The sequence below is a fragment of the Nocardia niigatensis NBRC 100131 genome, from assembly GCF_000308655.1.
Taxonomy (GTDB): Bacteria; Actinomycetota; Actinomycetes; order Mycobacteriales; family Mycobacteriaceae; genus Nocardia; species Nocardia niigatensis.
In genome coordinates this window covers 57,672-111,447 of sequence record NZ_BAGC01000002.1, presented here as the reverse complement: position 1 = coordinate 111,447, position 53,776 = coordinate 57,672, and the positions used below count along the sequence as shown (strand labels likewise).

Here is a 53,776-nt window from a genome sequence, read left to right as displayed (position 1 = left end):
CAGCAGCCGTACCAGCCCTACCCGGGCGGCGGCCAGCCCGGTTTCGGCGCCGGCGGATTCGGTGGCGCGCAGCCGGGTGACCTGTGGACCCGGTTCGCCGCCCGCATCATCGACAGCCTGATCATCGGCATCCCGGGCGCCATCATCGAGGCGCTGCTGCCCAACAACATCGCGTGGGCCTGGAGCGTGCTGCTGCCGGTCATCCTGTTCGGCTACTTCATCCTGATGGAGACCCAGCAGGGCGGCCAGACGCTCGGCAAGAAGATCCTGGGCCTGCGCGTGGTCGGCCCCGGCGGCGGCCCGATCGACCCGGCCACCTCGGCCAAGCGCAACCTGTACATCATCGTCCAGCTGATCCCGTGCCTGGGCTGGCTGATCGGCCTCGGTATGGCGATCTACATCGCGATCACCATCGAGCAGGACCCGAACAAGCAGGGCTGGCACGACAAGTTCGCCGGCGGCACCCAGGTGCTGAAGGGCTGACCTTCCCCGGCAGGCTCGAGAAATGGGGCGCATCCGCACGGATGCGCCCCATTTTCATCTCCGGGATGGCCGAACCGATTGCCACCCAACAGCTTCCGTCAGGATGAGCCCGTCGCCCCGGCGATGATCAGGATCAGGAACAGGGCGACGCCGATGACGATGCTGATGCCGCTCACCCAGACGCCGCCCAGCGCGAGCCCACGGCCCTGCTGCTGGGTATTCTTGAGCTGGTTCAGCGCCACAATGCCCAGCACCAGGCCGACGATCGAGACGATCGGCAGGAACGCGCAGAAGAACATGGCAGGCACGCCGATGATCGACACCACCAGCGAGGCGATGGCCAGCGAATTGGTCTGCTGCACCGGTGCGCCGTAGCCGTAGGGCTGGTATCCCGGCTGGCCGTAGGCCGGGGACTGCTGCCCGGCGGCCGGATAGCTCGGGTAGGACGGCATCGGATTCGCCTGCGGCGGTTGATAGTTCGGGTACACCGGCTGCGGCGGCGGGGTCAGCGGTGGATTCTGGTACTGCGGCGCGGAGGTATAGCCGGCCGGTGGCGGGGCCGACTGCGGCGGCGCCGCGGGCGGGGTCTCGGGCGTCACGCCCTCACCGCCGTACTGCTTCCACCACTCGTCGGAATCGCCGGGAGTCGTCATTCGCCAATCCTAGGCCAACCCATCGGTCGGTACCCATCGGTCGAGGCAGGGATACTTTCCGGCGTGAGTGATATCGAAAAGAGCGACACCGAGCAGCAGGTCGGCACCGACCGATCTGGGCACCCCGCGCCCGAGCACGCGGCATTCGCGGACGCGGCGGGGGGATATTTCACGCCGGTGGCGGTGGCCTTCACCGCCGTCCTGCTGATCTCGAACGTCTGTGTCGCCAAAGGCGTCCAATTCTTCACCGGACACCATGTGTCCTTCGGCCCCATCACCGTGCTGCCGCTCACCATGGACGGCGCGTTCTTCCTCTTCCCGCTCGCCTACGTCATCGGCGACGTCCTCAGCGAGGTCTACGGGTTCCGCGCGACCCGCCGGATCGTCTACTACGGGTTCGCCGCGCTGCTGCTGATGATCGCCTGCTTCCAGATCGTCATCAAGCTGCCCACCGGAGACCTGGATCAGAACGGTTCCGCGTTCGGGGACGTGCTCGGCCACACCCCGCAGCTGGCGTTCGCCGGCATCGCGGGCTACTTCGTGGGCCAGTTCCTCAACTCGGCCACCCTGGTGCTCATCAAGGAGCGCACCAAGGAGAAGCACCTGTGGGCCCGGCTCCTCGGCTCCACCGTGGCGGGCGAATTCGGCGACACCTTCGTCTTCTGCTCCATCGCCGCCACCGCCATCGGCATCCACACCTGGGGCGACTACATCAACTACACGCTCGTGGGCTTCGTCTGGAAGACGCTCGTCGAGATGATGGTGCTGCCGATCAGCTACCGCTGCATCGCCTTCCTGAAGCGGCACGAGCCCTCGTACCGCCCGCGCGAACGCTCCGCCATCTACGAGTGACGCGACCGGCTTTGGCGCGGCCGGATCGAACTCCCTTACCGGCCAGGGGCTTTGATACGGCCGCGCCAACGGCCGAGGAACTCGTTCTGGTAATCGTCGAAATACCCGCCGTCGATGCTCTCCCGCACCCGATCCACCAGCCGCACCGTGAACCGCTCGTTGTGGATGGTGCACAGTGTCGAGGCGAGCATCTCCTTCGCCTTGAACAGGTGGTGGATGTAGGCGCGGGTGTAGTTGGCGCAGGTGTAGCAGTCGCAGGTCGCGTCGACGGGCGTGAAGTCCCGCTTGAACCGGGCCGTATTGATATTGAAGCGACCCTCGTCGGTGTACAGCGCCGCATTCCGCGCCACGCGTGAGGGATTCACGCAGTCGAAGGTGTCCGCGCCGTTCTCCACCGCGGTGAAGATGTCCTCCGGCTCGCTGATGCCGAGCAGGTGCCGCGGCTTGCCCTCGGGCAGCTCGTCACAGCACCAGCCGACGATGGTGCCCAGGTTGTGCTTCTCCAGCGCGCCGCCGATGCCGTAGCCGTCGAATCCCGTTCCGGCCGCGCCCCGCAACTCCTCCAGATCCCGGCATGCCTTGCGGCGCAGGTCCTCGTACTGCGCGCCCTGTATGACACCGAACAACGCCTGATAGGGCCGATGCGAGCGGGCCGCGGTGAGCCGCTCGTGCTCGTCCAGGCAGCGCTGCGCCCACCGCCGGGTGCGCTCCAGCGATTCCTCCTGGTAGCCACGGGTGTTCATGAGCGTGGTGAGCTCGTCGAAGGCCATCATGACGTCCGCGCCCAGCTGATGCTGGATGCCCATGGACACCTCGGGTGTGAAGCGGTGCTCGGAGCCGTCCAGGTGCGAGCGGAAGGTGACGCCGTCGTCGTCGACGTGCGCCAGCCGCTCCTTGCCCTTGGCGATCACATCGTCGTTCTGCACGCCGACCGATTCCATGGCCAGCACCTTCTTGAAGCCGACACCCAGCGACATGACCTGGAAGCCGCCGGAGTCGGTGAAGGTCGGGCCGTGCCAGTTCATGAACGTGGCCACGCCCCCCGCCTCGTCCACGATGTCCGGGCCGGGCTGCAGATAGAGGTGATAGGCGTTGGCGAGCAGCGCCTGCGAGCCGAGCTCCTTCATGGTCTCCGGCAGCACCGCCTTGACCGTCGCCTTGGTGCCGACCGGAATGAAGGCCGGGGTGGCGATGTCCCCGTGGGGGGTGCTGATCACGCCCGTCCGGCCGTGCCGTCCTTCCAGACGGGTACCGACCTTGAACGAGAACTCGGAGGCAGCAGACACGCAAGCCATCCTCTCACCCGGCGAAAAAATGGCCTGGCCCGCACCGTTGGGTGCGGGCCGGGTGCGGATTCGAGCGCCGAGCCCGCTCGGGTGCGGGCCCGACTGTTCCTCAGGGGACGATCGAGGCGTCAGCTCTTGCTGAGCGCCACGGCATCGGGTTCCGGATTGTCGACACTGTTGCCCTCGCCGCCGGTGATGGCGCCGGCGAACTGCGCGTTGTAGAGCCGGTAGTACGCGCCCCGCGCGGCCAGCAGCCGCTCGTGGGTGCCCTGTTCGACGATCTTGCCCTTCTCCATCACCACGATGGTGTCGGCATCGCGAATCGTCGAAAGCCGGTGCGCGATCACGAAACTCGTGCGGTCCCGGCGCAGCGCCGCCATGGCGTGCTGCACCAGCAGCTCGGTACGGGTGTCGACCGAGCTGGTGGCCTCGTCCAGGATCAGGATGGACGGCTTGGCCAGGAAAGCGCGGGCGATGGTGATGAGCTGCTTCTCACCGGCGCTGACGCCGGAGCCCTCCTCGTCGATGACGGTGTCGTAGCCGTGCGGCAGCGCGTGCACGAACCGGTCCACGTAGGCGGCCCGGGCCGCCTCGAGGATGTCCTCGTCGGAGGCACTGGGATTGCCGTAGGCGATGTTCTCCCAGATGGTTCCGCCGAACAGCCAGGTGTCCTGCAGCACCATGCCCATCCGCGACCGCAGATGGTCGCGGGTGATGCGGGTGATGTCGACGCCGTCGATGGTGATGACGCCGGAGTCCACCTCGTAGAACCGCATGAGCAGATTGACCAGGGTGGTCTTGCCCGCGCCGGTCGGTCCGACGATGGCCACCACGTGCCCGGGTTCGGCCACCAGCGAGAGCTCCTCGATGATCGGCGTCTCCGGCTCGTAGCGGAAGGACACCTGCTCGAACGCCACCCGGCCACGATCCACCGGTCGCGAATCCTCCGGATCCGGATCCGCCGACTGCTCCTCGGCGTCGAGGATCTCGAAGATCCGTTCCGCCGACGCCACACCCGACTGCAGCAGGTTCATCATCGAACCGATCTGGGTGAGCGGCTGGGTGAATCCGCGCGAGTACTGGATGAACGCCTGCACCTCACCCAGCGACAGATTGCCCGACGCCACCCGCAGGCCACCGACCACGGCGATCAGCACATAGTTCAGGTTCCCGAGGAACATGATGGCGGGCATGATCAGGCCGGAGATGAACTGCGACTTGAACGAGGAGTCGTAGAGCTTGTCGTTGGTCTCGTCGAAGCGCTCCCCGACCTCGCGCACCCGGCCGAAGGCGCTGACCACCTCGTGGCCGGTGAAGGCCTCCTCGACCTGAGCGTTCACCTCGCCGGTGAACTTCCACTGGTCCACGAAGTGCGGCTTGGAGCGCTTGGCGATCTGCGCGGTCACGATGACCGCCAGCGGCACCGTCAGCAGCGCGATCAGGGCCAGCAGCCACGAGATCCAGAACATCATGATCAGGATGCCGATCACCGACAGCACATTGATGATCAGCTGCGACATGGTCTGCTGCAGTGTCTGCGCCACATTGTCGACGTCGTTGGTGACCCGGGAGAGCACATCGCCGCGCGGCATCGAGTCGAAGTAGCGCAGCGGCAGCCGGTGCAGCTTCTCCTCGATCTGCGCGCGCAGCCGCTTCACGGTCCGGTTGATCACGATGATCAGCAGCTGCGCTTCCAGCCACTGGAACACCGAGGCGCCGATGTAGAGCGCCAGCACCCAGGCCAGCACGTGACCCACCGCCGTGAAATCGATTCCCGTGCCGGGAATCACGTGCATGCTGGCGAGCATGTCGGCGAAGGTGTTGTTACCGGCCCGGCGCAGACCCTCGACCAGCTCGTCCTTGCTCTGCCCCGCGGGCAGCTGCTTGCCGACCACCCCGTCGAAGATGAGGTTGGTGGCCTTGCCGAGAATCTGCGGGCCCAGCGTGTTGAGCACCACCGAGCCCACGGCCAGCAGGAAGACCACGCCCAGGTAGACCCGGTCCGGCGCGAGCATGCGCAGCACGCGCTTCAGCGACGGGCCGAAGGACTTCGCCTTGGCATCCGGCGCACCGGGATTGACCGCTCCGGGCCTCATCGCACCTCCTCCGCGCTGAACTGCGACTCCACGATCTCGCGGTATTCGGGACAGCCCCGCAGCAATTGCTCGTGGGTGCCGATGCCGGCCATCGCGCCGTCCTCCAGCACCACGATCTGATCGGCGTCCCGGATCGTCGAGATCCGTTGCGCCACAATGATGACCGACGCGTTCGAGGTCTCCGGTCTCAGCGCCTCCCGCACCCGCATGTCGGTGCTCACGTCGAGGGCGGAGAAGCAGTCGTCGAACAGGTAGATGCGCGGCTTGCGCACCAGCGCGCGGGCGATCGCCAGCCGCTGACGCTGACCGCCGGAGACGGTCGTACCACCCTGTGCCACGGGCGTTTCCAGGCCCTGCGGCATCTCGCGCACGAAGTCGGCGGCCTGCGCGATCTCGAGCGCGTGCCAGAGTTCCTCGTCGGTGGCATCCGGTTTGCCGTAGCGCAGATTGGAGGCGACGGTGCCGGAGAACAGGTACGCCTTCTGCGGCACCAGGCCGATCTCCGAGCGCAGCGTCTCCAGGGGCAGGTGCCGGACGTCGGTGCCGCCCACGTAGACCGCGCCGTCGGTGACGTCGATGAGCCGCGGAATCAGGTTGACCAGTGTGGTCTTGCCGGCGCCGGTCGCGCCCACGATGGCGGTGGTGGTGCCCGGCGCGGTCCGGAACTGGATGGCCCGCAGCACCGGCTTCTCGGCGCCCGGGAACTTGAACTCGGCGAAGGCCAGATCCACCGTTCCCGGATCGTCCTGGAACTGTTGCGGCAGACGGGGTTCCGCCACCGAGGACTCGGTGTCGAGCACCGCGCCGATGCGCTCTGCCGAGACCGTGGCGCGCGGGGCCATCATGGCCAGGAAGGAGGCCATCATGACCGCCATCAGGATCTGCATGATGTAGGCCAGCATCGCGGTGAGCGAGCCGATCTGCATCTCGCCGTTGTCGATGGCGTGACCGCCGAACCAGATGACGCCGACCGTGGTCAGGTTCGAGATGAGCATGACGGCCGGGAACATGAGAGCCATGTACTTTCCGACATAGAGCGACTGCTCGGTCAGCTCGGTATTGGCGACTCCGAAGCGCCAGGTCTCCTGCCGCTCCCGCACGAAGGCCCGCACCACGCGGATGCCGGTGATCTGTTCGCGTAGCACGCGGTTCACCGCGTCGATGCGCTCCTGCATGCGCCGGAAGCCCGGCACCATGCGGCTGATGATGAAGGCCATGGACAGGGCCAGCGCCGGCACCGCGATCAACAGCAGCCACGACAACTGCATGCTCTCGCGCAACGCCATGAAGATGCCGCCGATGCACATGATCGGGGCCATCACCAGGATGGTGGCGCTCATCAGCACGAGCAGCTGCACCTGGCCGACGTCATTGGTATTGCGGGTGATCAACGAGGGCGCGCCGAACATGCCGACCTCCCGCGCGGAGAAGGTGCCGACCCGGTGCAGCAGGGCCGCGCGCATATCGCGGCCCGCGCCCATGGCCGCCTGCGCGCCCAGGTACACCGAGACGGCCTGGGCCGCGATCTGGATGCCCGTCACCAGCAGCATCCACCCGCCGGTGGACCAGATGTAGCCGATATCGCCCTTGGTGACGCCGTTGTCGATGATGTCGGCGTTCAGCGTGGGCAGGTACAGCATGGCGATGACCGAGATCAGCTGGAGCACGACGACCCCCGCCAATTGCTTGCGGTAGGGCCACAGGAAGGTGCGTAGAAGTCGGATCAACATGATGAGGGCAGGCTACCGCCATCCTCCGGCGCTCGCCCCGACGTTTTCCGGTGCTGTAGGACACCCGCCTGGGTGGCGCTCAGATGTCGGGCTGGTCCAGATCGCGCCACTCTCCCGTGGTGGGCGCGCTCGATCCCGCGCCGCCGGACGGCGACACCGCCGCGACCGGACCGCCCGCGGGCCGCGGACGGCGGGTCCAGGCATCCGGATCGTGCAGCAGCTCGTCGAGGAAGGATGGCAGCAGATCGTGCGCGATATCGGCGACGGTCACCCGCTCCAGCACCGAGCGAATGTTCACCCGCAGCCCGATCCACACCCGCTGCAGCGGCTCGGCCGCGCCCGGGTAGCTGACATCCTCCGGCCGCTGCCCGCGCACCGAGGCCAGCGGACCCTCCACCGCGCGAATCACATCCGCGATGCTGATCTCGGCGGCCGGGCGGGCCAGTCGATATCCACCGTCGGGACCGCGGCGGCTGACCACCAATTCGCCCTTGCGAAGATCCGCCACCACCGATTCCAGCACCTTGGGCGGAATGTTCTGGGCGGCGACAATGGCATCGGCCTTCACCGAATCCGGTTGCGCCTTCGCGATTTCCACAAGGGTGCGCACCGCGTAATCGACCTTCGCGGTGATATGCACGAGAACTCCTGATCCAGATCGGTGGTGAGGAAAAACCCTATCGCGCCGGATTCAGCACGCCGAGTGCGGCATTCAACAATGTCGTCTCGATGTGATCTGCATCGGCGGCGGGCACGATCTCCTGGGACATCATCGCGGTGCTGAGCACCTGCATGGCCGCGGCCGCACGCAGCAGGGTGTCGTCGTCGGCATCGGGCCCGGCCATCCAGCGGCACATGCGGTGATGCAATTCGATCATGTCGGGATAGCGGTTGCCGAGGGCATTCACGATGGCGACGGTGTCGCGCATGCACAGCACGCCCACCTGGCGGTTGGCCAATGTCGAGTGCAGGCGCCGGCGGATCACCTCGGCCACATTCTCGGGAGTGTGCGGAATGTCATCGAGGCCCTCGACCTGATCACGCACTTCCTCGAACATCGGCTCGATGATCGCGACCAGCAGATCGACCTTCGAAGCATAGTGATAGTAGAGCGAGGCTTTTGTGATTCCTACCGCATCGGCGACCTCGCGCAGGCTGCTGTGATCGAACCCTTTGGTCGAAAACAATTGAAGAGCGGCGTCCCGGATCGCATCCTTGGTGCTTCTACCTGCGACAACTGTTCCGGACATGACCTGGCCACCCATACTCTCATCCTCTCACCCGCGTCGGACCGACGACCTCGGCATGCTCGGTATGCGATCTACGCCACCTAGAGTCGAGGTTGTTCCTCCGCTTAATCGCTCGGTAGTCTACCTACCGCACGGTAGGCAGATTCAGTTTCGTGGAGGCGGGGGGCGATGACGCCCCCGGCGGCAGTGCTGTCTACGCGCTCGCACACCAGCACCCTGTTTCGCCCACAAACCATCGCCCAGGAGAACCCCTGTGTCCGTATACCTCTATCGGTGGGGAAAGTTCGCCTTCCGCCGGAAATGGATAGTCATCACGGCGTGGGTCGCCGCGCTGCTCGTCATCGGCGGACTCGGCGGGGCCCTCGCCAAGCCGTTCCAGGACTCCTTCACCATGCCGGGCCTGCCGTCGGAGCGAGCCACGGAAATCCTCGACGCACACTTCCCGGGTGCGTCCAAGGAGTTCGACCCCAATGCCGTCAGCGCGACCTATGTGATCGCCGCGCCGGAGGGTCAGAAGCTGACCGACCCGGCGAACCAGACCAAGCTGTCGGAGTTCCTGACCGCGCTCGGCGACCTGTCGATCGTGGACAAGTCCGCGCCGCTGGTGAATCCGATCGACGCCACCAAGAAGATCGGTGAGCAGGCCGGCATCGACTGCCTGGCCGGCGACCGGTCCAACCCGAACTTCTCGGCGGTCTGCTCCAGCGCGCCGCTGAACGTGCTGAACAAGACCAACCCCGATTCGGTGGCCACGGTCCAGGCCAAGTTCACCATCGCCAAGTTCTCCGACATCAAGCAGGCCGATCGCGACGCCGCCTACAAGGTGGGCGACGCGGCGCGTGCCGCCGGGCTGCAGGTCGAGCTGAGCGGTTCGATCGCGCAGGATCCGGGCGGCTCGAACGGCTCCTCCGAGCTGATCGGCATCGCGGTGGCGCTGGTGGTCATGGTGATCGCGTTCGGCGCGATCGTGGCGGCCTTCGTGCCGATCCTCACCGCACTCGTCGGCGTCGGCACCGCCATCTCCATCATCATGTTCGGCACCCACTTCCTGACCGTGCCGACCTTCACCCCGATCCTGGCCTCCATGATCGGTCTGGCGCTGTCCATCGACTACGCGATGTTCATCGTCTCCCGCTACAAACACGAATTGGCCGTGTCGAATTCGCCGGAGGAGGCCGCGGGCACCGCGGTCGGCACCGCGGGTTCGGCCGTCATCTTCGCGGGTCTGACCGTCATCATCGCGCTGGCCGGCCTGAGCTTCGTGGGCGTCAGCTTCCTCACCTACATGGGCATCTTCGGCGCGGTCTCGGCCGCGATGGCGGTGCTGGTGGCCGTCACCCTGATGCCGGCGCTGATGGGCGCGTTCGGCCGCTTCCTGTTCAAGCCGAAGCTGCCGCTGGTCGCCAAGCACGACCCCGAGGACGAGCACTCCGTCACCAACGGCATGCGCTTCGCCCGCCTCATCGGCAAGGCGCCCGCGCTGACGCTGGGCATTTCGGTAGTGCTGCTGGGTCTGCTGGCCGCGCCCGCGGTGAACCTGCAGCTGGGTCTGCCCGGCGGCGACTCGATGCCGAAGCACACCACCGTCCGCAAGGCGTACGACCTGCAGACCGCGGGCTTCGGCGAGGGCGCGAACGGCACCCTGCTGGTGGCCGTCGACCTGAGCAAGACGCCGGAGAACCAGCGCACCGAGGCTCTCGACGCGCTGCGCTCCAAACTGGCCTCCTACCCGGGCATGGACTACCTGACCCTGTCCCGGCCCAGCGAGGACAAGCAGGCCGCCATGTTCATGGGCTATCCCAAGTCCGGGCCGAACAACAAGGAGACCAAGGACCTGGTCAAGAACGCCCGCGACGCCGAGTCCGAGTTCCATGACAAGTACGGCATGGAATACGGCATCACCGGCACCACCGCCATCTACGCGGATGTCTCGCAGGCGCTGCTGAACAAGATCATTCCGTACCTGGCGATCGTGGCCGGCGCGGCATTCATCCTGCTGCTCCTGGTGTTCCGCTCGATCCTGGTGCCGCTGACCGCCGCATTGGGCTTCCTGCTCTCCATGGCGGCCACCTTCGGCGCGACCGTGCTCATCTTCCAGCAGGGCCACTTCGGCCTGGTGGAGGCGCATCCGCTGGTGAGCTTCCTGCCGATCATGCTGATCGGTCTGGTCTTCGGTCTCGCCATGGACTACCAGGTCTTCCTGGTCACGCGCATGCGTGAGGAATACGTCCACGGCAAGTCGGCCAAGGAAGCGATGATCAGCGGCTACCACCACGGCGCCCGCGTCGTGACCTCCGCCGCCATCATCATGATCTCGGTGTTCAGCGCCTTCATGCTGGACGACAACGTGGTGGCCAAGTCCATGGGCTTCGCCATGGCGGCGGGCGTCTTCTTCGATGCCTTCATCGTCCGCATGGTCCTGATCCCGTCGCTGCTGGCGCTGCTGGGCAAGTGGTCCTGGTGGCTCCCGAAGTGGCTGGACCGCATCCTCCCCGACATCGACGTGGAAGGCGCCAAGCTCGCCGAGCTGAAGCAGTCCGCCACCCCCGCCGAGGAGAAGCAGCCCGCCACCGTCGGCTGACCCCCGCACGAAAACCACTCGGCCCCCACCCGATTCTCCGGGTGGGGGCCGAGTGGTTTTCAAAAGGAAAGCCCCGCAATGGTTTCCCGACGCGACTGTCCGATTCACAAGGGGCGGGTACGGATCCAGCGGCCGGTGGAGGGTAGAGCGACGAGGATGACGATGCCGAGGTGGATGACGGAGAAGACCATGGCATAGGCCAGGGCGCCGGGGCCGGCGTAGGGGTTGGCGCGCCATTCCCACAGATTGGCGGCGAAGAGGGGGAGGGTGCCGATGATCACCAGAACGCGGCCGATGGTCCGGCGGCGGAGGAGCAGGAGGCCACCCGGAATCAGGAGCAGGGCGGCGATCGGACCGCACACCATCCAGGACTGGATCCCCATCGATTGCCGGATGTCGGCCGAGAAACTCGACCAGGTCCAGCAGGCGAGAACGCTGCCCAGACCGGCGAGGAGGCCGAAGAGCAGCGCCATCGCGGCCCCGATGATTCCGGCCGCGCCGCTCTCCGGACGACGCGCCGGCTCCGGGTAGGGGTGGTACACGGATCGACCGGACTGATTGTGCGGGTACGACATCGGATCCTCCTGACCACCGGCTCACGCGGAAAGCCCCGCGCCGCAAGGAATCCTGTGCGCCCGGCCTTGATAAACCTTGTCGCCCGGATAAGGGGTGACCGCGCACTCGAGGGCGGGATGGGTGACGGACACTGGCGAGTGTGGACACCGACCAGTCTTCAGATATTTCTCAGCTATCCAATTTTTCGATGTTAACGTTGCTTCTCACAGCCGGTCTCGACCTTGAATCATCGTCTGAACCGGGCTGTAGATAGCTGTGGGCAAACCTCCGACCGGGACAAAGCACCCATCCTCCACGGCATCTGGAAACCACCGTCCACACACCCGCGTTACCGAAGGAGTCGATCAGATGCTCGCAGGAATCGCCCGCTCGGCAGCGGTCGCCGCGATAGCCGTTCCGCTCGTCGCCCTGGCCGCACCATCCGCATCCGCGAATCAGCCCGAGACGAGCCGGCCCGTGGCGGCGAATGCGGACCAGCCCCTGCTGTCGAATGTGGATGCGCCGTACATCTCGATCAACATCTGTGTCCACATCCCGACACCCGGATCAGCCACCCTGGACTGGTGCTGGCCGTAACCGGGCAGCCCGCTCGATCACTCGTTCCGCGAGCAAGAAAAAGGCCCCCCATCCACTCTTGCGGATGAGGGGCCGAAGCGGTGGCGGAGGGATTTGAACCCTCGGAGGGGGGTTACCCCTCACACGCTTTCGAGGCGTGCTCCTTAGGCCGCTCGGACACGCCACCGCTGGTGACTTTACCTGAGCACCCGCCGGATTCCGAAATCGCCTGGAAAGAGGGCTAAGGGCGGTGGGAATCGAAGAATTCGGCCAGGAGAGCGGCACATTCGGATTCGAGGACGCCGGCCCGGACCTGGGGGCGGTGATTGAGACGTCGGTCACGGACCACATCCCAGAGGGATCCGACGGCACCGGTCTTGGGTTCCCAGGCGCCGAAGACGAGGCGGCCGATGCGGGAGAGCACCAGGGCGCCGGCGCACATGGTGCACGGTTCGAGAGTGACGGCGAGCGTCGCGCCCTCCAGCCGCCAGCCATCGCCCAGCACCCGGGCTGCCGCGCGCAGAGCCAGCACCTCGGCGTGCGCGGTCGGATCGCCCAGGGCCTCACGGGCATTGGCGGCACGCGCCAGTTCCCGCCCCTGGGCATCGAAGACGACCGCGCCGACGGGGACGTCGCGCGGGTCGGCGGCACCGGCGGCGGCGATGGCGGCCCGCATCATCGCCTCGTCGGAGGCGAGCGAGCCGATCAACGCGGGAGCTTGTCCAGGACCGCGGAGAATTCGTTGGCGAAACCGAGGCGCTGGGCGATCATGCCGAGCTGCTCGTCCGGGTACAGGTCGGTTTCGGCGAGGATGACCGCCAGCACCGGTTCGGGCAGGCCGAGGTCGGCGAGGACGCCGAGGTCGCCCTCCTCCCATGGTTCGACGTCGTCGATCTCGTCCGGGTCGATGTCGGGAATCTCGATATTGAGTTCCTCGAGCACATCGGCGGCGATGTCGTAGTCGATGGCGGCCGTGGCGTCGGACAGCAGGATGCGGCTGCCGGTGGGGCCCGGACGCAGGATGACGAAGAATTCGTCGTCGACGTCGAGCAAACCGAACACCGCGCCGGAACTTCGCAGCGCCCGCAACTCGTGCTCGGCCGCGGACAGACTGGACAGTGAGGCGTCGCTCAGCGGCGTCACTTTCCAGTTGGCTTCCTCGCGGACAACCGCCACTGCGAACCCTTCCACGTCGTCGAACTCATCCGACGTCGCCCTGTTCGTGCTCGAGCGCTGTGCTGCCATGGCCGCAACGGTAGTCCGCTTCGGGGGAAATGTTGAAGTCGTATGCGAATCTGATCGAATGACGGGCACTCCGAAACCAGCTGTCTGCGTCCTCGGTACCGGTTTGATCGGCGGATCGGTGCTGCGCGCCGCCGCCGGCGCCGGGTATGAGGCGTTCGGCTACAACCGGTCCGAGGTCGGCGCGAAGGCGGCCCGCATGGACGGATACGACGTGATCAGCGATGTGGAGGCGGTGCTCTCCCGGGCGGCCGAACGCGACGCGCTGGTGGTGATCGGTGTGCCCATGCCCGCCATCGACGCCGTGCTCTCGGACGTGAAGACCTTCGCCCCCGACTGTGCGCTGACCGATGTGGTGAGCGTGAAGGCGCCGGTCGCGGCGGCCGTACAGCGCCACGAGCTGGGCGCGCGCTACGTCGGCGGCCACCCCATGGCCGGGACCAGCGAATCCGGTTGGGCCGCATCCTCTCCCGACCTGTTCAAGAACGCGGCGTGGGCGGTGAGCGTCGATCCGGGCGTACACGCCGACCCCTTCCGGCGTGTCGCGCAGCTCGCACTGGACTGCGGCGCGGCGGTGGTGCCGGTGCTGGCGGTGGAACACGATCGCGCGGTCGCCCGCATCTCGCACCTGCCGCACGTCCTCGCCGAGGCCCTCGCCATCGAGGGCGCCAACGGCGGCGCGCTGGCCCTCGGCTTGGCGGCCGGCTCCTTCCGCGACGGCACCCGGGTCGCCGCCACCTCACCGGACATGGTCCGCGCCATCTGCGAACCGAACGCCGCGGCGCTGCTGGATGTGCTCGACGACACCCTCGAGATCCTCACCCAGGCCCGGGACAGCCTGCGCGCCAACGGCACCATCACCGAACTCGTGGAGGCCGGCCACGACGCCCGCACCGACTACGAGGACAACGAGCGCTGGGTCATCACCGATGTCCGCCCCGGCGACCACAACTGGCTCACCAAACTGATCGACGCGGGCCGTTCCGGCGGCGTCCTCACCTCGCTCGACTAGATCTGTCTCGGCGAACCCCGGCTAGATCCGTTCGGCCAGGCCGGGGTAGTCGAGCAGGAAGCCGTCCTCGTCGACGGTGACGGTCGCGCTGGAGACGGGCGAGAGCACATGGATGCCGTCGGAGCCGCTGCTGTAGGTGAGGCTCGCTTCCTGCACCAGCAGATCGGGCAGGCGGACGTAGACGACCGGAACCTGCACGTCCTCGCTGGCGTGGGCCAGGCCGTAGCGGCGGATGGGGAGGGTGTTGAAGAACGGGCTCAGCACCACGTCCACATCCAGCGCGCCGCCGAAGGTGGAGCGCACGTGGGTGTTTCCGGCGTCGATGAGCCAGTAGTTCTCCTCGTCGCGGGCGATGGAGGCGTGACGTTCACCGCTGGCCAGGGTGCTGCGCAGCGACAGCCGCTTGGTGACCCCGGACTCGTCGGTGACCAGGTCGTAGGACGCGCTGAAGGCGGGATACTCCTCGCAGGCGCCGGCGATGATGCGGCCCGCGGCGCGAATCCGATTGCCGCTCAGCACCACCCGCACCGACTCCATCCGCGATCCGTCGTGCGCGCGCCACGTGAGAATGGCCGGCCACCGCGGCGCTCCCGGGTTCGCGTCCTCACTCCCGTTATCCGTCACGCCTATAACCGTAGTTCCCCCCGCCCGCGCACCCGCGCTACCCGGCCGGTATCACTCCCCCGGCGGCACATCGTGATCAACACGCAATGGTGCCGGGTGGTTCCGGGTGTTCGCGCACACCACCGCCTGCTGATCATCCGCCCGGGTCATAGCGAGGGTCTCTGGATCGCGAGTGCGGAAGGGTGTTGCTCACGGTGGGGTTACGCGGACTCGAGTAACGTGCTCTGGGCACGGGGACTCCGGGGTGAAAGGGACTGTTGTGACGGGCGCGCGGATGGTCGGCCTGTTCGCCGGCATCGGCGGGCTGGAGCTCGGGCTCGCGGCGCACGGATGGCGCAGTGAACTGCTGTGCGAGATCGACTCCGGAGCGCAGGCGGTGCTGGCCGCGCATTTCCCGGACGTGCCACTGCATTCCGATGTGACCAAGCTGCGCGCGCTGCCGTCGGGGACCGAGCTGGTGGCGGCGGGCTTCCCCTGCCAGGACCTCTCCCAGGCCGGGCGGACGGCCGGAATCACCGGGGCCCGTTCGGGTTTGGTGGACGAGGTGTTCCGGCTGGTCAAGCGCAAGAAGGGCCCGCGCTGGCTGCTCATCGAGAATGTGCCGTTCATGCTGCAGCTCGGTGGCGGCGCGGCCATGCGCCACATCACCGCCGCGCTTACCGAGCTCGGCTACACCTGGGCCTACCGGGTGGTGGACGCGCGCGCGTTCGGGCTGCCGCAGCGGCGGGAGCGGGTGCTGATGCTGGCCTCCCGCACCGAGGATCCGCGGCCGATCCTGTTCGGCGCCGACGCCGGGCCGCGCGAGGTGGGCGATCCGGCGCACGATCCGTGCGGCTTCTACTGGACCGAGGGCACCCGCGGCCTGGGCTGGGCGGTGAATGCCGTGCCCACCCTGAAAGGCGGCTCGGCCCTGGGCATTGCGAGCCCGCCGGCGGTCCGGCTGCCCTCGGGTGAGCTGGTGACGCCCGGCATCACCGACGCCGAGCGGCTGCAGGGCTTCGACCGGGATTGGACCACAGCCGCTCTGGCGGTGCCCGGGGTGCGGCCGGGGCATCGCTGGAAGCTGGTCGGCAATGCGGTGAGTGTGCGCATGGCGTCCTGGATCGCCGCGCGCGTCACCGATCCATCCGACGATCCCATCCCGGACGGCGCGCCGCTGACCCGCCGCAGCTGGCCGGCGGCGGCCTGGGGGCATCGTGGGGAGGTGCATCGGGTTCCGGTGTCCACCTGGCCCGTTCACGCGCCTTACGAGGATCTGCGCTGGTTTCTCGACGACTCCCGGCTGCTGTCCGCGCGCGCGACCGCGGGCTTCCTGCGGCGCACCCGGATGGGCTCGCTGCGCTTCCCCGACGGGTTCCTCGACGATGTGGAGAACCATCTCGAGCGCATGGGGGGCGCGCCGCGCGAGGCGGCGTGAGGCGGCCGACCTTGCCGGCCCGGCGGGCCGCGATGAGGATGGCCTGATGGCGGATGCGCGGCGACCGGGCACCGATGCGGCGACCAGTGCGCGCATGGCGAGGCAGCGGCGCGTGGGGACCAAGCCGGAGCTGGAACTGCGGCGGGAATTGCACCGGCGTGGAAAACGCTTCTTCGTGGACCGGGCTCCGCTGCCGGGGCTGCGGCGGCGGGCCGATCTGGTGTTCCCGCGGCGAAAGGTGGCGGTCTATGTGGACGGGTGCTTCTGGCACAGCTGCCCGCAACACGCGACACACCCGAAGAACAATGCGCAATGGTGGGCCGACAAGCTGGCGGGCAATGTGGCGCGCGATCGCGACACCGATGCCCGGTTGACGGCGGCGGGCTGGACCGTGGTGCGGGTGTGGGAACACGAGGCCGCGGAATCGGCAGCCGACCTGGTGATGCGGGCGTTGGCACGCGCCATGTGACGGCCATGTTTCCGAATGGGAGACAATGGACCCAAGACCGGACCAGCCGACCAGTCCGGACAGATCGGAAGCTGCGGGCAGGGCAGTACGAGATAGCGAGGCCAGCGAAAGCGAGCGCGGTGATGCCAACCGAGCAGAAACTAGCCGAGACGGTTCCGACGGCGAGGGTTCTCCAGCCGCGGTGGCGACGGGCGCTGCGCTGGTTCATCGCGATCTTGATAGCGGTCGCCGGACTCGGCTATTCCTCCTGGGTCCTGGAATTCATCCTGCCCATCGACAGCAACCCGACCAACACCTTCCTGAGCCAGCTGGCCGAGAAGGGCGCGCCGTTCCGGTGGGTGTTCAGCACCGGGGACACCATTTCCGGGTCGCTGCTGGTGGTGGCGGGACTGGCTGGGCTGCTGCTGTTCTCGCGACGGCTCTACTCGACCATCGGATGGGTGGCGCTGACCTGCTTCGGCGCGGCCACCATCGCGGACGCGCAGTGGCCGATCGTGCCCGAGGATCCGAACGCGCGCAAACGCTATGTGGATACCGGACTGTTCCCGCAGCTGCACCAGATTCACGCCCTGACGAGCACGCTGGCGGTGTTCTCCATCTACATCGCGATGATCGCGTTCACCGTGGCGGCCTTCAAGTACCGGCGCTGGCCGATTCTGCGGCACACCGGACTGTGGATTCTGATCGTCGGTTCGGCGGTGACGGCGTGGATGCTGATCGCCGACAATCTGCCCGGCAACTACGGCCTGGGCATCGCGCAGCGCATCCAGGTCGGGGCCATGTCGCTGTGGCTGGTCGCGCTGGCGGTGCAAATCGTTGTGGCCGAACGGGATTCCGGCCCGCCGGCCAAATACCGGCGCACCGCCGCCTCGTCCGGCGACTGACCGCCCCGACCGGTTAGGGTCGGACCTGTGACCAGCGATGCGCAACTCGCCGACACCGTCGCCCTGCTCGACACCGTCGCCGCCGCGACCGGGCGCCTGCTCCCCGCGATCGCCGCCCTCGGCGACGCCGACCTGGTGGAACCCTCACTGTTGCCCGGATGGACCCGCGGCCACGTGCTCGCCCACCTCTCCCGCAATGCCGACAGCCTGGTCAATCTGCTGCTGTGGGCCCGCACCGGCATCGAAACCCCGCAGTACGCAAGCCAATTCCTCCGCGAGGCCGACATCGAGGCGGGCGCCCCGCGTGCGCTGCGCGAACAGCTCGAGGATTTCACCGCCTCCGCCGAACGCTGGCTGGATCTGGCCCGGGTCATGCCCGCGGACCGCTGGCCCACCCTGGTCCGCAACCGCCAGGGCGGCGAGATCCCCGCCACCCGCATCCCGTGGATGCGCCTGCTGGAGGTGGAGATCCACCACGTGGACCTCGCCATCGGCTACACCCCCGCCGACTGGTCCGAGACCTTCACCACCCGCCTCCTGATCCAATCCATCGGCGAGGTGCGGCCCGCCGACGGCACCGGCTTCGCGGTGACCGCCACCGACACCGGCTACACCGGCACTGTCGGCACCCCGGCCACCACCATCACCGGCCCCGCCACCGCCCTCGCCGCCTGGCTCATCGGCCGCTCCGCCGGCAAGGACCTCACCGGCGACCTCCCCGACCTCGCCGCCTGGAAGTAACCACCGCCCCGGGCAGCCCGACCCGCATGGGCACCCCAAAAGCCAAGAGCCCCACACCATTCGGTGCGGGGCTCTCGATCTTGCGCGCCCGGAGAGACTCGAACTCCCAACCTTCTGATCGAGAGTTTCGATCAAACGTGCCGGTGGTGTGCAGGATTTCGGCACAAACCCGCAGTTGTCAGTTCAAGTCGGTATGAACGACGGACCTGCACACCCTGCGGGTTTGGACAGGGAAATCACGCAAAGCGCACCCAGAATTCTTGGGGAAATTTTGGGGATAGGTCAAGTCCGTACACCCCGCCACCGCATGAGCGAGTGTCGATTCCATGCAGCCGGCCTCCCGGTGTCGAGGTCGCCGGTTTGCACCTCGCCCGGGTTCACGACCGACTCCGTCCGGTCAGCCGGTAGCCCCGGCGGGACGACTGACCGGCACGATCGTGACGAGGCCGTCGAGGCCCTCGAGGTCCTTCGGATTGGTCGTGTACAGCGGCAGCCCGTTGCGCGCAGCGGTGGCGGCGATCATGAGGTCGGCCGTCCGGCGTCGCGGCTGTCGGCCGATCGCATATACCGAAGCGCAGATCAGCCCGAAGATACGCGCGGCTTCGCTGTCGTAGGGCAGGGCCTCTCCGAACGTCGCCTCCGTGTGCTGCAACACCGCAATCCGGCGAGCGCGCTTGATCGGATCGTCGGTGGCATACGGTCCCCGTGACAGTTCGCCCAAGGTGACCGCGGTGATAGCGGATTCGACGGGCAGTTCGGCCGGATCGAAAACCGACAACGCCGCGACGATGCTCGTGTCGAGCACGCCCCTCGCCCGGGGATCGTTCACAGGCCGGTCCCTTCGAACGGGTCCTCGGACAACTCGTCGGTGACGGCCGTGTCCAGGTCACGCCGCAACTCCTCGTAGTCCAGCGCGGGAGCGGTAGCGAACATCGTCTGGGCCTGGCTGGTGCGGACGAAGCGGTGTCGCCTGATCGGCGTTACCTCGGCCAACGGCTCACCATTGATGGTGAGCAGGTATTGCCGACCTTCCCGCAGCCCGCGGGTCACGGCACCGGAATCGTTGACAAATTGCCGGACGCTGACCTCGGTCGGCGGGGACATTTCCGGGACAGCCATAGATACACCGTACCACGCTGTGGCACGATGCGGGTCTGATCGGGATGAAGATCTGCCAGCACACAGCGGGCACCGTCAACGCGCGACCGGCCACAACGGCCGAGAAGACCATCACATCGAACCCAATTTACGGCCATAATTCATCACCGAAATATGGCGACATAGGGGTTGATGATCATGGACGTCGGAATTCGAGAACTCCGCGACAGCCTCAGCCGTCACCTGGCCGAAGTTCGCTCCGGCCGCACCATTACCATCACCGATCATGGGGCGGCCGATCGCCCGCATCGTTCCCGTCGAGCAGCCGACCAGACTCGAACAGCTGCGGGCCGAAGGGCGAATCCAAGCGGCACGCAAGAAGAAGCAGCCGGCGCCCACGCCCGTCCAGGGGAAAGGCATCGTCAGTGAGCTGATCGACGAGCTGACGGTGACCGTCAACCCGAAGACCTCCACCTCGAAAGGGGTCTCCACGTGGTCGACGATCATGGTGTAGAAGCCGACCAGCTGTTCTTCGTCGCCGTAGGCGTCCACTGTGGCTTCTTCGACCATGACCCGCAGCTGCGCTTTCGTGAGCCTGCCCATCTCTTGGCCTATCGGTTGCGACGGAGAAGTTCGGCCAGACGCTCACCGACGACGGAGATGCTGGGCGTCGGCGCGCGATCGAAGAATTCCTTCTTACGACGGCGCAGCAGAGCTTCTCCGTCGCGGTCCCAACAGAATCCGGGCTTTCCCAACAACTTGCGGAACACCGGATCGGCCCCTTCCCGATGACGCTCGACCAGACGCCGGATCGGCAGTGTGGAAACGGAATCGTCACGCAGATAGCCGCGCAGCACCGCGAGGTAGGTCCGGTCGCCGGCGAGCGCGGGATCGGCGAACAGGGCCTCCAGCCGACCGAAGTCGCCATAGAAGTTGAGCCCCTCGACCTCGTCGTAGATCACGCCGACCGTCTCCGCGTCCCACAGCTGCTCGGGCAGTTCGGCAAGCATGTCAGGAGTCGGTCCGGCCGCGGCGGCGCGCTTGGCCGCCTTGTCGTCGAGACCCGCGAGTGCCTTCTGCCGGCGGCGCCGGTAATGCTCGCTCAGTCTCTCCCGGACCTCCTCCACCGGCAGCACCACCAGGTCGCCGCCGAACAGGTCGATGAAATCCGCGCGGTCCTGCGCCTGCATCTCCCAGGCTCGCCGCAGCAGTTCGGGGTTGCGGCGCAACAACTCCGGATGCGCGGTCAGCATGGTCAGGGCGTTCTGCGCTACTTGGCGCACCGCGGATTTGGGGAGCGCCACGAAATTTCCGCTGACGAGCCACGCATCAGCATCCTGTGACAGGGGCACAATCCTGGCGATGGCGAACATGCCCTTTCGCAGGCGAGCGAACGGCGCAGCCCCGAGATTCGAATAAACGCGGTAGACCAGGTCGTCGATCAGGTTGTGCAGCACAATCTCGACCCCATCGACGAGCCTCACCTCGAAGCATCCCTCGACGACGTCGCGCCATCCCAGCAGCAGCTCCCGATCACCGCCCGACAGCGGCGGACGATGTTGAGCGACAAACCGTTCGACGACGGTACGACCGTCGGGCAGTCGATGCTGCAGCGCGAAATGATCGACGGCCAGAATCGCCAGGCCTTCGTCCAGATAGCCCTGATCGTCGGCGGCGTCGATCAGCGCGGCGGTCAACTGCCTGTCGAAACGCGAACTTTGCGCGAACGCCACCAGTTCCGCCTTGAGCTCACCGGCGCGATAGATCAACTCCTCGAGTGGACCGGTCGCAGCTCGCTGCGAATTCTTGATCGCCTTCAGAATCCTGTCCTTGCTCCTCGGGTGACGGTGCCGACGTCTCCAGACCCTACCGGTGACCGGCACCCAAAAATCCGGAAACCTCACGGCAGCATACGATTCCGCTGAAAAGCCCCCTCAACAGGATGCGGTGTCTCACGACGTCCCCCATACACCGTCGACGAGCAGGGCAGTGCACGGCAGACTGGTTGCTCGTGGAACGCTATCCCGGCGAGCTCGAAGACCTGCGCGCGGAGACCGCTCGTCTACGCCGCCTGCTCGATCTGACCGAATAGCAGGCTCGTGCCGCCGCTCCGGATCAGACGGCGGTGGGGACACCGGTCGACATGCGTTCCAGCCCGGAGGCCAAGGTCCGGTTCTATCTCGACCTTTTCCGCTGCCGCGACGACGTTTACGCGGTCCGCTGGGAGAACCGCCGTGACGGCCGCTCCGGGTGGATGCCTGCCATCCGAGGCCGATGGAGCAAGGGTATGTCCCGGTCGGAGGCGCTGTACCTGCCGCTCACCAACGACGTCATCGCCCGCCACTTGCGCGGCGATCACCATGTCGGCCTGTACCCGCTCACCGACGATGACACCTGCTGGTGGGTAGCGGCGGACTTCGACAAGAGCGCAGCCATGCTCGACGCGCTGGCCTTCCTGAAAGCCGCTCGCGCCAAGGACATTCCGGCTGCGCTCGAAGTGTCCCAGTCCGGGCGCGGCGCGCACGTGTGGATTTTCTTCGCCGGGCCCACGCCCGCCGCCACGGCACGCCGGATCGCCACCGGCCTGCTCGCCGAGGCAATCCAGTTGCGCGGCAGCATGAATCTGTCCAGCTACGACCGGCTATTCCCGTCACAGGACACCCATACCGGCCGAGGCATGGGCAATCTGATCGCCGCACTACTTGCCCTGCTCACCACCCTCGTCGAATCCGCCGACAGCACACTGAACATCGACGACAACCGCACCGACGGCAGCGAGCAGACCTTCACCTGGGCGAGCGAACTACGAGCCGAACAGCAAACCGCCTTGCGCGCAGTCGAAGCTCAGGAAACCTGCGTGCTGATCGCGCCGCCCGGCACCGGCAAGACCGTGATCGCCTGCGCGGCAATCGCTTCCCGCGCCACATCGACCTTGATCCTCGTCGACCGCAAAGCCCTCGCCGACCAATGGCGGACCCGGATCCTCGAGCACCTCGGTATCAAGTGCGGACAGATCGGCGGCGGCCGGTCCAAGACCACCGGGGTGATCGACGTCGCCCTGCTGCCCACCCTCGCCCGCCGCGCCAATGTCGACGAACTCACCCGCGGATACGGCTTCGTCGTGGTCGACGAATGCCACCACATCGCCGCCTCCGCCTTCACCGACGTCCTCAACCAGATCCCCGCCCGCTACTGGCTCGGTCTCACCGCCACCCCCTACCGGCGCGACCAACTCGACGACCTCATCTACCACCAACTCGGCTCACACACCCACACCATCGACGCACCCGCAGCCGACCACCTGCCAACCAGCGGCGACGCACCCGCGCCCCACCGGATACTCCACGTGCACCCAACCCGGTTCGCCTACGACGGCGACGCCGACCCGAGCCAGCCCGGTGGAATCGCTGAAATCTACCGCGCACTCGTCGCCGACGAAGAGCGCCTGAAACAGATCGTCACAGACGTACTCGACGCCCATCAGGCTGGCGCGAACATTCTCGTCCTCACCACCTGGGTCGACCACGTCGACGCACTCACCGAACATCTCACCGCCGCGGGCTGCGAGGACATCATCGTCCTGCGCGGCGGCATGAAAGCTCGTGAACGCCAAGCTGTCATCGAATCGATCGCAACGCGTGTAGCCAGCGGTTCCCCGCTGCTGCTCGTCGGCACCGGCTCCTACATCGGCGAGGGCTTCGACTGCCCCGCCCTCGACACCCTGTTCCTCGCCGCACCAGTCTCGTTCAAAGGCCGCCTCGTCCAATACGCCGGGCGCATCACCCGCGCCCACCCCGGAAAGACCACCGCGACCGTTCACGATTATCACGACGTCCTCACCCCCGTGATCGCCTCCTCACTGCGCAAACGCGCACCCGGATACGCCGAACTCGGGTTCCCGGACCCACGCAAACTCGGGAACTGAACTCCTGGACGAAACGGCGAGCCATGCTGGAACGGGAGTACTGCGCTGACCGCAACAAACCGAATCGCCTGGCCCGCAGCCGAGATCGAAGGACCAGCCGACACTGGACCGGATCGATCTTGCTCAAGGTGCGGTTTGGCGTCAGCCAGCAGACGGAACGTTTGGCCGCGAATTCTTGGCATATTCTTGGTGGAGGTCAAATGCGCCCGCCGAACCAAGAAGCCCCTGACCAGTTTTCCCTGGTCAGGGGCTTCTTTCTGCGCGCCCGGAGAGACTCGAACTCCCAACCTTCTGATCCGTAGTCATAAGCAGATCGGTTGTGGCTGATGGGAACTCGTACAGAACGAGGACTACCAGGTGATGCGATGCCGTTGATGTCATCGCTGTTGTCGTCAGCCATGTCGTCAACGCTCGTAGGTCTGGGTGATTTCTCGGCTGTCTCTGGCCACCTGACGCAATGGCTGTTGCACACTTCTGAGATGGAAGAGCGCAAGGACGTGACCGTTCCCGCCACAGCAGCACACGCAACTGCGACTGCGACGCTCACCGCACGTGTCGGCGTCCGAAACTATCGTGCGACTCAACTGTTGTGGGCGGCACGTCGTGCGGCGCGCGAGAGCCGAGAGATCGAGGCCGACCTTGCTGGCACGCACAAACCTAGTATCGAACTGGGGGCCGTCGTGACGAACGCGGTCCTCCTCTCTGTTGCCTTCATGGAGGCATCGGTGAACGAGATACTTCAAGATGTCGCCGAGTCCAAGCCGGGCGCACTCAATCCGAGATGCACCGGCATTGATGAGGATTCTGCGACGCTGATCCGTGAGCTTTGGACTCCGCCGGCCCGATTGGAGCGAGCCGGGATACTGGAGAAGTACCAAGTCGCGTTGACTGCCAGCCGGAAGCCACCACTGAACAAGGGCGCTAACCCGTATCAAGCCGCGTCAAAGCTGATCGACCTCCGGAATGCACTCGTCCACTTCAAGCCTGAGTGGCAGATGGACGATGACGAGCATGTGCTTGAGCGAAAGCTCGATGGGCTGTTCCCCCTCAATACCATCTTCCGAGAGCCGGTCTATCCGTGGTATCCGAATATGTGCTTGGCGACGGGCTGCGCTGAGTGGGCAAACAGCTCCGCTACTGCCTTGGTCGATGAGTGGTGGCGAGCGATGGGCCTCGTCCGGAACTATCACGATGAGTTGTGCTCCATGCCAACCCCATAGCAGCGGTATTCGATAGAAGCACGACAGTCCATGTTTGCGTATGGCGGGTAGCGTTGGCATGCAGGGTGATTCGGCCTGCGAGCGGCGGAATCAAGGCTTGTGTCGTTGGTGAGATTGGCTGAATTCGATACCCCTGCAGACTGATTGCGGGCTCGGGCAAGACTTCTCGCTCGGCGGATGGTCTTGCGGACGGGCGGCGCGGGTGTAAGCTGATTGGCGCTGGATTGAGCCTGGCAGGTATGCCAGGTCTGGCACTGACCATCTTCGCGGTGGCCGTATTGCTCAACCTTGTTCCGACGCTGGTGGCTCGCTTTGGAGCCAGTGATGCAGAAGGGAAGGTGATGAGGATGATCGGTTCTCCTTGGTTTGGTGCGGTGTCTTCCGCAACTGCGCTCGTGTTTTCCGGTGTCATGCAGAGTGTCATCGCGACCGCAGTGCCAGGCTGAGTCCAGCGCTCAAAGTCCCTGACGCGAGGTGCGCCGGGGACTTTTCTTGTCCCTGCTTCCTTATACTGGCCGCTCTCTGTGGAAGGGAGTCGGGTCAAGGGTGGGCGGATGCCCATCGGCGTAGCCGACGCGAAGCGCCCTTGATGCGGCTTCCTGGAGCGAGACAATTGGGCCGATGAGGAGGCGGGGAGACCCACCAGGAGCCGAAAGGGGCTGGGAGCCGACGTCGTTGTCGGCTCACTACCGAGCGCCGTTGCCCGGTGCCCCTGTCGGGAGGGTCAGGGAACGTACCAGCCGCAGGCGTGGCAGATGTGGTCGGCGCACCAGTCGCACTCGCCGATCAGGCACCAGTTGTCGCAGCCGGGGCCGTTGCAGACGGGGCAGTCCTCGGGGGTCCAGGACCAGGGGCGGCGGGGAATGACGGCGCGGGCCCAGGTACCACCGAAGCTGGGGTCGGGGACCAGTTCCCAGCGGGCGTTGCGGTGGGAGATGTCGGGCAGCTCGCTGAGGGCGATGTTGACCATGGGAGGAGTCCTTTCCTGCGGTGCGGAATCTGGGCTTGCCCAGATCAGGAGCCCTCCCCGGCGTCCAGGCTCACATCGTGACCCGAAGGGCTTGGCCTGGACGCCGGGGAGGGCTCCTGATATGCCTCTGGCTGATTCCTCGCCGCGGGAAAGGATTCCGGTGGTGATCCGCCCTCGGCGAGCTGGCCGACATCGGACGCAACGGCCGCTGGGAACTGGTCCCTGGCAGGCGGTACCGATTCGCGCCGGCGGTCCCCGCCGCCCCTGGTCCTGGACTCGGGTGCCCCAACTACCGGCCCCGGCTGCGACCGCCTGGTACCTGATCGGCGAGTGCGACTGGTGCACCGACCACATCTGCCACGCCTGGTACGTCTACTGACCCACTCGGGACACCGGGACCGCGCTCGGTAGCGAGCCGACAACGACGTCGGCTCCCAGGCTCGTGAACTCCGGTAGCAGGGTCTTCGTGGCAAGCGGCGAAGCCGTGCGGCAGCTCGTTTGGCGGTGACTGCGGCCGATGTCAGCGATTCGGGCTCCTCGGTCGGGGCGCCGGCCGATTCGGTTCCGGCTGAGGGACATCCGACCGGACTCGGCTCCCAGCTCGCCCCGCTTTTCGATCCTGTCCGTTGCCTGAAGCAGCCCAATGGGTTTCGGGGCGCTGCCTTACGGGCTTCGGCGCTGCGTGCCGCCGACGCGCCCGACGCACCGCGGGCGACGCACCATCAGCCAGCGTTGTGCGTCGCCGCGTGGCGGCGGCGCGCAGCGCCGTCGCCCGCGTGCGTCGCCCTTGAGACCATAGAGGCAAATTCGGCAACGAGATGCGAACTGGACTCGGATTGCGGTGCGCGGAGGGCAGAATCGGTGCTATGTCTGATCTCACGCTGACCCCGGAACGGCGCGAGGAACTCGCCGCGCTACTCGGTGACGAGCGGCGCCTGCGGACCGAGTTCCCGAAGGTCGCGGACTACCTCGAAACAGCTCCAATGCTGCCAGGCACAGACGACCAGCTTCGAGATGCATCGTTCGACCTTCGTCTCGTGCACTACATGACTGGCGGGCAGACGACAGACGGAAACCCGTACTGGGACATCGTCGGACCCGCTGTTGAAACGCATGAGGGTCACAGGGTCGTGAACGGCGGCAAGGTCTCCGGCAGCGCTCGACTCGCCTATGCGCAGACGATTCTTCAAGCCGCATACGCCTACGCGATACCGTCGCCGCAGACGATCAGTTGGGTCCGCGGATTCCTTGAAGGGCTGCCGCTCGTAGAGCTCGGGGCGGGGCGTGGCTATTGGGCCGCGCAGATCGCTCGCGCTGGCATGAAGATCGATGCGTATGACTCGGAACCGCCGGACAACACCGAGAACGTCTCGTTTCCAGGCGCTGCCGGTCAGCGAGACGTGTGGCATGAGGTGGGAGATCTCGATCAGTACGAGGCGCGAACAGCGGGCCGCGATGATTTCGCCTTGCTGCTCTGCTGGCCGCCCGGATGGGGAAACTCAATGGCGTCGGAAGCGCTCATGCGGTTCGCCCAGAATGGGGGCAGCCGATTGGTCTTTGTCGGGGAGCCCAAGGGCGGCAAGACAGGTGATGATGCCTTCTTCGAGGCTCTCGCGACGGACTGGGAGCTCAAATCGACTGACTCCCAGTACGTTTCGTGGTGGAACCTTGCGGATGTGGCTCAGGGCTGGGTTCGCAGGTAGGTCAGCTCAGGATTCGTCGCCGCCTAGTGCCATCCGGAATACAAAGGCGTCGTACCGATCCAGCGGGTACGACACGTCCGAGATCATCAGAACTCGGCCATCCGGGCCGATGAATCGCTGATGGACGGTCTTCACCAGTTCACCCGGCGGTGTTCCGAGCCATTCGGCATGGGACGGTGCCGGCAGTCGATCGGCGATCGTCTCCTCCAAGAACTCCGCACCTGTCGTGTCGTGGACCCCGACGGGCTGGAAGGAATCCGAGACCGAGATTGGCTTTCCGTTTTCACTGGCCCGAGTGATCACCCGCGTGATCTCAACCCCTTCGGTGAGCCCCAACGCCTCTGCGAGCTCCGCTGAGGCGGGAACCCGTTTTGTATCGCGCTCGATCGATACCTCGTGCTCCGACTCATGACCGAAAGTTGTTTCCGGGCTCTCCATCTGCCGCTCCGGCGACACTCGCACGAGGTTCGGGCGATCGGCCACGAAGGTTCCCCGGCGTTCGATGCTTCGAACAAGCCCCTGGCTCAGCAGGAGCTTGATCGCGCGACGGATGACGATGTCCGAAACTCCACCGCTGGCTGCCATTTCAGCGAGGCTCGGAAGCTGGGTACCCGGCGGCAGGGCTCCGGAACGGATTCGGCGTGCGTACTCGCCAGCAATCGAGACGTAGGCGGGTTCTCCCACGAGACTCAGCCCCTTCGGCGTCGGTTCATCCTTATTGACAATCATCGTCAGTATACGCAACTGCGTATACCCATCTACCTCGTTTGTGAACATGACACATCAACTCCTTCTGTGTATACGCAAAGCATTGTGAGTATACGCAGTTGCGTATACGCTAGATCCATCGGCTTCCGATCCAGCGGGATGCCTTTGGACACAAGGAGATTGACGTGGGCGTTCAGAAGGGCCATGAGTTCCCTGCACTGCACAACGATGTGTTCCCGAATCAGCTGCTGATGCTGAGTCAGATCACGCAGGTGATCAAGTACAACCCGGACCGAAACGCGGTGCCGGAGCAGGCGATCGACTACGACCCGAAGACGGGTAAAGGCACGATGCTGCCGCTGTGGAAGGTCACGGTGTCGGACCCGAGTGAGGAGAAGGGCAAGCGCGCGAGCTTCGAGGTCATCTTCCGGGCTCCGGTGCAGCCGGTTCCCTCGACGGAGGAGATCGCGCCGAACACGGGGATCCGCTTCATTGAGCTGGAGGGCTTGACCTGCGAACCGCGGGTGATGGGTCAGGGCGAGTTCAAGTACCTCGGCTACATCTACCGCGCGACCGGCATCAAGGGCGACAACTCGGGGTCGAAGATGCCGCCGGCCGACGTTCCGGCCTCGCGTCCGACCCGTGGCGACAAGGCGGTCGCGTGATGAGCATCGATGCCTTCATGAACGTGTCGTCCACGAACACCTACCGCGATGACGAGTTCCTCGTCCATTACACCGATTCCATCGACAAGGTCGTCGTTCATCTCGGTTCCGGTGAGCTGTACATGTCGCTGCCGTTCGCCGAGGAGTTGTTCACGAAGCTGCGTGAGGCGCTGAAGGATGGCGCTCTGGCTCAGGCCGCGAATTCCGGCACCGGATTGTGGCTGAGCGCAACCGATTTCGTCTCCTCGGACGCTGTGTCCGAGCTGCGCGGGAAGACGGTGGCGTGATGAGCACCTCGGAGCAGCGTGTGCGTGCACGCAAGACCCGCAAGGCGGAGAACGTGGCCGCCGACCAGGGTGTGAAGCCCAAGCGTGGCCGCGGGGACAAGAAGATCGGCTGGAACGTCCCGTCCACCTGGGCCTGCGAGGGCCAGATGGACCTGTTCGACGCGCTGGAGGGGGAGCAGTGATGACGCGAAAGTCTTTGAACCACAGCCTCTCTGACCCTCGTCTGTCGCCGGATCGTGCGTGCGCCGGGGTGGAGACGGAGCTGTTCTTCCCTGGATCGCGTGATCAGGCGCTGGCGGCGCAGCGGGTGTGTGAGCACTGCCCGGTGCTGGCCGGTTGTGCGGCGTGGGCTCTGCGTCAGGGCATGACCGATGGTGTGGTGGCCTCGGTGTGGCTGCCCTCGCAGGGTGCGAATCTGCCGACGAAGCGCACGGCGTGGAAGCGGTTGGAGTTTGTGGCCGCGACCGGACGGTCCTCGATCTACCAGGAGGCACAGCACGGGCAGGAGGCGGCGTGATGCGGTGGTGGAAGGCGATCGCGCGCTATACCAAGCTGGTCGGTGACGGGTACGTCCGCCACGAAGGCAACTCCGATGCCCTGTTCCCGACGGTGGATTCGATGGTCAAGCGTGAGGGCTACTGGGTTCCTCGCGATGACTCCCTGGTCCTGGATTTCGTGGACAGTCTCGCGGACTGCCGCCATGGCGTGAACGATCCGAAGCACTTGCAGGCGTGGGGCTCTCCGGCTGTCCGGTTCCGCTGCACCTCGCGTGCGAACTGCGCCGAGGTGGTGATGGTCTTCGGTGGCCATCACTGCGACGGGGTCATGCCGACGCTGCTGATGAGCATGAACATGGCTCAGGAGCTGTCGGCGATGCTCGCTGCGGCCGTCTACGAGGGACGCATTGCCCAGGGTGCTGCGTTGGAGCCGATTCCGTTCCGCGACATCACCTATGAGCCGTGTGGCTGCGAGCGGCTCAGCGACGAGGAGCGCATGGCCGATGAGTGGACGATGCTGGTGGGAGGTGAGCAGTGATGGTGGCGAACAACAACATCGCACCGCGTCCTGCCCCGCCGGCCACGTTCGCCCGTGGAGCGTTCGGGATCGCTGTGGCGCTGGTGGCTCCGGTCATGATTGCCCCGGCTGCGGTGGTGCTGCTGGTCTTCGGGCATCACTCCGACCCGGACGGGCCTGCCCCGACCGCGGTGCTGGTGTCGGACCCGACCGGCAAGCCGTGCGTGATGTTCTGCGACGAACCGGCCCAGACCTCGGACACCCCGATGCCGACACCGGACCCGGCGACCTTGTGCCCGCCGTTCTGCGAATTCGAGCGGTGGTGAGCAGCAATGGAATTCGAGTACGACATTGATGCACAGGCTGTGCTGGCGCCTGTCCCGGTCGAGTATTGGCCCGATGGTGTGGACGGGAAGGGCCCGCGGATCGTGGTCCGGTTCGCGGTTCTCATCGATGACGCTTTTCAGGACTTCGGCGTCGAGTTCGGTCTCGACGATGCTGTCGAGCTGATCGAGGACGTCGAGCGCGAGTTGATGGTGCACGACCGTTTCGAGTCGGGGTCCTCGCCGTGTCAGGTGCTGGCACTGGGTATTTCGCTCGGTCGTGACGGGATAGCGCTGCTGCTGACTCGGCTGGTCGCGGCGATGGATCGCCACGAGTACGTCGGGGATGATCCGGACGCTATCGTCGGCCCGTTCTACGAGGGCCGGTGAGCGGTCATGAACACCAAGGTCACGGTCATGTTCGTGGTTCGCGGGCTGGCCGTGGCCACCATCCTCGCGGTCGGGATCGCCGCGTTCTGGCTCTCGTTCGTCAGCCTGCGGGAACTCGCGACCCATGCCGGTATCCCGGCCGGGGATGCGTGGTTGTTCCCGCTGGTCATCGACGCCACGACCGGGGTCGCTGCGGTGCTGGCCCTGGTCACCACCGAGCCGGGTGTGCGGCGCTGGTTCTCCTGGGTGCTCGGGGTCGGCACCGCGGTCTCGATCCTCGGCAACACCGTGCACGCGGTCATCGGTGCCGATCGTCTGCCGTGGTGGGGCTGCGCGGTGGTGGCTGCGGTCGCCCCGGTGGCGCTGCTGGTCGATATCCATGGCCTGATCCTGGTTCTGCGTGCGGCACAACCGATCCCGGTGGACGTGGCTGAGCCTGGAGCCGAGTCCGTTGCGGTGCGGGTACCCGTCGCCGATCCGGTCTCGGTGGTGGCTGAGCCTCGTCAACTCGACCCGATTCCTGACCCGCCGATGGTGGCCGTGTCGGTCGCGGTTGCCCCACCCCGCCCGATTCCCGCGCGCCCGATCCCGATGGTGATGCCTGTGGCTCGCCCGATCATCCCGGCATCGCGTCCGTAATCGCTTCTACCGCTCTACTTTTCCCGTCTTCGTCCCTTGGGGGTCGCTATGTCGCTGCTGTCCATCGCCCAGTTCGCCCTGCCTGCCTCGGTCGGGCTGGGATTCGCCGCCTACATCCTGCCCGGACCCTGGCACGGCCCGGAGCCCGAACGCCTGCGCACCGCCGAGGAGATCACTGAGGAGGCGCCGGCGGTGTTGCGACCGGCGGTGGCGGTGTTCGCCGATCCCGAGCAGACCGACGCCATGCTGACCACGTTGAAGCTCGGCCACCCCGAACACGGGTTCCCGAGCGTGCAGGGCTGGGAGTACGCCCGCCACGGGATCGACGTCGATCTGTGGGCGTTGAGTGGGCAGACCTTCGACGACTGGTCCAACGACCACACCCGCGCCCAGTTGGCCACTTATCTGGGGGTGGAGCAGGTGACGGTGACCTCACCTGCTCCGGCATGGATCCGCCTGCATGTGAGGGTGCACGACACCCTCGCCGACCCGGCAGCGTTGCCGGTGTTGGCTCACAACGACGTGGACTTGCAGGCGGTTCCCATCGGCATCCGCGAGGACGGACAGCCCTGGACGCTGAAGATCCTCTACCGCCAGATCCTCGTCGCCGGCGCCTCGGACTCGGGCAAGGGCTCGGTGCTGTGGTCGATCATCGCGGGTTTGGGCCCCGCGGTGAAAGCGGGCCTGGTCGATCTCTGGCTCGCCGATCCCAAAGGCGGCATGGAGTTCGGGCGTGGGGAGAACCGCATGTGGAAGCGCTTCCAGTACAGCGCTGAGGGCATCCTCGAAATGCTCGACGAGGCCGTGAAGGCGATGCAGGAGCGCGCGGCCTGCCTCAAGGAGGCGGGGGTCCGCAAGTTCGTTCCGTCGGTGGACGACCCGTTCAACGTGGTGATCATCGACGAGTACGCGGTGATGTCGGCGTTCGCGACCCGCGAGCAGGTGGAGAAGGGGATGCGGTCGATCGGCCTGCTGGTGACCCAGGGCCGCGCGGTGGGCTGGACGGTGATCGTCGCCTTGCAGGACCCGTCCAAGGACACCATGCCCAACCGTCAGTACTTCACATCCCGCATCGGCCTGCACATGACCGAGGAGGGCCAGAACGACATGGTCCACGGCCGTGGCGCGAAGAAGCGGGGCGCGTACTGCCACGAGATCCCCACCACCACACCCGGTGTCGCCTACGTCGGCGTGGACGGCTCCACCGAATTCGTTCGCGTCCGGGCCTTCTACGTCCGAGACGAGGATGCGGACGCCATCATCGACGCCTACTCCCCCGCACCCGAAATCACCGGGCCGACAGAGGATTACAGCGGCTTCGACCCGGACGACCTCGGTGACGAGGAGTTCGGCGAGGAAACGGGAGCAGCGGCATGAGCGGCACCGTACGCATCCGCCTGTCGGGCAACCGCGCCGATATCACCCGCGTGTTGGCGGACCTGATCGCCTCGCACGCTTTCCGGGTCACCGTGGACGAGCGCACCTACCTCGATCGCTCCGGCGGTGTCCGTGTCTACGCCGAACTGGCCGTTCCCGGGCAGGAGACCTGGAGATGAACACCGAACTGATCACCTCGACCTGCGAGGTCCTCGGCCACCAGTGGAGCAGCGTCCTGCCCAGCGGTCACTGCCGACGCTGCGGCATACCGGCCGTCGAAGTCCTCGCCTGGGACCGCCACGGTCAGCTGCTCGGCACCATCCCCACCGGGAAGGACCACACCCGATGACCGACACCACCGAACCCGCTGCCAGCGCGCCGGCCGAATCCGCCCCCGCTCGCCAGACTGCCGCGGAACGGCGTGCCCTGCCGAACATGGTCGATATCGCCGAAGCCGCGGCGGAGAAGTACGGCGTGTGCAAGCGCCCGATCCCGATGCGCGCCTTCGATCCCGACACGGGACAGTCGACATACGTTGGCGGAGCGTGCAAATCGACTCGGGCCTCGGACTGCCCCAGCTGCGCGGCCAAGGCTCGGGCGCTGCGGTTCACCCAATGCCGCGAGGGTTGGCATCTCCCGGAGGAGCCGATCCGTGAGCGCAACGCCCCCAGCGAGTATCAGCAGGAGCTGCTGACCGCCCGCGCGGATCTGCTCGCCGGATACAAGGATGCCCGCGAGCAGGGCGACGAGGAGGCGGCGGAGAGCTTCCGGGAAGTGATCGCCGATCTGGATCGTGAGCTGAGAGCTTCGGGCATCTCCGGCCGGATCAAGCCCATCGACGCCGTGCCCAAGCCGCGCCGGACTCGTTCGACCAAGCGACGCCAGGACGTTCCGAACCTGCCCCGCAAGAAGATCGAGAAGACGACCCTGGGCCGCGAATTCGCGGGCAGGCACCGCCCATCGATGTTCCTCACGGTCACGATGGACTCCTACGGTCGCTGCCACCGTGACGGCGCGCTCGACAGGCACGGCAAGGTGGTGGGAGATGGTTCTCCGGTGGACCCGGAGACCTACGACTACCGCCGGGCCGCGCGGGACGCGATGTTCTTCCCCAAACTGTTCGACCGCTTCATCCAGAACTACCGCCGTGCCGCTGGCCGCGACGTCCAGTACTTCGCTGCCGTGGAACCTCAGCGTCGTGGTGCCCCGCATGCCCACATCGCCGTGCGTGGCACCGACCCGCACGCCTTGATCAACCAGGTGATCGCGGCGAGCTACCACAGCGTGTGGTGGCCGCACTTCGATCACGAGCAGTACTCCGATGACCGGATGCCGGTCTGGGATCCCACCGCCGGCGCTTTCGTCGACCCCGACAACGGGTACGTGCTGCCCACCTTCGACGACGCGCAAGCGCTCATGGACGAGATGGACGAGCTCGAACCCGCACACGTCGTCCGCTGGGGTGTCCAGGTGGACCGCAAGGACATCGGCGACACCGACCCGGACGGCGAACAAGGCCCGGTCCGCCCCGGCAAGGCGAAGGGCGTGCTCGGTGGTGGTGACGCGAACAAGCTGATCGGCTACCTGACCAAGTACCTGACCAAGTCCATCGCCGAGGTTCTCGAACCTCCGAACGAGCGCACCCGCCGCCACTACGAACGTCTGCATGCGGAAATGTGCCGGACTCCGTGCTCGGAGAAGTGCGGCGTGTGGCTGCGCTACGGCATCGCACCCCGCGGCGCCAGCGCCAAGACCCAGCCCGGACGCTGCAAGGGCAAGGCCCACCGCCGCGACACCCTCGGCCTGCGCGGTCGCCGGGTGCTGGTCTCGCGCCACTGGTCCAACAAGACCTTGCCCGATCACAAGGCCGACCGCATCGAACTCGTTCGGCAAACCCTCGCCGCGGCCGGTATCGCCAAAGAGGAGCGCTCCAAGAACTGGGTGATCCGCCTCGTCGAACCGGGCGACCTGGACGTCCCACCCCGTGAGCACCTCATCATGGGCGAGATCGCCCGCCGCTCGATGTGGGAGAAACAACTACTGGAAGCCCGGATGGCAGTGGCGCATTCGCCTGGGCTGCAACATGTTTCGACTATCGACACGACAGCGGCCTAGGCCGGAAAGGGGGATTCTCGTGAGTACGTTCATGACGGTGCAGGAGGCGGCGGCGGAGCTGAAGGTCAGCCGCTGGATGATCTATCAGCTGATCTGGGCCAACGAGGTGCAGTCGGTGACCGTGGGACGCTGCCGGCGGATCGTCCGGCAGTCCTTCGACGCCTACGTATCGGGCCTGATCGAGCAGGCGGCGTGATGGCTGGCGAGAGGAAGCCTCGCGGGAAGAGTCCGAACGGCTCGGGCACGATCAGTCGTCGCAAGGATGGCCGTGTGGAGCTGAAGCTGTTCGTGGACACTCCGGACGGACGGCGCAAGCGGATCAGCGTGTACGGCGCCACGTGGGAGGAAGCCGACGCGGAGCGCACTCGCCTGAAGGAGTTGCAGCGCAAGGGCATTCCGGTGGATGTGACCACGATGACCGTTCGGCAATACCTGGGCTACTGGCTCAAGGAGATAGCTGAGCCGAACGTGCGGCCCAAGACCTACGAGACCTATGAGCTGCTGGTGCGGCTGTATATGGTTCCGGGCCTGGGCAAGCGGAAGTTGCGGGGCCTGGAGGCGCGTCACGTGCGGGAGTGGCTGGTCAGGCTGGCCGATCAGTGCCAGTGCTGCGCGCAGGGCAAGGATGCCCAGCGGGCCGAATCCGGTCCGGCCAAGGCGCGCTGCTGTGCCCGGACCCCGAAGCAGTGCTGCGAGAGGTTCCCCAGCGTGGGCACGCGGCGGGCTCTGCTGCGGACTCTGCGTGCGGCGTTGCAGGATGCGGTGGAAGAGGAAGTGTTGTCGCGCAACGTTGCTCGGCAAGTGAAGATGCCGGCCGGACGCCAGCGCAAGGAGAAGCCCTGGACCGAAGCGGAGGCGCTGACGTTCCTGGAGGCTGCCAGCGAGCATCGGCTCCACGCGTTGTGGTCGGTAGCGCTGGCGATCGGTCTGCGCCGTGGTGAGGCATTGGGCCTGCGGTGGACGGATGTGGACCTGGCCAACGGCACGGTGGACATCGCCCGGGCGCTGTACCGGATCGGCGGGACGCTTGCGCTGCACGACGTGAAGACCGAGAGCTCCGAGACCTCGGTACCGCTGCCCGATGAGCTGGTCAGAATTCTCCGGCAACATCGGCGGGACCAGCTCCGGGACGACACCGTGATGCGGGCGAACACCCTCGGCCTGGTGTTCACCAGCCGTAACGGCACACCGATCGAGCCGCGCAACCTCAATCGGACCTTCGAGGCCCTCGTTCGTCGCGCGGGCGTGCGCCTGATCCGGCTGCATGATCTCCGGCACAGTTGCGCCACACTGTTGTTCGCCCAGGGTGTGGAGGCCGCGACGGTCCAGCGGATTCTGCGGCACTCGTCGATATCGGTGACGACGGGCACCTATTTGAAGGTCATCGACTCGGTGCAGCGGGACGCGGTCGCCGGCATGGACCGGCTGCTCCGCGGCCCCGGGTTGTCGTCAAATGGTGTCGTCGAATAGGACGAAAGAGACCCTTCCGCGTGATGCGAAAGGGTCTCTGACCTGTTGCGCGCCCGGAGAGACTCGAACTCCCAACCTTCTGATCCGTAGTCGGAATGCGACCGGCTGGAACGGTATTCCTCGTCGTACTGACGTCGTAGGCCAAGGGCTATTCGTCTGCCCGAATCCGGGGAAGTCCGCCCCACTTGTGACAGTGCGGTGACATCGCCGATGCCCCGCGGATAGACCGTCTACCCGCGGTCCCCTGCTCCCGGAGACTGTTCTTCTCCCTGTTTCCTCATACTGGCCGCCCTCAGTGGAAGGAGACCGGGTCAAGGGTGGGCGCAGCCCATCGGCGTAGCCGACGCGAAGCGCCCTTGAGGCGGTCTCCTGGAGCGAGACAATTGGGCCTATGAGGAAGCGGGGAACCCCCGAAGCCGCTCCTCCTCAAGGTATTTGGCGTGGGCGCCTTTCAATACATAAAAGGCGAATTCGGCAACTGTTCGTGTGGCGGGTGGTCAGAGACCGGACCCGGTGGTGCCAGGCCCGGTCTGCGTCGGCCGGATCAGAACGGCGGTTCGTCGGTGCCGGGGCCGCCGTTGCTGCGGACGCGACGGGTGATCTTCGCGAACTGGTATTTCAGATCGATCGCTACCGTGTCGGCGGTCAGTTGCAGCACAGCGTGCGGTTTGGAGTCCTTGCCGATGTAGGCGTCGGGGACCAGGCGGTGACCGGTGACGGTGACGCGGCAGCCTTTGACCAGGCTGTCGGCGGTCTCCTGGGCGAGGTCGCCCCAGCAGGCGACGCGCATGACGGTCTTGCCGGCATCGACCCACTGGTTCTGCTGGCGGTCGAACACGCGGTCGTTGGCGATGACGGTGAAGTTGGTGACGAACTTTCCGGTGCCGGTCGTGCGCGGTTCGGGATCGTCGGCGAGATGGCCGGTGATGGTGACGGACACGGTGCTGGCCATGACGGTGACCTCCTGGTGGTGGAGTCCGGGCGGGCGCCGGGCTCTCGGTGTCTGGCGGGACGGGGGTCGCTGTGGTGGGCACTGTGCGGTTGCGTCAAGACTCGCCGTGGATGCGCCTCCCAAAAGACCTTGTGCGGTAGCTCGATTGGGAGGTGTAGCCGCGGTGACACCGCTTGGTCTTGGCGTGGCCGTGCGGGGTCTGCCATGGTGGCACTCGGCCTGCCGGACATCGGGAGAACGGTGCTCGGACTGCGGCGCCGGGAGGGCATCGGCGTGGCTGGTGCCGTGGCTGTCGCTGTCGCCGGGCGGCTCGGTGGTGATCGCGGGCCGTGAACGGGTGGCACCGGGAAGGGCGTTGCCAGATTCATTGGCAGCGGCGATGGCCGTGGGTTCGGTCGTCAGCGGGGCCGGTGGGCCGATGTCGGTGAGGGTGGCATGTGTGGCGGTTGCTGGGGAGGGCTTGCTCGGGAGAGTGCAGGCGGCATGGGCGGAGGATGCCGGGGCGGCGTCGCCGGTCAGCGTCTGGTCCCCGGACCCGCATCGGCGAGGACTCCAAACCGTGCGCTGGGCTGTGACTGGGTGTTGGCACGGTGGTGAGCGTGCTGGAATGGCAGGGCGCGCAGAGCATTCGGCGTGGCCGTGGCGGCGGTGGCGTCGGCGTCGGCGAATCGACGGTCTGGTTCGGTCGGCGGGGAGCGGGCATGGTGCTGCCGGGTTCGATCGCTGGGCGCTTGTCACGCGAGCAGATGGCGGATTGGCCTTTTGGGTGTCATGAGTGGCGTGCTGGTGGGAGCCGCAACGCGCCGACGCTCCGGGGCAGCGGAGCCTGCGGAGCTGCCCCGGGGTGCGGCGTAGCGCGGGGCGGCGCGCGCCAGCGCGCCGCTCTTGATCCTGTATGGCGGAATTCGGCAGTGGAATGCGAGGCAAACGCTGGCGTACGGATGGAGCCGGGGACTGTGGGCTGTATTCCGCTTCGGGTTGCTGGATCGTCGCGCATTCGAGTCTGCGGACTCCGATGGTCGGAATCGATTTCGGGACAGCAGATTCCGGCCGTGAGACACTCCGATCATGGCGAACAATCTGCGACCGGGCTATTACACTCTGGCGCCCGATGGCACCAGCAGGGACTACCTGCTGGTGACGGTTGACGGTTCGGAGGAACTTCTACGTTGCCAGGCCGGATACGCTGTCCACCAGGTTGACTCCGGTGAGATTCTCTGCCTGCCGTCGAGACACCACACCTAGTGGGCACGGAAAAGGCTGGGACTCAGCCGGATTCGATGAGCGAATCGGGAGTCCCAGCCTGTCGTCCAAGAAGGCGAAGATGCGGCTACGGGATGTAGCGGTCACCGCCTACACGGTCACCTGGCTCCCACTTGGGAACCGGACGGACGAGCAATGCTCCAATGGCGTGAACACGCTCAGCAATGATGTTCAGCCGCTCAGGTCGGGTTTCCCGCGTCAACGACCGAGTGATTTGATCGCCGTGTATCCGGTAGTGCAGTCCGACCTTCGAGATGTAGAGACCGGGCACGACCGCTTGAACGGCAAGAAGAAGCCCCGCGTCCTCAGCATGCGGCATGGCCATCCAACCGCCCATAGCCATTAGCCACTCTCGTCGGATGCACAGCGTTGCGGGGTGGACGGGCAGGTCGTAGTTGTGGCTGGACCAGTAGTCGAATACCCAACCTCGGGGAAGAAAGCCGCTGATGCTGGTCGGCTCGTTTTTGGGGCGAACTAGGCTGCCGTCCGGCATGAGGTCCAGTGCGCGGCTGACGGCCCATCCACACGCTGGGCGATCGGTAAGGGCTTCGATGCCGCGGGCGAGTGCTCCCGGCGTGAGGATGTCGTCGGAATCGAGCACCGCGATTAGCTCACCCGCGGAGCGGGCCAGGGCGAGATTTCGCGCTACTGCTGGACCGCCCGATGGGCCGCTAGCCGGTTTGACTCGCAGGTCTGCCAAAGCCTCGTCAGAGAGGGGCAGTGGTTCGCTTTCGCCGTCCGCCTGTACCAGCCATTCCCAGTCCCAGCCTTCCGGAAGTTGTTGTGACACAAGGGATTTGTAGGCTGCGGCAAGGAACTCCGCTTGAGACTGGTAGCAGGGCGTGATGACCGATATCAGCATTGGATGGCTCTCCGATTCGCTGTTCGAGAGTTTTGAGGGCTCATTTTTGCCACCTTGCGAGATGCGTGGTGAAGACCAGCTGACTCCGATCGCCGGGAAGGATGACGTCTACAACTTCGACCACTCGACCGGTTACGTCAACGACTCGCTTTCGAATATCAAAGACCGCAGTCCCTTCCCGTGCCATGCCAAGCTCGTCTGCTTCCTGGGCAGTCGGTGGCCGCGTCTCGATCTCTTCGGCGATGTGATCGACCTCGATTCCGAGCGTAAAGAGCTGGTGCTGTGTGCCTCCAGGCCAAGGCTCGTTGTCGACATCGAGTAGGTCCGGATTGGCCGCGGCATCCTCGTACAGCAGGTATGACCGACTCATGTTCAGTGGCGCGTCCTCGGCATGCGGTCGGGTGCGGTAGTCCCGCTGAAGGACTTTCGTTCCCGCCGGCACCTCGAACGCGTCCGCGAGTCCATCGTCGGCGTAGATGACTTCGTAGTGAGCAGTGAAGGCGAGTCCGGGCATCGAAAGTCCGGAATCCTGCTCGGTCGCACCGCTGGCACGTCTGACCGACTCAGGTTCACGTACTCGGTTCTTCTCCCACTGGTATCGCTCATCGGTTCGGCGGACCTTGACGCGGGGCGCGCGAACGAATGTTCCGACTCCGTGCTTCGCTTCGATCAGTCCCTCGGTACGCAGGACCGCCAGAGCTTGGCGAACGGTCGGGATGCTGACCTTGTACTGATCAATCAGAGCGGCTTCCCCTGGCACTCGATCGCCAGGATGTAGCTCACCAGCCTTGATGCGCTGTCGAAGCTCATCCGCGATTAGCTCGTACTTCGCGGGCATGGCCGCTCCTCTCTTGCCGTTTGAACTCATCATCTCATGTCCTCTGTAGGTCTTGACTGAGGGTGCCGTGTTCTGCTGTCCTATATAGGAGTTGTCCTATAGAGGACAGTAGAACAAGAGGAGATTTCAATCATGGCTCTCAAGGACGCGTGGTTCAAGCCCAAGTACGAGGACGTGTTCCCGGAAGGGACGATGCTGATCGGCGCAATCGAGCCGATCACCGAGTTCGGCACGGACCGCAACAAGCCCAAGAAGCAGAAGGTCGATCTGGACGACTTCGGCAACGGCACGGGCAAGCGGCTGTGGAAGGGCACGGTGGCCGACCCGACCGGTTCCGGCGCGAAGGGCAAGACCCTGGACGTGGTGTTCGTCTCGGACGTGCAGCCGGTTCCCTCGGCGACGCCGATCATGCCCGGCTACACCCCGGTCGTCCTGGCCGGCTTGCAGGTCAAGCCCCGCGTCGTCGGTGACGGTCAGTTCAAGACGATCGGCTGGTCCCTGCGCGCGACCGGCATCGTCGGCGACACCTCCGGCTCGAACCAGCCGCCGGCGGACGTTCCGGCGTCGCGTCCGACCCGTAATGGCCGTTCCGCCAACGAGTCCGAGGCGGTGGCGTGATGTCGCACATCACCGTGACCAATAGCACGACCGGCCTGCACAAGGTCGAATACCGACCCGCCTACATCTACACCGACCGCCACGGATTCTCGTACCCGATCCCGGCATTGGTGTACGTGCAGTTCAACGGCGATGACATCCGAATGGTCCTCGACATCGAGGACGCCGAAGCGCTGCTGTACGCGCTGGGTGTCGCGATGGTGGAACACGCTGTGGCGCTGAAGGATTCGCCCAGCGACCCGAAGTTGGTGGCGTGATGGGCATCGCGCGGATGATCTACCAGGCCATGTTGATGCTGGCCGCGATCTGCTTCCTGCCGGTGTCGCTGCTGCTGGCCTTCGGTCCGCGGGAATCCAGCCCGCCGGCCCCGAGCCCGGTTCCGGGTGCGTGCGCACCGTTCTGCATCGCTTCGACCGTGGGCGGTGACCCGCGATGAGCGCACCCTTTCGGCTCGGCAATGACGGGATGGCGGAGGTTGCGTGATGGACATCGCCGAGAAGTCCCGTGCCATGGTCGCGGCCCGCCTGTTCGCGGTCACCACCACGGTGGCCGTGGGCATGGCCGCCTTCTGGCTCTCGTTCGCCACCCTGCGGGATCTGGCGAAACTGGCCCACATTCCGGCCTCGGATGCGTGGCTGTTCCCGATGATCGTGGACGGCACCATCATCGAGGCCACCGTGGGCGCACTGGTACTGGCGAATTCCACCGAACGGCAATGGTTCCGGCGGGTGCTGGTCATCGGTGCCATGGTCTCGATCGCCGGCAACAGCCTGCACGCGGTCGCCGCCGGCAAGTCGCTTCCCCCGTGGGCGTGCGCGCTGGTGGCCGCTATCGCACCGCTAAGTTTGCTCGCCGATACCCACGGACTCGCACTGCTTTTCCGTGCGGCACAACGTGTTTCAGCACCGCTTGCTGAGGCGGTCGTCAAAGAACCCATCGAGTCGGACCCGGTCAGCGTGGACACGGTCGAACCGGCAGCGTCGCCGGCTCCTGCTCCGACTCCCCAACCCCTTCCCGTTCTTGCGCCGGCCGTGGCAAAGCCGCTGCGGCCCGCGCTCCCGCTGCAAACCATGCTTCCGATCTCTGTACCTGTTGGGGGTGCGTGATGACCCTGCTCACGTCAATCGTTCCGCTCACCGTTCCCGCGCTGGCCGCGCTCGGGTGCACCACCTGGATTCTCCGCGGCCGCAAGCCCACTGACTTCGAACAGCTGATTGCTGCGACGCCGGCCGAGTTGTCCAGGGCGGTAGAGGTTCTCGCCGACAATTCCCGGCGCATGTCCATGCTGGTCACGCTGGGCCTCGGCACGATGGAACGCGGCTTCCCGCGGCTGGAGTGGTGGGACTACACCGAGACCGGCATCGAGGTGGAATGGACACTGCTGTGCGGGCAGTCCACGAAGACCTGGACCGACCCGGAGATGCTCGACGCGCTGGCCCACTACCTGATGGTTCCGCAGGTCCGTGCGGCCTGCCCGGAGCCGGCTCGGATTCGCTTGCAGGTGAGGGCCTTCGACACCCTCGCTGCCCCGGTGATGACGCCGGCGGTGGTTCACGGCGTGGACCTGGAAGCGGCCCACGTGGGCGTGCGGGAGGACGGGTTGCCGTGGCGGCTGCGCATCCTCTACGGCCACATCCTGCTCGCCGGCGCGACCGGCTCCGGGAAGGGCTCGGTGCTCTGGTCGATCCTCAACGCCCTCGGCCCGGCGATCAAAGCCGGGTTGGTGGATGTGTGGATGGCAGATCCGAAGGGCGGTGCGGAGTTCGGGCGCGGTGAGGGCCGGCTGTTCGTGCGGTTCACCACCGACGCCGACACCATCCTCGCGATGCTCAAAGAGGCGGTCGAGGTGATGGACGAACGTCTGGCCCGCATGCGCGCCGAAGGAATCCGCAAGCTCGTCCCGAGTGTGGACGAACCCCTGATCCTGATCATCATCGATGAGGCCGCCTCGTTGTCGTCCTATGCCGACCGCGACCAGCAGCAGGAGTTCCGCCGCCTGACCGGGCTCCTGCTGTCCAAGGGCCGCGCCGCCGCGGTCACGGTGGTCGCTGCCTTGCAGGACCCGTCCAAGGAGACGATGCCCAACCGGCAGTTGTTCCCGGTCCGGATCGGGCTGCGGCTGGACGAGCCGACCCAGAACGCCATGGTCCACGGCCAGGGCGCGAAGGACCGCGGCGCCCGCTGCGACGAGATCTCGGAATTGACGCCCGGCGTCGGCTACGTCGGCGAGGACGGCACCGCCGAATTCGTGCGGGTCCGCGCCTTCTACGTCAGCGACTACGCCGCCGACCGGATCGTGGACGCCTACTCGCCGGCACCGGAAATCACCGGCCCCACCGAGGACTACAGCGACTTCGACCCCGACGACCTCGGCGACGAAGACGGCTTCGGCGAGACGGGAGCGGCGGCATGAGCACCCGCCACCGCTACGACCGCGGCCTCGACGCACAGATCTCGCTGCGGTTCTGGCTCGAACGCCAGGGCTTCGACCCGCTCCACACCGCCGCCGACCCCATCGAGGAAGACGACACCCTCGGCCTGGCCGTGGATTACGACGGCGGGCGGTGGGCGGCATGACTGCCTCCGATCGCAAACCCCCAGCACCGCTGGTGAATCCGATTGTCCGGGCCGCCGCTGATCAGGTGGCCAAGTCCAAGCGCCGCCGCAAAGCCGCGGGCAAGGACATTCCTCGCACCTGGATCTGCGAGGACCAACTGTCGCTGTTCGATTCCACCGAAGGAACTCAGTCATGACCGCGACACCCACCCGTCACGCCCGACCCGCCGGCGAATTCGATCCCATGGACCTGGTTCTCACCGCGCTCGGCCATTTCCTCGTCGGTCTGCTCGCCGCGGTGTTCGTCACACTCTGGTGGGCGCTGCTGTTCCCGATGATCTCGATCCCGATCGGCGCGGCCCTCGCCGCCGGTGTCCTGCTCGGTTGGCCCGCCGGCGCCGCGGTGGCCGCGCTCGGACTCGCCGGTCTGGGCCTGTGGCTGGCGACCTCGCCGAAGTCGTTCCGCCGCTGGGTCATCGATCGGGCACGGGTGCGGTTCCTGTGCTGGTTCCGCTACCGCCGCCGCTGGGCACGCATGCTCACCGCCTGCGGGCTCACCGAGGGCGACGCCCACGCCCTCTACGTCCCGCGGCTGCGCACAGTCACCATCGGCGACCACCTCGACCGGGTGCGGGTGCGGATGCTGCCCGGCCAGTCACCCGAGGACTACCACACCCGCGTCGTCCGCCTGGCCCACGCCTTCGGCGCCACCGAATGCCGCGCCATCGACGCCGGCCCCGCCCTCGTGGAACTGGTGTTCCGCCACGGCGATTCCCTCGCTGAACCGATCGCCCTGCCCGCAGACGCGTGGCGGACGCTGCCCCGTCACCGCAAGACCCGGAAGGACGCTGCCTGATGAGCATCGACGACCCCACCTCTGACCTTCCGCCATCGCGGACCGATGCTGCTGCTCGCCGCGCGCTGCCGGATCTGCACGACATCGCCCAGGCCGCCGCCGAGAAGTACGAGGTGTGCAAACGCCCGATCGCGATGCGCGTGTTCGACCCGGACACCGGCAAGACCACCTACGAGGGCGCGCCCTGCAAGTCCACCATGGAATCGGCGTGCCCGGCATGCGCGAAAGCTGCTCGCGCCCTGCGCATTCAACAGTGCACCGAAGGCTGGCACCTCGACCACGAACCCGTGGACCCGACCACGAACCCGTCCGGCTTGCAGGTCCAGGTGCTCACTGCCCGCGCGGATCTGCTCGCCGAGTACCGAACCGCCAAGGACAACGGGGACGAGGAGTCCGCCGCCGCGTTCCGGGACGTGATCGCCGACCTGGACCGGGAACTCCGCGAACTCGGCCTCCGCGGTCGCCTGCCCGATCCGGATGCCGTGGCCAACCCGCGCCGGCAGCGTTCGACCCGCCGGCGCCAGGACGCCCCGAACCTGCCGCGTCGCAAGGTCACCAAGCGCACCATCGGTGAGGTGCTGGACGGCAAGTGGTTGCCCGGCATGTTCATCACCTTGACCCTGCCCTCCTACGGCCAGATCAACCGAGTCGGTGCCCGCGACGAGAAGGGCAAGGTCTGCTCCGATGGTTCCCCGCGTGACCCGCGCACCTACGACTACACCCGAGCGGCCCGCGACATCATCCACTTCTCCGCGCTGTTCGACCGCTGGATTCAGAACCTGCGCCGCGTCGTCGGCTACGACATCCAGTACTTCGCGGTCGTGGAACCGCAGAAGCGCGGCGCCCCACACCTGCACGTGCTTCTGCGAACCCCGGTGTCGCGCAAGCTGATCCGGCTGGTGACCGAGGCCACCTATCACCAGGTCTGGTGGCCACACTTCGACCACCCCGAGTACGACGACGACCGGATGCCGGTGTGGAACGGCGTCACGTTCACCGATCCGCGGACCGGCCGCGCTCTGCCCACCATCGATGACGCATTGGACGTGATCGGCGAGGTGGACGAGTTCGAACCCGCCCACACCATAAGCTTCGGCGCCCAGGTCGATCCCCGACACATTCAGGGCGTCGTCGCCGGAACCGAGGCCAACAGGACGATCCGCTACGTCACCAAGTACCTGACCAAATCCATTGGCGAGGTGCTGGACTCGGACTCGGCCCGCGTCCGTGCCCACTACGACCGGCTGCACCATGAGCTGACCCTCACCCCGTGCTCGGAGAAATGCCCGGTGTGGCTGCGCTACGGCATCGTCCCCCGCGGCGTCTCCGACAGGACCGTGCCCGGTCACTGCAAGGGCAAGGCGCACCGCCGCGCCACCCTCGGCCTGCCCGGTCGGCGGGTGCTGGTTTCGCGCCGCTGGACCGGCAAGACCCTGCCGGATCACCGGGCCGACCGCGCCGAGTTTGTTCGGCAACTGCTCGCCAAGGTCGGCATCCTCAAGCCCGACACCAGCCGTTTGCAGATGCGGCCTGTGCAACCCGGTGACTGGGAACGGCCCCTGCGCGAACACCTGATCATGGCCGTGATCGCCAAGCGCACGGCGTGGCGCGCTGAATACCTCAAAGCCCAGTTGGCAGCAGAACCGCCGGACCCGGATCCCTCGGATAGTTCGGCAACTGGGCAAGCGGCGTGAACGGAGGAACAGAAGATGGCACAGCTACTCACCGAATCCGAAGTCCGCAAACGGATTCCGATCGGGCACAGCAAGTACTACGAACTGATCATCTCCGGTGAACTGCGGTCGGTGAAGATCGGTCGCCGGCGCTTCGTCACTGAGCAGGCGGTGGCCGACTACATCGCACGACTGGACGGGACCGCGGCATGAGCAGGCAACAGCTTCCGCCGCAGATCACGAAGATGATGATCACCGATCGGCGCACCAAGAAAGACGTGGTCCGCTACGAGGTGGTCGCCGACGCCGGCCGTGACCCGGAGACCGGTAAGCGCCACCAGATCCGGCGACGGTTCAAGACCGAGAAAGAGGCGCGCGACGCGTTGGCGCGGTTCCTCGATCAGGCTGCCTCGGGCACCTTCGTCCCGCGCAAGGACGTGACCGTGGCCGAGATCATCGATGACTGGCTGAAGAGTCTGCACTCGGTGCGCCGGACCACCCTCGCCGGGTACGAGTACGACCTTGCGCCGGTCAAGCAGCAGTACGGCACGCTCGCGGTGCAGAAGCTGACGCGCAAGCACCTGGACGAACTCGTGGTGGCGTTGCGTGAGGGTGGCACTCAGACCCCAAAGGGACGGGTGCGGCGGCCGTGGGCTGCCCGGTCACTGAATCGGACGGTGGACAGCATGGCCATGGTGCTCGACTACGCGGTGGACCGGAAGTTGGTGGCGCGCAATGTCGCCGAGCAGATCAAGGCGGTTCCGCGGCGCCGCAGGAAGCCGGACACCTTCACCGCCGAGGAGGTGCGCCAGGTGCTCGACAGCCTGACCGAGGACCGCAACGAACACCTGTGGCATCTTGCTCTGCGAGGATTGCGACGCAGCGAGATCGGCGGATTGCGGTGGCGGAACATCGATTTCGCCGAGAAGACACTCACTATCGAGATCGGCCGGGCGGCGGCCGGTGGCACTGCCATTGAGGACGAACCCAAGACCGAAGCATCGAAGCGCACTTTGCCCATGGACGGCGACCTGGTGGAAGTGCTGAAGCGGGCACATCGTCGGCAGGCCGGCGAGAAACTGGCAGTCGGCGACGCCTACGGCACGGGCGGGTACGTGGCATGCGATGAGGCGGGCAACCCGTACCACCCGCACACGCTCTCGCACGCCTGGACGAAGACTGCGAAGGCGGCCGGGGTTCGTCACATTCGCCTGCACGATTGCCGGCACACCGCGGGCACGACCATGCATCTGCGGAGGGTGCCGATTGCCGTGATTGCTGAGTGGCTCGGGCACACCGATGCCAGCTTCACTCAGCGCACCTACGCTCATTCGCAGGACCACGCCCTTGCCGATGCGGCAGCGATTTTGGGGGCGGTTGTGACAACTCGTGACATCGACGCCGGATAATTGCTGATACGAAAGAAGCCCTGACCGCTAAACTGCTGGTCAGGGCTTCTTTCTGTTGCGCGCCCGGAGAGACTCGAACTCCCAACCTTCTGATCCGTAGTCAGATGCTCTATCCGTTGAGCTACGGGCGCATGGCTATTCAAATGTGTACCCGGCGTACCGGGCTTGGCGGAGGCGAGAGGATTTGAACCTCCGGTCCCCGTGAAGGGACAACTCATTAGCAGTGAGTCCCATTCGGCCGCTCTGGCACGCCTCCTGGTGCCCCTCTTCGAGGGCGCCGGTTCCTTTCGAACCGCCGGGACAGAAGATTACACAGCGGGTGACCAATAGGCCAAATCGGCTGGTCAGCGTAGGTGCGAGTCGAACCATTCATAGATTCTGGTCTGGGCGTCGAGGACCGAGTCGTCCTCGTGGGCGGCGGGGTCGAAACCGGGTTGGTCGGGGCGGTGGTGGAGGCCGGGGTAGGTGACCACCAGGGTGGCGACGTCGGCGCGGGCGGCGGCCTCGCGCAGGCGGTCGACCTGATCGGGCGGGGTCAGGGGGTCGTCCTCGCCGAAGAGGCCGAGCCAGGGCGCCTGGAAGGCGGGGGCGGCGGCGAGGAGGGCGACGGCCTCCGGGGTGAGCGGGGTCTCGATGCCGGGGGCGGCGACGCTCACCGCGGCGCCGATGCGGCGGTTGGTGGCGACCAGTGCGGCGGCGGTGCCGGCGGAGTCGAAGCCGAGGACGCCGACGCAGTCGCTGAAGACCCCGTGTCCGGTGAGCCACTCGAAGCAGGCGTCGAAATCGGCGAAGAGCTCGTCCCCGAAGACGGCTTCCGCGGCGCCGCCGTTGGCGGGACGGTGGAAGAGCTCCGGCGCGATCACGGTCCAGCCGTCGTCGGCGAGTGCACGCATGAGATCCAGCAATGGCTCGGTGAATTCACGTGATTCGTGCAACACCACGATGCCGCCGCGCGCGTGCCCCTCGGGTTCCAGAACCCGAAGCGGAACAGTGGTGGTGTCGTGCACAGGGGCGAGTTCTCGATAAATGCCCGACATAGGGCCACTGTAGTGGCGCCAGGTAAAAACGAGATAAATCTTTCCCGAGGTCAGATAAGCCGGAGATATTCCGGCCGAGCCCCATTCGGGCACACGTATGTCCCGATCGGCAAACCAGACGACACCCCGGGACGGCCGCAGGCGGACGGGACATAGGGTGGAGGGGTGAGCGCGCACATTCGCCCGGACCTCGATGCCATCCCGGCGTACGTCGCCGGCAAGACGCACCCCGGCGCGGTGAAACTGGCCAGCAACGAGACCACCTTCCCGCCGCTGCCGTCGGTGACCAAGGCGATCACCGAGGCCGTCGAGCTGTCCAACCGGTACCCGGACAACCACGCCATCGAATTGCGCGGCGCCCTCGCGGATTTCCTGGGTGTGGAGCTCGAGAACGTGGCGGCCGGTTGCGGCAGCGTGGCACTGTGCCAGGAGCTGGTGCAGATCACCTGCCGCGATCCCGAGGACGAGGTGCTGTTCGCGTGGCGCTCGTTCGAGGCGTACCCGATCGTCGCCCAGGTGGCGGGCGCCAAGGCGGTCCAGGTGCCGCTGGACGGCGAATTCACCCATGATCTGGACGCTTTGGCGGCGGCCATCACCCCGAACACCCGGGTGGTCTTCGTCTGCAACCCGAACAATCCGACCGGCACCGCCCGCGGCAAGGCGGAGATCGTCGAGTTCCTCGACCGGGTGCCCGCGGACGTGCTGGTGGTGCTGGACGAGGCCTACTTCGAGTACCTGCGGATGCCCGCCGAGGACTTCCCCGACGGCGTCGAGCTGGGCCGCACCCGCCCGAATGTGCTGGTGCTGCGCACGTTTTCGAAGGCGTACGGCCTGGCCGGGCTGCGCGTCGGGTACGCGGTCGGCGCCCCCGAGGTGATCACCGCGCTCATGAAGGTGCACATCCCGTTCAGTGTGAGCCGGGTGGCGCAGGCGGCGGCCATCGCCTCGCTGGAGGCGCGGCACGAGCTACTGGAACGCACCGATGCCGTTGTGGCCGAACGCGATCGCATGCGGCAGGCGCTGCTCGCGGCGGGCTACCGGGTGCCGGTGAGCCACTCCAACTTCATCTGGCTGCCGCTGGGTGACCGCAGCGCCGAGTACGGCGCGGCGAGCACCGAGGCGGGCGTCATCATCCGGCCCTACGGCGCGGACGGCGTGCGCGTCACCGCGGGCGACCCGCACGAGAACGACGCCTTCCTGCATTTCGCCACCGATCCCGAGACCATCGCGCGATTCCTCGGCTGACCGCGGCCGATCGCGATCGGCCGGCCGGCCCGGACTAGCCGATGCCCAGTCCCGCGGCCATGGTCGGCCAGGAGCGGGGCAGTTCGTCGGCCCAGTAGGGCCAGGAGTGCGTGCCGGTGGGCCGCCGCTCGACCGTCGCCGGGATCGCCAATTGCGCCAGCCGGTCGGCCAATTGGCGGGTGCACATGTCGGCGCCCGCCTCGATGGGCCCGCCGAACAGCACCGCGCTGCGCAGGTCCGGATTGCCCGGGGTGTCATGTTCCCCTGGTAGTCCGCTGCCGGACGACAGGTAGATCGCCTTGCCGCGCAGGGCTTCCGCGCGGGCCATCACATCGTGGTCGGCCCACTGGGGATCGTCGGACGGGCCGAACATATTGTCCGGATCGCCGCCGAAGGTCCCGATCACGGCGCGCGCCTGCGCCTGCCCGAAGTCGGAACTCATTGCGTAGCAGCCGCTGTGCGCCGCCACCGCGCGATACAGGCCCGGATTGCGGGTAACCAGCATCATGGCCGCCTCCGCGCCCATGGAGACGCCCTCCAGCCCGTTTCTGCCGTCCCCGCCGAAGCGGGCGTCGATGAGCGGTGGCAGCTCGCGGGTCAGGAAGGTCTCCCAGCGATTGGTGCCCAGTTTCGGATCGCTGCGCTGCCAGTCCGTGTAGTAGCTGGCGGGACCACCGAGGGTGAAGACCACGTTCACGTTCTTGTCGGCGAAGAAGGACAGCGCGCCGCCGCGGGCGGTCCAGTTGTTGACATCGGCTGCGGCACTGCGGCCATCGAGCATGTAGAGGGTCGGACGCGGGCTGTCGTGCTCAGCGGGGAGCAGCACCTGCACCTCGACCGTGCGGCCCATCGCCGGGGAGGCGACGAAGACGGCCAGCAGCCTCCCGGCCACGGTCTCGACCCGTTCGATGCGCGCCTGCGCGGGGTGGACCGGATCGACGCCCGGCGCGGATTCCTCGTTGGAGCCGGTCTCGGCGGGTGGATCGGTCAGCGCGAGTGGGGCTTCCACGGTCGCCGCGCCGGCCAGCAGGGCAGCGCTCGCGAAGGCACCGAACAAGCGACTCGCGATGCGACGGCTGGCCACCCCGCCACATTTACCAGAAACCGCCGGTCGGCGGTCACCTGAACCATCAGTCCGAGACGAGATCGCGTTCCCAGCGGGCCTCGATATCGGTGAACCGCCATACCGCCAGCGCCACCGTCCAGGTGAGCACGAACAACCCCACCACGAGGTAGCCGAGGCCGCTCAGATCCAGGTTGCCGATCCACGCCACGAAACCTGAGGTGATGTTCAGCTTTTCGACCAGCAGCGCGACGATCTCCTGGGTGCCGATGAGCAGCGCCACCGCGACCGACAGCCCGGTGATCACCAAGTTGTAGTAGATCCGGCGCACCGGCCGGGCGAAGGCCCAGTCGTAGGCGTAGCTCATGAACGCGCCGTCGAGGGCGTCGAACAGCGCCATGCCCGCCGAAAACAGCAGCGGCAGTACGAGAATCGTGTACCAGGGCAATCCGGTGGCGGCCGCGCCGCCCGCGATGACCAGCAGGCCGACCTCGGTGACGGTGTCGAAGCCCAGTCCGAACAGCAGCCCGGCCGGGTACATCTGCCACGGCCGGCGCACCAGCTTCACCACCGGGCCGAGCATCCGGTTGAGCGCGCCGCGCTCGGCGAGCGCGCGTTCCAGCCGCGCCTCGTCGAAGTCGCCGCCGCGCATGCGCCGGTACACCTTCCAGATCCCGGCCAGGGAAACCAGATTCAGCAGTCCGATGGCGATCAGGAAGCTTCCGGAGATGCTGGTGCCCCAGAGTCCGGTCCAGCGGTGCAGGCCCGAGCCCTCGTCCGCGAGCGAGCCGGCCAGCGCCCGCACGCCCAGCGCCAGCAGCGCCACCATCACGAACACGATGCTGGAATGGCCGAGCGCGAACCAGAATCCGACGGTGTGCGACCTGACACGGCCGCTCTCGGCCACCAGCTTTCGCGTGGTGTTGTCGATGGCGGCGATGTGATCGGCGTCGAAGGCATGCCGCATGCCGAGGGTGTAGGCGGTGATGCCCAGGCCGGCGCCGAACACCGAGCCCTGCACCACATGATGGCCGGGCACCACGACCAGTAGCAGGGTGCCCCAGCCGAGGATGTGCAGGGCGAGGATGGCGAGACCCATGCCGATCCAGCTCCGCACCGCGCACCCTCATCCGTCGACGGCGATGACCGCGCAGGAGTTCTCGGCTCGAAAAGCCTTGTCCACCCGCGGGTTCTAGCGGAAGCGGAGGGATTTGAACCCCCGGTCGTTTTCACGACGCTCGCTTTCAAGGCGAGTGCATTCGGCCGCTCTGCCACGCTTCCAGGCGTTCGATCCTAACTGATGGCGTGTGCGGTCTGCCTCCTGCTCGGGGTTCGGGGTGGGGTCGTCAGTCCAGATCGGCGGTCGCGCGGGCGCCGGCGCGGTGGTGAGCGGCCTCGTTCACCAGGTCCAGGGCGGCGGCCACGGCGGCCAGCTGCTGGGGTGTGAGCAGATCCACGAAGAAGCGGCGCACCGCGGCGACGTGGCCGGGGGCGGCGGCGCGCAGGCGGCGCAGCCCCTCCTCGGTGAGCTGGGCGAGCACGCCGCGGCCGTCGTCCTCGCAGGCGATGCGGCGGACCATCTGCTGGGCCTCCATCCGCCGGATCTGGTGGGTGAGGCGGCTGCGGGAGGAGAGCACGCCGTCGGCGAGATCGCTCATGCGCAGGGCGCGGCCTGGGGCCTCGGAGAGCTTCACCAGGATGCGGTAGTCGGCGAAGGACAGATCGCAGTCGCGTTGCAGCTGCCGATTGAGGTCGGCCATGAGCCGCTGACTGCCGTCCATGTAGGCCCGCCAGGCGCGCTGCTGCTCGGCGGTGAGCCACCGCGGTTCGGCCCGGCCCCCGGACTCGGCCACCGGCTCGTTGTCGTGACGGTGTTTGATCGCTCCTCCTCGGCCTAGGCGCGATAGGTCGAGATCATGGTCCGGCTCAGGTCGTGCAGGCTGGTGCAGCCCGAAAGTCCCATGGCCGCATCGAAATCCGCGAGCAGGCAGCGCAGCGCGTGGCGCACGCCGTCGGCTCCGGCCAAGCCGAGACCGTACACCCAGGGGCGGCCGTAGAGGACGGCCTTGGCGCCCAGCGAGAGCGCGATCATGACATCGGAGCCGGTGCGGATCCCGGAGTCGAACAGCACATCCGCGCGATCGCCGACGGTGGCCACGATGGTGGGCAGCGCGTCCAGCGCACCGACCGCCCCGTCCACCTGCCGGCCGCCGTGATTGCTCACCACCACCGCGTCCGCGCCCGCGTCCACCACCTGGCGGGCGTCGTCGGGATGCAGCACGCCCTTCACCGCGATGGGCAGCTGGGTCCAGTCGCGCAGCCGGGCGATGTCGGGCGGGCGCAGACTGTGGTTGCCGAACAGCCCGATCCAGGTGAGCACGGCGGCGCGCATGGCCTCCTCGCTCTGCTCGGGCGGGGCGCTGAGCTTGGCGCGGAAGACCGGATCGGACAGATAGTTGGCGATGCCCTTGCCCTGTAGGAACGGCAGGTGCCCGAACTGCAGGTCGCGCGGGCGCCAGCCCAGACTCGGGGTGTCGGCGGTGACGACGATGGCCTTGGCGCCGGCCTCCTCGGCGCGCTCGACGAAGGAGCGGGCCAGCTCCATGTCATCGGGCCAGTACAGCTGATACCACCAGTCGCCGGCCCGCGCGCCGACCTCCTCGATGGTGGAGGAGGCGGCGGTGGACAGGCACATGCCGATGCCCAGTTCCCGGGTCACCTCGGCGACCAGGGTCTCGCCGCGGTCCCGCAGCAGCCCGAGCACGCCGATGGGCGCGGTGAGAATCGGTGCGGCCAAATGGGTTCCGAGCACCTCGACCGACAGATCGCGGACGCCGGGTCCGCTGGCGCCGCGCAGCACGCGCGGCAGCAGCCGGTACCGTTCGAAGGCGGCGAGATTGGCGTGCGCCGTGCGTTCGGCGGACGCGCTGCCCGCCACATAAGCGAAGGCCGCCGGATCCAGTACCTCCCGAGCCTTCTGCTCCAGGCCCGCCGCCGTCATGGGTAGCGCCGGGACGATGCCCGCGAGGCCGGAGAGATAGATCTCGTT

Annotated in this window: 63 protein-coding genes and 4 tRNA genes (2 of these 67 only partly in view); 39 read left to right on the top strand and 28 right to left on the bottom strand. The window is 66.6% G+C overall.

Translation table 11 applies throughout. The annotated features are described in order from the left end of the window. A protein-coding gene (locus ON33_RS43875; RefSeq protein WP_040853770.1) for an RDD family protein crosses the window boundary here: on the top strand, window positions 1-483 show its 3' portion. 294 nt of this gene lie to the left of the window's left edge; the window shows 483 of its 777 coding nt (coding positions 295-777); its start codon lies off the left edge, out of view; the stop codon is at window positions 481-483. 98 nt (window positions 484-581) lie between these two features. Here ON33_RS43875 and ON33_RS00975 read toward each other — a convergent pair whose 3' ends face one another. Then, window positions 582-1,136, bottom strand: a complete 555-nt coding sequence (locus tag ON33_RS00975; protein ID WP_040853769.1) for a DUF4190 domain-containing protein — start codon at window positions 1,134-1,136, stop codon at window positions 582-584. A gap of 72 nt (window positions 1,137-1,208) precedes the next feature. Between ON33_RS00975 and ON33_RS00970 the strand changes: the two genes are divergently transcribed. Beyond that, entirely contained in the window at window positions 1,209-1,988 is a 780-nt protein-coding gene (locus ON33_RS00970) for a queuosine precursor transporter (RefSeq protein ID WP_040853963.1), read from the top strand. 35 nt (window positions 1,989-2,023) lie between these two features. Here the strand turns inward: ON33_RS00970 and tgt are convergent, their stop codons facing one another. From tgt to ON33_RS00945, 5 genes are all read right to left on the bottom strand, one after another. Next, window positions 2,024-3,283 carry a tRNA guanosine(34) transglycosylase Tgt gene (tgt, locus tag ON33_RS00965; RefSeq protein ID WP_040853768.1) on the bottom strand — a complete coding sequence of 420 codons (1,260 nt, stop codon included), beginning with the start codon at window positions 3,281-3,283 and terminating at the stop codon, window positions 2,024-2,026. A gap of 119 nt (window positions 3,284-3,402) precedes the next feature. Further along, window positions 3,403-5,370 (bottom strand): ABC transporter ATP-binding protein, encoded by a 1,968-nt coding sequence (locus ON33_RS00960; RefSeq protein WP_051151504.1) that lies wholly within the window; start codon window positions 5,368-5,370, stop codon window positions 3,403-3,405. After that, window positions 5,367-7,100: an ABC transporter ATP-binding protein gene (locus tag ON33_RS00955; RefSeq protein ID WP_040853767.1), complete on the bottom strand. Its 1,734-nt coding sequence runs from the start codon at window positions 7,098-7,100 to the stop codon at window positions 5,367-5,369. The genes ON33_RS00960 and ON33_RS00955 overlap by 4 nt, the downstream gene beginning before the upstream one ends. 79 nt (window positions 7,101-7,179) lie before the next feature. Further along, a complete protein-coding gene (locus ON33_RS00950; RefSeq protein WP_083868503.1) occupies window positions 7,180-7,740 on the bottom strand; it encodes an RrF2 family transcriptional regulator in 561 nt (186 codons plus the stop codon). Window positions 7,741-7,777: 37 nt separating this feature from the next. Beyond that, the gene (locus ON33_RS00945; RefSeq protein ID WP_040853766.1) at window positions 7,778-8,365 is read right to left on the bottom strand and encodes a TetR/AcrR family transcriptional regulator; all 588 of its coding nucleotides are present in this window, start codon (window positions 8,363-8,365) and stop codon (window positions 7,778-7,780) included. A gap of 238 nt (window positions 8,366-8,603) precedes the next feature. On the opposite strand from ON33_RS00945, the gene ON33_RS00940 reads away from it, so the two are divergent. After that, window positions 8,604-10,931 carry an MMPL family transporter gene (locus tag ON33_RS00940; protein ID WP_040853765.1) on the top strand — a complete coding sequence of 776 codons (2,328 nt, stop codon included), beginning with the start codon at window positions 8,604-8,606 and terminating at the stop codon, window positions 10,929-10,931. Between the two features lie 104 nt (window positions 10,932-11,035). Here ON33_RS00940 and ON33_RS00935 read toward each other — a convergent pair whose 3' ends face one another. Next, window positions 11,036-11,506 (bottom strand): hypothetical protein, encoded by a 471-nt coding sequence (locus ON33_RS00935; protein ID WP_040853764.1) that lies wholly within the window; start codon window positions 11,504-11,506, stop codon window positions 11,036-11,038. 349 nt (window positions 11,507-11,855) lie between these two features. On the opposite strand from ON33_RS00935, the gene ON33_RS00930 reads away from it, so the two are divergent. Then, window positions 11,856-12,083: a hypothetical protein gene (locus ON33_RS00930; protein WP_040853763.1), complete on the top strand. Its 228-nt coding sequence runs from the start codon at window positions 11,856-11,858 to the stop codon at window positions 12,081-12,083. Between the two features lie 78 nt (window positions 12,084-12,161). Here ON33_RS00930 and ON33_RS00925 read toward each other — a convergent pair. The 3 genes from ON33_RS00925 to ON33_RS00915 form a co-directional block, all read right to left on the bottom strand. Then, window positions 12,162-12,249 (bottom strand) — tRNA-Ser (locus ON33_RS00925). Between the two features lie 54 nt (window positions 12,250-12,303). After that, window positions 12,304-12,741, bottom strand: a complete 438-nt coding sequence (locus ON33_RS00920) for a nucleoside deaminase (RefSeq protein ID WP_040853958.1) — start codon at window positions 12,739-12,741, stop codon at window positions 12,304-12,306. Between the two features lie 26 nt (window positions 12,742-12,767). After that, entirely contained in the window at window positions 12,768-13,307 is a 540-nt protein-coding gene (locus tag ON33_RS00915) for a tRNA adenosine deaminase-associated protein (RefSeq protein WP_040853762.1), read from the bottom strand. A gap of 58 nt (window positions 13,308-13,365) precedes the next feature. On the opposite strand from ON33_RS00915, the gene ON33_RS00910 reads away from it, so the two are divergent. Then, window positions 13,366-14,316 carry a prephenate dehydrogenase gene (locus tag ON33_RS00910; RefSeq protein ID WP_040853761.1) on the top strand — a complete coding sequence of 317 codons (951 nt, stop codon included), beginning with the start codon at window positions 13,366-13,368 and terminating at the stop codon, window positions 14,314-14,316. A gap of 21 nt (window positions 14,317-14,337) precedes the next feature. On the opposite strand, the gene ON33_RS00905 is transcribed toward ON33_RS00910, so the two are convergent. Beyond that, the gene (locus ON33_RS00905; RefSeq protein ID WP_218001345.1) at window positions 14,338-14,940 is read right to left on the bottom strand and encodes a putative glycolipid-binding domain-containing protein; all 603 of its coding nucleotides are present in this window, start codon (window positions 14,938-14,940) and stop codon (window positions 14,338-14,340) included. A gap of 274 nt (window positions 14,941-15,214) precedes the next feature. Between ON33_RS00905 and ON33_RS00900 the strand changes: the two genes are divergently transcribed. The 4 genes from ON33_RS00900 to ON33_RS00885 all read left to right on the top strand — a co-directional run bounded on the left by ON33_RS00900 (window position 15,215) and on the right by ON33_RS00885 (window position 18,451). Beyond that, a complete protein-coding gene (locus ON33_RS00900; protein WP_174391464.1) occupies window positions 15,215-16,357 on the top strand; it encodes a DNA cytosine methyltransferase in 1,143 nt (380 codons plus the stop codon). A 46-nt stretch (window positions 16,358-16,403) separates the two neighbouring features. Then, window positions 16,404-16,826, top strand: a complete 423-nt coding sequence (locus ON33_RS00895) for a very short patch repair endonuclease (RefSeq protein ID WP_040853757.1) — start codon at window positions 16,404-16,406, stop codon at window positions 16,824-16,826. Between the two features lie 122 nt (window positions 16,827-16,948). Then, window positions 16,949-17,710 carry a DUF998 domain-containing protein gene (locus tag ON33_RS00890; protein WP_083868501.1) on the top strand — a complete coding sequence of 254 codons (762 nt, stop codon included), beginning with the start codon at window positions 16,949-16,951 and terminating at the stop codon, window positions 17,708-17,710. Window positions 17,711-17,737: 27 nt separating this feature from the next. Then, a complete protein-coding gene (locus ON33_RS00885; protein WP_040853755.1) occupies window positions 17,738-18,451 on the top strand; it encodes a maleylpyruvate isomerase family mycothiol-dependent enzyme in 714 nt (237 codons plus the stop codon). Between the two features lie 397 nt (window positions 18,452-18,848). Here ON33_RS00885 and ON33_RS00880 read toward each other — a convergent pair whose 3' ends face one another. From ON33_RS00880 to ON33_RS37835, 4 genes are all read right to left on the bottom strand, one after another. Beyond that, window positions 18,849-19,280 (bottom strand): type II toxin-antitoxin system VapC family toxin, encoded by a 432-nt coding sequence (locus tag ON33_RS00880; protein WP_040853753.1) that lies wholly within the window; start codon window positions 19,278-19,280, stop codon window positions 18,849-18,851. Next, the gene (locus ON33_RS00875; RefSeq protein ID WP_157184359.1) at window positions 19,277-19,570 is read right to left on the bottom strand and encodes a prevent-host-death protein; all 294 of its coding nucleotides are present in this window, start codon (window positions 19,568-19,570) and stop codon (window positions 19,277-19,279) included. The genes ON33_RS00880 and ON33_RS00875 overlap by 4 nt, the downstream gene beginning before the upstream one ends. A gap of 111 nt (window positions 19,571-19,681) precedes the next feature. Then, window positions 19,682-20,119 carry a hypothetical protein gene (locus tag ON33_RS40835; protein WP_157184358.1) on the bottom strand — a complete coding sequence of 146 codons (438 nt, stop codon included), beginning with the start codon at window positions 20,117-20,119 and terminating at the stop codon, window positions 19,682-19,684. A gap of 41 nt (window positions 20,120-20,160) precedes the next feature. Then, window positions 20,161-21,318, bottom strand: coding sequence for a hypothetical protein (locus tag ON33_RS37835; protein WP_218001344.1), 1,158 nt, complete (start codon window positions 21,316-21,318; stop codon window positions 20,161-20,163). Between the two features lie 374 nt (window positions 21,319-21,692). Here ON33_RS37835 and ON33_RS00860 point away from each other — a divergent pair, with 374 nt between their 5' ends. The 3 genes from ON33_RS00860 (at window position 21,693) to ON33_RS40830 (ending at window position 25,140) form a co-directional block, all read left to right on the top strand. Next, window positions 21,693-23,474 carry a DEAD/DEAH box helicase gene (locus ON33_RS00860; RefSeq protein ID WP_245550248.1) on the top strand — a complete coding sequence of 594 codons (1,782 nt, stop codon included), beginning with the start codon at window positions 21,693-21,695 and terminating at the stop codon, window positions 23,472-23,474. Between the two features lie 365 nt (window positions 23,475-23,839). Then, entirely contained in the window at window positions 23,840-24,694 is an 855-nt protein-coding gene (locus tag ON33_RS00855; RefSeq protein WP_245550247.1) for a hypothetical protein, read from the top strand. 239 nt (window positions 24,695-24,933) lie between these two features. Beyond that, the gene (locus ON33_RS40830; RefSeq protein WP_157184357.1) at window positions 24,934-25,140 is read left to right on the top strand and encodes a hypothetical protein; all 207 of its coding nucleotides are present in this window, start codon (window positions 24,934-24,936) and stop codon (window positions 25,138-25,140) included. Window positions 25,141-25,418: 278 nt separating this feature from the next. Here ON33_RS40830 and ON33_RS00850 read toward each other — a convergent pair whose 3' ends face one another. After that, entirely contained in the window at window positions 25,419-25,664 is a 246-nt protein-coding gene (locus tag ON33_RS00850; protein WP_040853751.1) for a hypothetical protein, read from the bottom strand. 866 nt (window positions 25,665-26,530) lie between these two features. Here ON33_RS00850 and ON33_RS00845 point away from each other — a divergent pair. Further along, window positions 26,531-27,367 (top strand): hypothetical protein, encoded by an 837-nt coding sequence (locus ON33_RS00845; RefSeq protein WP_040853749.1) that lies wholly within the window; start codon window positions 26,531-26,533, stop codon window positions 27,365-27,367. Window positions 27,368-27,373: 6 nt separating this feature from the next. Here ON33_RS00845 and ON33_RS00840 read toward each other — a convergent pair whose 3' ends face one another. Next, window positions 27,374-28,144, bottom strand: coding sequence for a GntR family transcriptional regulator (locus ON33_RS00840; RefSeq protein WP_245550246.1), 771 nt, complete (start codon window positions 28,142-28,144; stop codon window positions 27,374-27,376). Between the two features lie 116 nt (window positions 28,145-28,260). On the opposite strand from ON33_RS00840, the gene ON33_RS00835 reads away from it, so the two are divergent. The 14 genes from ON33_RS00835 to ON33_RS00780 all read left to right on the top strand — a co-directional run bounded on the left by ON33_RS00835 (window position 28,261) and on the right by ON33_RS00780 (window position 36,355). Beyond that, a complete protein-coding gene (locus ON33_RS00835) occupies window positions 28,261-28,740 on the top strand; it encodes a hypothetical protein (protein WP_051151501.1) in 480 nt (159 codons plus the stop codon). Beyond that, window positions 28,740-29,027 carry a hypothetical protein gene (locus tag ON33_RS00830; protein ID WP_040853748.1) on the top strand — a complete coding sequence of 96 codons (288 nt, stop codon included), beginning with the start codon at window positions 28,740-28,742 and terminating at the stop codon, window positions 29,025-29,027. Before ON33_RS00835 ends, ON33_RS00830 begins: the two co-directional genes overlap by 1 nt. Continuing rightward, window positions 29,027-29,209: a hypothetical protein gene (locus ON33_RS00825; protein WP_040853746.1), complete on the top strand. Its 183-nt coding sequence runs from the start codon at window positions 29,027-29,029 to the stop codon at window positions 29,207-29,209. The genes ON33_RS00830 and ON33_RS00825 overlap by 1 nt, the downstream gene beginning before the upstream one ends. Beyond that, complete coding sequence (locus tag ON33_RS00820) at window positions 29,209-29,544, top strand: WhiB family transcriptional regulator (protein ID WP_218001343.1); 336 nt, start codon at window positions 29,209-29,211, stop codon at window positions 29,542-29,544. Before ON33_RS00825 ends, ON33_RS00820 begins: the two co-directional genes overlap by 1 nt. Then, on the top strand, window positions 29,541-30,062 hold the full coding sequence (locus ON33_RS00815) for a hypothetical protein (protein WP_040853742.1): 522 nt from the start codon (window positions 29,541-29,543) through the stop codon (window positions 30,060-30,062). The genes ON33_RS00820 and ON33_RS00815 overlap by 4 nt, the downstream gene beginning before the upstream one ends. Next, entirely contained in the window at window positions 30,062-30,367 is a 306-nt protein-coding gene (locus ON33_RS00810; protein ID WP_040853740.1) for a hypothetical protein, read from the top strand. Before ON33_RS00815 ends, ON33_RS00810 begins: the two co-directional genes overlap by 1 nt. 6 nt (window positions 30,368-30,373) lie before the next feature. Then, complete coding sequence (locus ON33_RS00805) at window positions 30,374-30,754, top strand: hypothetical protein (RefSeq protein WP_040853739.1); 381 nt, start codon at window positions 30,374-30,376, stop codon at window positions 30,752-30,754. Window positions 30,755-30,760: 6 nt separating this feature from the next. Then, a complete protein-coding gene (locus ON33_RS37830; RefSeq protein ID WP_051151500.1) occupies window positions 30,761-31,393 on the top strand; it encodes a DUF2637 domain-containing protein in 633 nt (210 codons plus the stop codon). 48 nt (window positions 31,394-31,441) lie between these two features. Beyond that, entirely contained in the window at window positions 31,442-32,770 is a 1,329-nt protein-coding gene (locus tag ON33_RS00795) for an FtsK/SpoIIIE domain-containing protein (protein ID WP_051151499.1), read from the top strand. After that, window positions 32,767-32,949, top strand: coding sequence for a hypothetical protein (locus ON33_RS00790; protein ID WP_040853737.1), 183 nt, complete (start codon window positions 32,767-32,769; stop codon window positions 32,947-32,949). The genes ON33_RS00795 and ON33_RS00790 overlap by 4 nt, the downstream gene beginning before the upstream one ends. Beyond that, window positions 32,946-33,119, top strand: a complete 174-nt coding sequence (locus tag ON33_RS40825; protein WP_157184355.1) for a hypothetical protein — start codon at window positions 32,946-32,948, stop codon at window positions 33,117-33,119. Before ON33_RS00790 ends, ON33_RS40825 begins: the two co-directional genes overlap by 4 nt. After that, the gene (locus ON33_RS00785; protein WP_245550245.1) at window positions 33,116-34,885 is read left to right on the top strand and encodes a replication initiator; all 1,770 of its coding nucleotides are present in this window, start codon (window positions 33,116-33,118) and stop codon (window positions 34,883-34,885) included. Before ON33_RS40825 ends, ON33_RS00785 begins: the two co-directional genes overlap by 4 nt. Window positions 34,886-34,904: 19 nt before the next feature. Beyond that, complete coding sequence (locus ON33_RS39230) at window positions 34,905-35,081, top strand: excisionase family DNA-binding protein (RefSeq protein WP_157184354.1); 177 nt, start codon at window positions 34,905-34,907, stop codon at window positions 35,079-35,081. 74 nt (window positions 35,082-35,155) lie between these two features. Next, window positions 35,156-36,355, top strand: a complete 1,200-nt coding sequence (locus ON33_RS00780; protein ID WP_157184353.1) for a tyrosine-type recombinase/integrase — start codon at window positions 35,156-35,158, stop codon at window positions 36,353-36,355. Between the two features lie 544 nt (window positions 36,356-36,899). On the opposite strand, the gene ON33_RS00775 is transcribed toward ON33_RS00780, so the two are convergent. The 3 genes from ON33_RS00775 to ON33_RS39225 form a co-directional block, all read right to left on the bottom strand. Then, window positions 36,900-37,307: a single-stranded DNA-binding protein gene (locus ON33_RS00775; protein ID WP_051151497.1), complete on the bottom strand. Its 408-nt coding sequence runs from the start codon at window positions 37,305-37,307 to the stop codon at window positions 36,900-36,902. A 1,330-nt stretch (window positions 37,308-38,637) separates the two neighbouring features. After that, on the bottom strand, window positions 38,638-39,432 hold the full coding sequence (locus ON33_RS00770) for a glycosyltransferase (protein ID WP_051151496.1): 795 nt from the start codon (window positions 39,430-39,432) through the stop codon (window positions 38,638-38,640). Between the two features lie 40 nt (window positions 39,433-39,472). Continuing rightward, window positions 39,473-40,270: a GntR family transcriptional regulator gene (locus tag ON33_RS39225; protein WP_083868499.1), complete on the bottom strand. Its 798-nt coding sequence runs from the start codon at window positions 40,268-40,270 to the stop codon at window positions 39,473-39,475. Between the two features lie 132 nt (window positions 40,271-40,402). Here ON33_RS39225 and ON33_RS00755 point away from each other — a divergent pair, with 132 nt between their 5' ends. Genes ON33_RS00755 through ON33_RS00720 form a run of 11 tightly spaced genes read left to right on the top strand, consistent with a single transcriptional unit; the run spans window position 40,403 to window position 47,382 of the window. Continuing rightward, entirely contained in the window at window positions 40,403-40,888 is a 486-nt protein-coding gene (locus ON33_RS00755) for a hypothetical protein (RefSeq protein WP_051151495.1), read from the top strand. Between the two features lie 14 nt (window positions 40,889-40,902). Next, window positions 40,903-41,145 carry a hypothetical protein gene (locus ON33_RS00750; protein WP_157184352.1) on the top strand — a complete coding sequence of 81 codons (243 nt, stop codon included), beginning with the start codon at window positions 40,903-40,905 and terminating at the stop codon, window positions 41,143-41,145. Next, window positions 41,145-41,324, top strand: coding sequence for a hypothetical protein (locus ON33_RS00745; protein WP_040853728.1), 180 nt, complete (start codon window positions 41,145-41,147; stop codon window positions 41,322-41,324). Before ON33_RS00750 ends, ON33_RS00745 begins: the two co-directional genes overlap by 1 nt. A gap of 46 nt (window positions 41,325-41,370) precedes the next feature. Beyond that, complete coding sequence (locus ON33_RS37825; RefSeq protein ID WP_051151494.1) at window positions 41,371-41,994, top strand: DUF2637 domain-containing protein; 624 nt, start codon at window positions 41,371-41,373, stop codon at window positions 41,992-41,994. Then, a complete protein-coding gene (locus ON33_RS00735) occupies window positions 41,994-43,301 on the top strand; it encodes an FtsK/SpoIIIE domain-containing protein (RefSeq protein ID WP_051151493.1) in 1,308 nt (435 codons plus the stop codon). The genes ON33_RS37825 and ON33_RS00735 overlap by 1 nt, the downstream gene beginning before the upstream one ends. Continuing rightward, window positions 43,298-43,465, top strand: a complete 168-nt coding sequence (locus ON33_RS40820) for a hypothetical protein (protein WP_157184350.1) — start codon at window positions 43,298-43,300, stop codon at window positions 43,463-43,465. The genes ON33_RS00735 and ON33_RS40820 overlap by 4 nt, the downstream gene beginning before the upstream one ends. Further along, the gene (locus ON33_RS40815) at window positions 43,462-43,641 is read left to right on the top strand and encodes a hypothetical protein (protein WP_157184349.1); all 180 of its coding nucleotides are present in this window, start codon (window positions 43,462-43,464) and stop codon (window positions 43,639-43,641) included. Before ON33_RS40820 ends, ON33_RS40815 begins: the two co-directional genes overlap by 4 nt. Continuing rightward, a complete protein-coding gene (locus ON33_RS00730; protein WP_051151492.1) occupies window positions 43,638-44,300 on the top strand; it encodes a hypothetical protein in 663 nt (220 codons plus the stop codon). The genes ON33_RS40815 and ON33_RS00730 overlap by 4 nt, the downstream gene beginning before the upstream one ends. Then, window positions 44,300-45,994: a replication initiator gene (locus ON33_RS00725; protein ID WP_218001342.1), complete on the top strand. Its 1,695-nt coding sequence runs from the start codon at window positions 44,300-44,302 to the stop codon at window positions 45,992-45,994. Before ON33_RS00730 ends, ON33_RS00725 begins: the two co-directional genes overlap by 1 nt. 15 nt (window positions 45,995-46,009) lie before the next feature. Beyond that, window positions 46,010-46,186: a helix-turn-helix domain-containing protein gene (locus ON33_RS40465; protein ID WP_085996650.1), complete on the top strand. Its 177-nt coding sequence runs from the start codon at window positions 46,010-46,012 to the stop codon at window positions 46,184-46,186. Between the two features lie 35 nt (window positions 46,187-46,221). Continuing rightward, entirely contained in the window at window positions 46,222-47,382 is a 1,161-nt protein-coding gene (locus ON33_RS00720; protein ID WP_245550244.1) for a site-specific integrase, read from the top strand. Between the two features lie 58 nt (window positions 47,383-47,440). On the opposite strand, the gene ON33_RS00715 is transcribed toward ON33_RS00720, so the two are convergent. The 3 genes from ON33_RS00715 to ON33_RS00705 all read right to left on the bottom strand — a co-directional run bounded on the left by ON33_RS00715 (window position 47,441) and on the right by ON33_RS00705 (window position 48,419). Further along, window positions 47,441-47,513: transfer RNA gene (locus ON33_RS00715), tRNA-Arg, on the bottom strand. Window positions 47,514-47,548: 35 nt separating this feature from the next. Next, a tRNA-Ser gene (locus ON33_RS00710) sits at window positions 47,549-47,638 on the bottom strand. 88 nt (window positions 47,639-47,726) lie between these two features. Further along, window positions 47,727-48,419, bottom strand: coding sequence for a dienelactone hydrolase family protein (locus tag ON33_RS00705; RefSeq protein ID WP_040853723.1), 693 nt, complete (start codon window positions 48,417-48,419; stop codon window positions 47,727-47,729). A gap of 165 nt (window positions 48,420-48,584) precedes the next feature. Here ON33_RS00705 and hisC point away from each other — a divergent pair, with 165 nt between their 5' ends. Next, entirely contained in the window at window positions 48,585-49,664 is a 1,080-nt protein-coding gene (gene hisC / locus ON33_RS00700; RefSeq protein ID WP_040853719.1) for a histidinol-phosphate transaminase, read from the top strand. Window positions 49,665-49,698: 34 nt separating this feature from the next. On the opposite strand, the gene ON33_RS00695 is transcribed toward hisC, so the two are convergent. From ON33_RS00695 to ON33_RS00675, 5 genes are all read right to left on the bottom strand, one after another. Continuing rightward, window positions 49,699-50,748: an alpha/beta hydrolase gene (locus tag ON33_RS00695; RefSeq protein ID WP_040853718.1), complete on the bottom strand. Its 1,050-nt coding sequence runs from the start codon at window positions 50,746-50,748 to the stop codon at window positions 49,699-49,701. Window positions 50,749-50,794: 46 nt separating this feature from the next. Next, the gene (nicT, locus tag ON33_RS00690; protein ID WP_040853938.1) at window positions 50,795-51,826 is read right to left on the bottom strand and encodes a Nickel transporter NicT; all 1,032 of its coding nucleotides are present in this window, start codon (window positions 51,824-51,826) and stop codon (window positions 50,795-50,797) included. A 97-nt stretch (window positions 51,827-51,923) separates the two neighbouring features. Then, window positions 51,924-52,008: transfer RNA gene (locus tag ON33_RS00685), tRNA-Ser, on the bottom strand. A gap of 65 nt (window positions 52,009-52,073) precedes the next feature. Then, window positions 52,074-52,508, bottom strand: coding sequence for a MarR family winged helix-turn-helix transcriptional regulator (locus ON33_RS00680; RefSeq protein WP_083868516.1), 435 nt, complete (start codon window positions 52,506-52,508; stop codon window positions 52,074-52,076). 113 nt (window positions 52,509-52,621) lie between these two features. Continuing rightward, window positions 52,622-53,776 carry the 3' portion of an alpha-hydroxy-acid oxidizing protein gene (locus tag ON33_RS00675; protein WP_040853714.1) on the bottom strand. It continues 24 nt past the right edge of the window, so only the last 1,155 of its 1,179 coding nucleotides appear in the window; the start codon falls outside the window, past its right edge; its stop codon occupies window positions 52,622-52,624.

What these genes read in the sequence shown, in the direction of transcription:
- ON33_RS00770 (WP_051151496.1), bottom strand. Translation starts at nt 39,432, where the DNA reads ATGCTGATATCGGTCATCACGCCCTGCTACCAGTCTCAAGCGGAGTTC.
- ON33_RS40835 (WP_157184358.1), bottom strand. Translation starts at nt 20,119, where the DNA reads ATGGTCGAAGAAGCCACAGTGGACGCCTACGGCGACGAAGAACAGCTG.
- ON33_RS00935 (WP_040853764.1), bottom strand. Translation starts at nt 11,506, where the DNA reads ATGTCGTACCCGCACAATCAGTCCGGTCGATCCGTGTACCACCCCTAC.
- tgt (WP_040853768.1), bottom strand. Translation starts at nt 3,283, where the DNA reads ATGGCTTGCGTGTCTGCTGCCTCCGAGTTCTCGTTCAAGGTCGGTACC.
- ON33_RS00930 (WP_040853763.1), top strand. Translation starts at nt 11,856, where the DNA reads ATGCTCGCAGGAATCGCCCGCTCGGCAGCGGTCGCCGCGATAGCCGTT.
- ON33_RS00790 (WP_040853737.1), top strand. Translation starts at nt 32,767, where the DNA reads ATGAGCGGCACCGTACGCATCCGCCTGTCGGGCAACCGCGCCGATATC.
- ON33_RS00680 (WP_083868516.1), bottom strand. Translation starts at nt 52,508, where the DNA reads ATGGACGGCAGTCAGCGGCTCATGGCCGACCTCAATCGGCAGCTGCAA.
- ON33_RS00955 (WP_040853767.1), bottom strand. Translation starts at nt 7,100, where the DNA reads ATGTTGATCCGACTTCTACGCACCTTCCTGTGGCCCTACCGCAAGCAA.
- ON33_RS00915 (WP_040853762.1), bottom strand. Translation starts at nt 13,307, where the DNA reads ATGGCAGCACAGCGCTCGAGCACGAACAGGGCGACGTCGGATGAGTTC.
- ON33_RS40825 (WP_157184355.1), top strand. Translation starts at nt 32,946, where the DNA reads ATGAACACCGAACTGATCACCTCGACCTGCGAGGTCCTCGGCCACCAG.
- ON33_RS00720 (WP_245550244.1), top strand. Translation starts at nt 46,222, where the DNA reads ATGATCACCGATCGGCGCACCAAGAAAGACGTGGTCCGCTACGAGGTG.
- ON33_RS00830 (WP_040853748.1), top strand. Translation starts at nt 28,740, where the DNA reads ATGAGCATCGATGCCTTCATGAACGTGTCGTCCACGAACACCTACCGC.
- ON33_RS00920 (WP_040853958.1), bottom strand. Translation starts at nt 12,741, where the DNA reads ATGATGCGGGCCGCCATCGCCGCCGCCGGTGCCGCCGACCCGCGCGAC.
- ON33_RS00855 (WP_245550247.1), top strand. Translation starts at nt 23,840, where the DNA reads ATGCCGTTGATGTCATCGCTGTTGTCGTCAGCCATGTCGTCAACGCTC.
- ON33_RS00810 (WP_040853740.1), top strand. Translation starts at nt 30,062, where the DNA reads ATGGTGGCGAACAACAACATCGCACCGCGTCCTGCCCCGCCGGCCACG.
- ON33_RS00945 (WP_040853766.1), bottom strand. Translation starts at nt 8,365, where the DNA reads ATGGGTGGCCAGGTCATGTCCGGAACAGTTGTCGCAGGTAGAAGCACC.
- ON33_RS00775 (WP_051151497.1), bottom strand. Translation starts at nt 37,307, where the DNA reads ATGGCCAGCACCGTGTCCGTCACCATCACCGGCCATCTCGCCGACGAT.
- ON33_RS00895 (WP_040853757.1), top strand. Translation starts at nt 16,404, where the DNA reads ATGGCGGATGCGCGGCGACCGGGCACCGATGCGGCGACCAGTGCGCGC.
- ON33_RS00755 (WP_051151495.1), top strand. Translation starts at nt 40,403, where the DNA reads ATGGCTCTCAAGGACGCGTGGTTCAAGCCCAAGTACGAGGACGTGTTC.
- ON33_RS00745 (WP_040853728.1), top strand. Translation starts at nt 41,145, where the DNA reads ATGGGCATCGCGCGGATGATCTACCAGGCCATGTTGATGCTGGCCGCG.
- ON33_RS00975 (WP_040853769.1), bottom strand. Translation starts at nt 1,136, where the DNA reads ATGACGACTCCCGGCGATTCCGACGAGTGGTGGAAGCAGTACGGCGGT.
- ON33_RS00795 (WP_051151499.1), top strand. Translation starts at nt 31,442, where the DNA reads ATGTCGCTGCTGTCCATCGCCCAGTTCGCCCTGCCTGCCTCGGTCGGG.
- ON33_RS00840 (WP_245550246.1), bottom strand. Translation starts at nt 28,144, where the DNA reads ATGTTCACAAACGAGGTAGATGGGTATACGCAGTTGCGTATACTGACG.
- ON33_RS00705 (WP_040853723.1), bottom strand. Translation starts at nt 48,419, where the DNA reads ATGTCGGGCATTTATCGAGAACTCGCCCCTGTGCACGACACCACCACT.
- ON33_RS00960 (WP_051151504.1), bottom strand. Translation starts at nt 5,370, where the DNA reads ATGAGGCCCGGAGCGGTCAATCCCGGTGCGCCGGATGCCAAGGCGAAG.
- ON33_RS00860 (WP_245550248.1), top strand. Translation starts at nt 21,693, where the DNA reads ATGCGTTCCAGCCCGGAGGCCAAGGTCCGGTTCTATCTCGACCTTTTC.
- ON33_RS40830 (WP_157184357.1), top strand. Translation starts at nt 24,934, where the DNA reads ATGCCAGGTCTGGCACTGACCATCTTCGCGGTGGCCGTATTGCTCAAC.
- ON33_RS40465 (WP_085996650.1), top strand. Translation starts at nt 46,010, where the DNA reads ATGGCACAGCTACTCACCGAATCCGAAGTCCGCAAACGGATTCCGATC.
- ON33_RS39225 (WP_083868499.1), bottom strand. Translation starts at nt 40,270, where the DNA reads ATGCCCGCGAAGTACGAGCTAATCGCGGATGAGCTTCGACAGCGCATC.
- ON33_RS37825 (WP_051151494.1), top strand. Translation starts at nt 41,371, where the DNA reads ATGGACATCGCCGAGAAGTCCCGTGCCATGGTCGCGGCCCGCCTGTTC.
- ON33_RS00805 (WP_040853739.1), top strand. Translation starts at nt 30,374, where the DNA reads ATGGAATTCGAGTACGACATTGATGCACAGGCTGTGCTGGCGCCTGTC.
- ON33_RS00825 (WP_040853746.1), top strand. Translation starts at nt 29,027, where the DNA reads ATGAGCACCTCGGAGCAGCGTGTGCGTGCACGCAAGACCCGCAAGGCG.
- ON33_RS00875 (WP_157184359.1), bottom strand. Translation starts at nt 19,570, where the DNA reads ATGGCTGTCCCGGAAATGTCCCCGCCGACCGAGGTCAGCGTCCGGCAA.
- ON33_RS40815 (WP_157184349.1), top strand. Translation starts at nt 43,462, where the DNA reads ATGACTGCCTCCGATCGCAAACCCCCAGCACCGCTGGTGAATCCGATT.
- ON33_RS37830 (WP_051151500.1), top strand. Translation starts at nt 30,761, where the DNA reads ATGAACACCAAGGTCACGGTCATGTTCGTGGTTCGCGGGCTGGCCGTG.
- ON33_RS00845 (WP_040853749.1), top strand. Translation starts at nt 26,531, where the DNA reads ATGTCTGATCTCACGCTGACCCCGGAACGGCGCGAGGAACTCGCCGCG.
- ON33_RS00735 (WP_051151493.1), top strand. Translation starts at nt 41,994, where the DNA reads ATGACCCTGCTCACGTCAATCGTTCCGCTCACCGTTCCCGCGCTGGCC.
- nicT (WP_040853938.1), bottom strand. Translation starts at nt 51,826, where the DNA reads ATGGGTCTCGCCATCCTCGCCCTGCACATCCTCGGCTGGGGCACCCTG.
- ON33_RS00890 (WP_083868501.1), top strand. Translation starts at nt 16,949, where the DNA reads ATGCCAACCGAGCAGAAACTAGCCGAGACGGTTCCGACGGCGAGGGTT.
- ON33_RS00730 (WP_051151492.1), top strand. Translation starts at nt 43,638, where the DNA reads ATGACCGCGACACCCACCCGTCACGCCCGACCCGCCGGCGAATTCGAT.
- ON33_RS00820 (WP_218001343.1), top strand. Translation starts at nt 29,209, where the DNA reads ATGACGCGAAAGTCTTTGAACCACAGCCTCTCTGACCCTCGTCTGTCG.
- ON33_RS40820 (WP_157184350.1), top strand. Translation starts at nt 43,298, where the DNA reads ATGAGCACCCGCCACCGCTACGACCGCGGCCTCGACGCACAGATCTCG.
- ON33_RS00850 (WP_040853751.1), bottom strand. Translation starts at nt 25,664, where the DNA reads ATGGTCAACATCGCCCTCAGCGAGCTGCCCGACATCTCCCACCGCAAC.
- ON33_RS00900 (WP_174391464.1), top strand. Translation starts at nt 15,215, where the DNA reads ATGGTCGGCCTGTTCGCCGGCATCGGCGGGCTGGAGCTCGGGCTCGCG.
- ON33_RS00725 (WP_218001342.1), top strand. Translation starts at nt 44,300, where the DNA reads ATGAGCATCGACGACCCCACCTCTGACCTTCCGCCATCGCGGACCGAT.
- ON33_RS00785 (WP_245550245.1), top strand. Translation starts at nt 33,116, where the DNA reads ATGACCGACACCACCGAACCCGCTGCCAGCGCGCCGGCCGAATCCGCC.
- ON33_RS00910 (WP_040853761.1), top strand. Translation starts at nt 13,366, where the DNA reads ATGACGGGCACTCCGAAACCAGCTGTCTGCGTCCTCGGTACCGGTTTG.